Origin of the sequence: Zoogloea sp. LCSB751 (assembly GCF_002028455.1) — a bacterium.
Classification (GTDB): Bacteria; Pseudomonadota; Gammaproteobacteria; order Burkholderiales; family Rhodocyclaceae; genus Zoogloea.
The window spans coordinates 227,741-276,343 of record NZ_MWUM01000005.1 but is presented as its reverse complement, the minus strand read 5'-3'; the positions used below and the strand labels follow the sequence as shown (position 1 = coordinate 276,343).

Here is a 48,603-nt window from a genome sequence, read left to right as displayed (position 1 = left end):
GCCAGCAGAACCGCTCGCTTGTTCAACCGCCGATCGCCCAGCTGTATCGTCCCGAACTCGTCTCTCGCCCAACTCATCAGCCAGCCTCGTCAGTTATTTGGCATGAAGCATACAGACTGGAGAGTTGTGTGTAAGGGGATGGGCTTACGGGGGGCGCCGACGGTGTGCTCCCGGCCCGCTGCATCCTTGGGTTCCTCGATTTTCCGCAGCATTCGGGTGTTTGCTTGTCAAAGTGTTGACGGCCAATGGAACTAATGTATGATTCAAACAAACGTTTTAATTAATTTTCGATTGTTGGGTCGATAGGTGTTCCATGAATGGCAGTCTCGCCAAAGGCAACGGAGATACTCGTAGCCGCATCCTCGACGCGGCAGAAGCCCTGTTCGTGGAGCAAGGGTTCGACGGAACCTCGATGCGCGGTATCACGGGTCGTGCCGGGGCGAACCTGGCGGCCATCAATTACCACTTCGGCTCCAAGGAACAGTTGATTCAGGAAGTCTTCCGGCGCCGTCTCACCGAACTGAACCGCATCCGCCTGGCCCGCCTGCATGAACTCGAGGTCGAGGCAGGGGAGGCGCCGATCAAGCCGAGCCGCATCGTCGATGCCTTTTTTGGTACTGCGCTGCGCATGGCGGCCGACGTCGAAGGTGGTGGCCACACCTTCATGCGGCTGCTCGGCCGGACCTACACGGACCCTCAGGGCTTTGTGCGCAAGTTTCTCGCCGAGGAATACGCTGAATGCGTGGAGCGCTTCCTGGCCGCCCTGTACCGAGCGTTGCCGGACGTGGATCGCAACGAGATCCTGTGGCGCTTCCATTTCATGATGGGTGCGATGTCCTACGCCATCGCCGGTACGGATGCGCTGCAACTGGTAACCGGCAAATTCGACGACGAGGATCCGTCGCGGCTGGTGTCGCGCCTGATGAGCTTCCTGCTTGGCGGGCTGCGTGCGCCGCTGGCGGATTTCGGATCGTCGCCATGAGCCGGATGCACGGCTGTAAAGACGTCAGCATATTATAGATGACAATGGCACTGCCAAGACGGTGCCGAGTAAAAGGAGACTTGTCGATGTCCTACGTTGTCCTGTTTTTCCTGCCTCTCCTGGCGGTCGTGCTCGCTTACGGGCGAGCACCATTTCCGGTGTGGTATGGGCTGGGGTTAGTGTGGCTGGCGGTGTTGGCGGGCCTTGCCGACTGGCCGCCGATGCTGGGCATCGGCGTGATCGGCAGCGTGGCGGTGGTCGGTGCAGCCTTCCTGTTGCCGGGGCTGCGCCGCGGATTCGTCACTGCGACGATTTTCAAGGCCTTCCGCAAAGCGCTGCCGTCCATGTCGCAAACCGAGAAGGACGCGTTGGAGGCCGGTACGGTGTGGTGGGAGGGCGAGCTGTTCGCCGGCCGGCCGGACTGGCAGAAGCTGCTGGCCTACCCGGCGCCGAAGCTCAGCGCCGAGGAGCAGCGCTTTCTCGATGAAGACACCGCCGAGCTGTGCCGCCTGACCCGCGATTGGGAAATGACCCAGCGCCAGGACATGCCGCCCGAAGTCTGGAAGTACATCAAGGAGCGCGGTTTCCTCGGCATGATCATTCCCAGGGAATATGGCGGCAAGGGCTTCTCGGCCTATGCCCATTCCCAGGTCGTGACCAAATTGTCCACCCGTTCGTCGGCGCCGGCGGTGACGGTGATGGTGCCCAATTCCCTCGGACCTGCCGAGCTGCTGCTGCACTACGGTACGCCCGAGCAGAAGCAGCATTACCTGCCGCGCCTGGCCGCTGGCCTGGATATTCCGGCCTTCGCGCTGACCAGCCCGTGGGCGGGCTCCGATGCGGCGTCGATCCCGGATGCGGGCATCGTGTGCCGCGGCCAGTATCAGGGGCGCGAAGTGCTTGGCATGCGGATCAGCTTCGACAAGCGTTACATCACGCTGGCGCCGGTGTGCACGGTGTTCGGCCTGGCCTTCCGCCTCTACGATCCGGATCGCCTGCTCGGCGATGTGGAGGATCTGGGCATCACCTGTGCGCTGGTGCCCCACGATCATCCGGGTGTGGATATCGGCCGCCGCCACTTCCCGCTCAACGCGGTGTGGATGAACGGGCCGATCCGCGGGCACGACGTGTTCATGCCTCTCGACTTCATCATTGGTGGCCCGCAGATGGCGGGGCAGGGCTGGCGGATGTTGATGGAATGCCTGGCGGCGGGGCGTTCGATCTCGCTGCCCGGCTCCAACACCGGCATGCTGAAGATGACAGCCCGCACGGTCGGCGCCTATGCCCGCGTGCGCTACCAGTTCAAGACCGCCATCGGGCGTTTCGAAGGGGTGGAGGAGGCGCTGACGCGCATCGGCGCCAATGCCTACCTGTGCGACGCGGCGCGGGTGATGACCGCCGGCGCAATCGACCTCGGCGAGAAGCCGGCGGTGGTGTCGGCGATCGCCAAGTATCACGTCACCGAACGGGCCCGCCAGGCGGTGAACGACGGCATGGACGTGATCGGTGGCAAGGGCATCTGCCTGGGGCCGCAGAACTTTCTGGGCCGGGCCTACCAGCAGATTCCGGTGGGCATCACCGTCGAGGGCGCCAACATCCTGACCCGCAGCCTGATCCTCTTCGGCCAGGGAGCGATCCGCTGCCACCCCTACGTTCTGAAGGAAATGGATGCGGCCCGGGCCGGCGACCTGACGGCCTTCGACAAGGCCTTCTGGGGCCACATCGGCTACACCATCAGCAATGCCGCGCGATCCTTCGTGATGGGCCTGACCGGCTCGCATTTCGTGGCGGTGCCGGCTGACGTGGCGCCGGAGACCCGCCGCTACTACCAGCAGCTCACCCGCTTCTCGGCGGCTTTTGCGCTGCTCGCCGATGTGTCGATGGGGACCCTCGGCGGGGCGCTGAAGCGCAAGGAGAAACTGTCGGCCCGCCTCGGCGACATCCTCTCGCTGATGTACCTGGCCTCGGCCACCCTCAAGCGCTACGAGGACGAAGGCCGCCAGGCCGCCGATGCGCCGCTGATGCACTGGGCGATCTGGGACTGCATGTTCAAGGCGCAGAACGCCTTCGAGGGCGTCATCGCCAATTTCCCCAACCGGCCGTTCGCGATGCTGCTGCGGCGCCTCGTGGTCTTTCCGCTCGGGCGTCCCTATGTGGTGCCGTCGGACGCCCTCGGCCATCAGGTGGCGGGCCTGCTCATCGAGCCGTCGGCGACCCGCGACCGGCTGACCTCCGATGTGTATCTGCCGAAAGACGTGGAAGAGCCGGTCGGTGCGCTGGAGGCGGCGCTGCATGCCACGATTGCGGCGGAGCCGGTCGAGGCCAAGGTGCGCCGGGCGATCAGGGAAGGCTATTTCACGCCCGGTCTGCTGGTCGGTGGCGGGGTCGATGCGTTGTATGACGCGGCGGTGGCCGGTGGCATCATCTCGGGTGATGAGTACGCGCTGATCAAGCGCCGCGGCGAATTGCGCGACAAGGTGATCCGCGTGGACGATTTTCCCTATGATTTCGGCTTGCGCGACGCGCTGGCGGACATCACCGAACCCCAGCACAAGATTGCCTGAACGGGATCGGGCGCGCCTGAGGAAAGGGACCCGTGCGAACCATGAACGAGCCGATCTACGTCATCGACGGGGCCCGAACCCCCTTTCTGAAGGCCCGCAGTGGCCCGGGGCCATTCGCCGCCGCCGACCTCGCCACCGCGGCCGGCAGTGCGCTGCTGCTGCGTCAGCCTTTTGCACCGGATCAGCTCGACGAGGTGATCCTCGGCTGCGCAAGCCCGTCGCCGGACGAGGTGAATATCGGCCGGGTCGTGGCGCTGCGCATGGGCTGCGGCCTCAAGGTGCCGGGCTGGACGGTGATGCGTAACTGCGCGTCCGGCATGCAGGCCCTCGATTCTGCGATTGCCAACATCCGTAGCGGTCGCTCGCAGCTGGTGCTGGCTGGCGGCGTCGATGCCTTGTCCCGTGCGCCGCTGTTGTTCTCCGATGAGATGGTGCGTGTCTTCGCCGGCTGGATGGCGGCGCGGGGTTGGGGCGCGCGGCTGGCCGCGCTGAAAGGCTTCCGCCTGAAGCACCTGGCGCCGGTGATCGGCATCATGAAGGGCCTTACCGATCCCATCGTCGGCCAGCTGATGGGGCAGACCGCCGAGAACCTGGCCTGGAAGTTCGGCATCACGCGGCAGGACATGGATGCTTACGCCGTCGAGAGCCACCGTCGTGTGGCCGCGGCCCAGGATGGTGGTCATTTTGCCGCCGAGCTGGTGCCATTGATCGGTTCCGACGGAACAGTTTATGGCTCCGACGACGGCCTGCGCCGGGATGCGTCGATGGCTGGCATGGGCAAGCCGAAGCCCTTCTTCGACAAGAAATACGGTCGTGTCACCGCCGCCAACAGCTCCCAGATCACCGACGGCGCCACCTGGCTGGTGCTGGCTTCCGGCCCGGCGGTGGAGCGTTTCGGCCTGCAGCCGATCGGACGCATCGTCGACAGCCAGTGGGCCGGCCTGGAGCCGGGCCAGATGGGGCTCGGCCCCGTTCATGCGGCAACGCCGATCCTGCAGCGCCATGGGCTCGGTCTCGACGACGTGGACCTGTGGGAGATCAACGAAGCCTTCGCGGCGCAGGTGATCGCCTGCCTGCGGGCCTGGCAGGACGACGAATATTGCCGCGAGCGGCTGGGTCTGCCCGGCGCGCTGGGTGCCATCGACCCGGCCCGCCTCAATGTGGATGGCGGCGCGGTGGCCCTCGGCCATCCGGTAGGGGCCAGCGGTGCGCGCATCGTGCTGCATCTGCTGCAGGCCCTGCGTCGCAGCGGCGGCCGGCGCGGCATTGCCAGCATCTGCATCGGCGGCGGCCAGGGCGGCGCGATGCTGGTGGAGGCCTTGTGATGGAACTGCTCAACTGGAAGCTGGAACGGGACGCCGACGGCATCGTCTGGGCGACTCTGGACGTGCCGGGCGCCGCCGCCAACACGCTGGGCAGCCGGGTGATGGCCGAGCTGGAGGCCATCGTCGATCAGCTCACGGTGCGTCCGCCGAGTGGATTGGTGATCCGCTCCGGCAAAGCCGCTGGCTTCATCGTCGGGGCCGATATCGAGGAGTTCACCCGCATCGACACGGCCGATGGTGCGCGCAAGCTGGTGGAGCGGGGCTGGAGCCTTTTCGGGCGGCTGGCCGCGGCGCGCTTCCCGACCCTTGCCCTGGTACGTGGTCACTGCATGGGCGGTGGGCTGGAGCTGGCGCTCGCCTGCCGCTACCGACTGGTGGTGGATGAGCCCGGCACGCGCCTGGCCCTGCCCGAGGTGATGCTGGGCATCATGCCGGCCTGGGGCGGCATGCTGCGCCTGCCGCGGTTGATCGGCCCGGCGGCGGCTCTCGACATGATGCTGACCGGCAAGGGCGTCGATGGGCCGAAGGCGAAGCGCCTGGGCCTCGCCGACGACTGTGTGCCGCTGCGGGTGATGGACGACGCGGCGCGGATCCTGCTGATGTCCGGCCGTCCGCCCCGCAAGCCGTCGGTCGTGCAGGCATTGATGAACGGCCCGCTGCGCGGCATCGTCGCGGCGCAGGCACGCAAGACGGTGGCCGCCAAGGTGCGCCGTGCGCATTACCCGGCGCCCTTCGCGATCATCGACACCTGGGCCCGCCACGGCGGCAACGCGCTGGCGGTGCCGGCTGCCTCGCCGTCGTCGCTGGAGGCGATCTTCCGTTCGTCGACTGCGCGCAACCTGGTTCGCGTGTTCTTCCTGCAGGAGCGTCTGAAGGCTTTCGGCAAGGAGGGCGACTTCCGGCCGCGGCATGTGCATGTGGTCGGTGCCGGCGTGATGGGGGGCGACATCGCCGCCGAATGTGCATTGCGCGGCATGACCGTCACGTTGCAGGACCAGTCGGTCGAGCGCATTGCGCCGGCGGTTGCCCGCGCCGCGCGGCGTTTCGGGCGCAAGTTCCGCAGCAAGCCGCGGGAAGCCCGTTTTGCGCTGGACCGCCTGATTCCCGATCCGGCCGGCCACGGCGTGGCGAAGGCCGACGTGGTCATCGAGGCGATCGTCGAAGACCTGGCGGCCAAGCGCGCGTTGTTCGCCGACATCGAGAGACGGGCCCGCCCGGACGCGCTGCTGGCATCCAACACCTCCAGCCTGCGCATTGCCGATATCGCGACGGCGCTGACGAAACCTGAAAGGTTGGTCGGCATCCATTTCTTCAACCCGGTGGCGGTGCTGCCGCTGGTGGAGGTGGTGCGTACAGTGCGTTCCAGCGACGAGGCCTTCCGGCGCGCGGCGGCTTTTGTGCGTCGGCTCGACAAACTGCCTTTGCCGGTGAAGGACGAGCCGGGCTTCCTCGTCAATGCGCTGCTCGGCCCCTACATGTACAAGGCGCTGCGCTGCGTGGAGGAGGGCATCGCGCCGGAGACGATTGACGCGGCGCTGGTGGCCTTCGGCATGCCGTTGGGGCCGATCGAATTGGTGGACACGGTCGGCCTGGACATCGCCGTGGCGGCCGGCAGGACCCTGGTCAGTGCCGGGGCGACGATGCCGCGGGCGCTGGCCGAGCGGGTAGAGCGTGGCGAACTCGGTAAGAAGAGCGGGCAGGGCTTTTACACGTGGAAGGACGGCAAGGCCCGCAAGGGGGTGCCAGCGGCGATACCGGCCGGCCTGGCGGCGCGGATCATGGCGCCCCTGCTGGCCGCCGCGGAGCTCTGTGTTGCCAAGGGCGTGGTGGAAGATGCCGATCTGGCGGACGCCGGGGTTATATTCGGGGCCGGCTTTCCGCCCTTCACCGGCGGCCCCTTCCACCAATCCCGCGCGGCCGCGTCATCCGGCGGCCGGCGCCGACAGGAGTTTCGATGAGCACCCCTCCCACCCAACTGCCGCCCGGCAAGATCCCCGTGCTGCGGGTCATGCCGATGCCCCGCGACCTGAACCCGTCGGGAGATGTCTTCGGTGGCTGGATCATGTCCCAGGTGGACATCGCCGGCGCGGTGCCGGCCCACAAGCGCTCCCGCGGCCGGGTGGCGACCATCGCCGTCAATTCCTTCCTCTTCAAGCAGCCCATCTCGGTGGGCGACATGGTCAGCTTCTATGCCGAGATCGTGCGTATCGGCAAGAGCTCGATCACCGTCGACGTGGAGGTCTATGCGGAACGCAATCCGGAGAGCCCGGTGGTCGTCAAGGTCACCGAGGCGACGCTGACCTATGTGGCGGTGGATGCCAACGGCGTCAAGCGCGAGGTCCCGCCGGAAATTGTTGCATGAATCCAACAGGGCCTCGATTTGCTGCGTAGCCGCAGTCCATCGGGGCTCTAGAATCGCCGCGGGTTTGCGCGCCCCGTGGCCAGCTCACAACTACAGCGCCCTTGTGAGGAGACAGTGGTATGAAGATGAAGACCATCGCCCGATTGATGCCCTTGCTCGCCTTTGGCGTGGCCAGCGGCCAGGCTGCGGCAGCCGGCTTCCAGCTGCTCGAGCAGAACGCCAGCGGTATCGGTAACGCCTATGCCGGTTCCGCGGCGGTGGCGGAGAATGCCAGCACGATCTTCTTCAACCCGGCCGGCATGACCCAGCTGAAGGATCGCGAGATCTCGGTCGGCCTGGCCGTCGTGCGCCCGACCTTCAAGTTTTCCGACCGGGGCTCCAGCACCGGGGTGCTGGGGGGGGCCGGCAATGGGGGCGATGCGGGGAGCTGGGCCTTCCTGCCCAATGCCTACCTGTCCTGGGCTCTGAGCAAGGATCTGTATGCGGGCGTCGGCCTTGGCGCCCCCTTCGGCCTGATCACCGAGTACGACGATCCGTGGCTGGGCGGCGCCCAGGCGATCAAGTTCGACATCAAGACCTACAACATCAACCCGAGTCTGGCTTATCGCCTGAACGACAGGGTCTCCATCGGCGGTGGGCTGAGCCTGCAGCGCATCGAGGTGGACTACCGCCGTCAGGCGACGGTGACCTCGGCTGCCCTGGCCGCCACCCATGCCACCTTCTCGGCCGACGATGTGTCCCTCGGCTGGAACCTGGGTGCCCTGTTCACGCTGAGCCCGACGACCAAGGTGGGGGTGTCCTATCGTTCTGAAGTCCGTCACAAGCTGGAAGGCGACCTGAAGATCGACGGCCCCGCCGCCGGCGCCACCGCCGGCCTGACGACCGGTGCGGCCAAGGCCAACGTGGACCTGCCGGCGACCTTCATTCTCAGCGTCACGCAGAACCTCAACGAGCGTTGGGAAATGCTGGGCGACCTGTCGTGGACCGGCTGGAGCAGCATTCCCAAGGTGGACATCGTGCGCACTTCAGGGACGCTCAACGGAGCCACCGTGCAGACCCTGGAGACCGAGTTCCGTGACACCTGGCGCTATGCGTTGGGGGCCAATTACCGCTACACCGAGGCCGTGAAGCTCAAGTTCGGTGTGGCCTACGACCAGAGCCCGGTTCGCGATCCGCAGCATCGGCTGGTATCCCTGCCGGACAACAACCGCACCTGGCTTACCACCGGGGCTCAGGTGAAGGTCAACAAGGACTCCGTGCTCGACGTCGGCGTCGCCTATCTGTACGTGCCGGAATCCCATATCGACAACAACCAGACCGCCCTGGGCCGTGGCCGGGTGACCGGCGTCTATGATGCCCGGGTGTGGATCTTCGGCGCCCAGTATTCGATGGCCTTCTGATAGGAGGCTGCTCAGGGGTTCTGTCGTGGGGGCGAATGAATTTGCCCCCACAGTGAAGCTCCTTGCGACTCAAGCTCGCCGAGGTGGCGCTTTGGGCTTCGATGTTCAACATTTCCCCGGCGCGCCGGGGCCTTGCCGCTGATTAGATTTCCCATGGGCCGTTCCGATTCTTCCCTACCTGACGTCAAGACCCGCATCCTCGACGCCGCCGAGCGCCTGTTCATGGAGAACGGCTACGCCGCCACCTCCGTGCGCATGATTACCGGCGCGGCTGGAGCGCCGGTGGCGCTGGTCAATTACCACTTCGGTTCCAAGCAGGGGCTGATGGAGGCGGTGTATGAACGGGCGCTGGGGAGCCGTGGCGGCAGCCGGGTCAGCTATCTCGACAAGCTGGAAGCCGAGGCCGCCGGAGCTCCGATTCCGGTGGATGTGCTGGTGGATGCCTTCCTGTCATCCGCACTGCGCCTGACCCGCAAGGACAGCATTCCCGGCGAGGTCTTCAAGCAGCTCATTGGGCGGGCCTTCTACGAGCCGGGACCGGGGACGGAGGCCTTTTTTCCTGCGGAGTACAAGGAGGCGGTGGACCGCTATCGCCAGGCCTTCATGCGCACCTTGCCGCAGCTGTCCCAGGACGATGTGGTGTGGCGGATGTACTTCTTCGTCGGCATCGTGGCCTATGCGATGGCCGGCAAGGATGTGATGCGGATGACCGAAAGCTATGCACTGGCCGATGCGGGCGATCCGGAAGCCATCATGGCGCGGCTGCGGCCCTTCATTGTCGCCGGTTTCCTGGCGCCCGCCGGCGTGCCGCCAAACGGGCTGGCAAGCGCCTGATTTTTAGACCATGTTGTACCTGAAGGAAGCATTGCGCTAAGATTTGAACGATTGTTCAAATCGAACTGCGGCGCTGTCGTCCGCGGTTCATGACAAAGGTCCGGGTGACGGGCCGAGCCAAAAGGAGACGCATGTGAGCAGACTGATCATTCGCAAGGTGGCCGTGCTGGGCGCCGGCGTGATGGGGGCGCAGATCGCCGCCCATTGCGCCAATGCCGGCGTTCCGGTCGTTCTCTTCGACCTGCCCGCGAAAGAGGGTGATCCCAACGGCATCGCCCGGAAGGCCGTCGACGGGCTGAAGAAACTGGAGCCGGCACCGCTGGCGACCAAGGAGCGCGCCCAGTTCATCGACGTCGCCAATTACGGCAGCGACCTGGACACGCTGCGCGAGTGCGACCTGATCATCGAGGCCATCGCCGAGAAGATGGAGTGGAAGCTCGACCTCTACGCCAAGGTCGCGCCTTACGTCCGTGCCGATGCGATCTTCGCGTCCAACACCTCCGGCCTGTCCATCGAGACCTTGTCCGAAGGCATGCCGGTGGCGCTGCGCAGCCGCTTCTGCGGCATCCATTTCTTCAATCCGCCGCGCTACATGGCACTGGTGGAACTGATCGCCACCGGCACCACCGATCCGGCCACCCTCCACGCCCTGGAAGCCTGGCTGACGACCCGCCTCGGCAAGAGCATCGTGCGCGCCAAGGACACGCCCAACTTCGTCGCCAACCGGGTCGGCGTGTTCTCCATCCTGGCGGTGATGCACCACACCGCGCGGCTGGGCCTCGGTTTCGATGAAGTGGATGCGCTGACCGGCCCGCTGATCGGCCGCCCGAAGAGCGCGACTTACCGCACCGCCGACGTGGTCGGCCTGGATACGCTGGCCCATGTGATTGGCACCATGCAGGCCACGCTGCCGGACGATCCGTGGCACGCCTTCTACAAGAGCCCGGACTGGCTGTCGGCGCTGATCGCCAGAGGCGCCCTCGGCCAGAAGACCAAGGGCGGCATCTTCCGTAAGAACGGCAAAGCCATCGTCGTGCTCGACCTGGCGAAGCAGGATTACCGCCCGAGTGCCGGCGAAGTGGCGCCGGAAGTCGCGGCCATCCTCAAGAACCGCAACCCGGTGGAGAAATTCGTCCAGTTGCGCGCCAGCAGCCATCCGCAGGCGCAGTTCCTGTGGGCGATCTTCCGCGACGTGTTCCATTACTGCGCCTTCCATCTGGCCGACATCGCCGACAACGCCCGCGACGTGGACTTCGCGATGCGCTGGGGCTTCGGCTGGGCGCAGGGGCCCTTCGAAACCTGGCAGGCTGCCGGCTGGCAGGCCGTTGCCGACGCGGTGAAGGCCGATATAGACGCAGGTGCTGCGATGATCGATGCGCCGCTGCCGGCATGGGTCTTCGATGGCCGCCAGGGCGTGCATGAAGCGTCGGGTTCGTGGAGCGCTACGGACGCGGCGCTCAAGCCCCGCTCCATGCTGCCGGTGTATGGCCGCCAGCTCTTTCCGGAGCAGGTGCTGGGTGAAGCCGCACCGGATGCCGGTGAGACCCTGTGGGAGAACGAAGGCGTTCGCTTGTGGAGTCTGCCGGCGAAGGACGCACGGATTGGCATCCTGTCGTTCAAGTCGAAGATGCACAGCATCGGCGACGAGGTGCTGGACGGCGTGCTGGAAGCGGTCGCCCGTGCCGAGCGCGATCTGGACGGGCTGGTGATCTGGCACGAGGCGCCGTTCGCCGTCGGTGCCAACCTGCAGCAGGTGGTGGAAGCCTGCAAGGCTGGCCAGTTCGACATGCTCGAGAAGACCGTCGCCAAGTTCCAGCGCGCCTCCATGGCCCTCAAGCATGCGATGGTGCCGACCGTCGCGGCGGTGCAGGGCATGGCCCTCGGCGGCGGCTGCGAGTTCACGATGCACGCAACCCACCGCGTGCTGGCGCTGGAAAGCTACGTCGGCCTGGTCGAAGCCGGTGTCGGTCTGATCCCGGCCGGTGGCGGTTGCAAGGAGTTCGCGCTGCAGGCGGCAAGCCTGGCCAGCCGGACGGCGGGCGGCGACGTGTTCCCCTTCATCCAGAACATGTTCCAGACCATCGCGATGGCCACCGTGTCGAAGAGCGCGCTGCAGGCCGTCGAACTGGGCTTCGCCAAGGCCTCGGACGACATCGTCTTCAACGCCCGCGAGTTGTTGCACGTGGCCCTGCATAGGGCGCGCGCGCTGGCCGAGTCGGGCTACCAGCCGCCGCTGATCCAGCGGGCGATTCCGGTGGCCGGCCGCAACGGCATCGCCACTTGCGAAATGATGCTGATCAACATGCGCGAAGGCGGCTTCATCTCGGCCTGGGATTACCGCGTCGCCAAAGCGGCGGCCACCGCCCTGTGTGGCGGCGAAGTGGATACCAATGCCAGGGTGTCCGAAGCGTGGATTCTCGACGTGGAGCGGGCCCAGTTCGTGGACCTGCTGAAGACCGAGAAGACCCAGCAGCGCATCGTGCACATGCTGGAAACCGGCAAGCCGCTGCGCAACTAAAAGGACGGAGACGAAACCATGAGCAAACAGATTCAGGACGCCTACATCGTCGCCGCCACCCGCACGCCGGTGGCCAAGCGCAACGGCATGTTCCGCAACGTGCGGCCGGACGACATGCTGGCCCACGTGCTGCGCGCGGTGGTGGACCAGGTGCCGGGGCTGGACGCCAATGAGATCGGGGATGTGATCGTCGGCTGTGCGATGCCGGAAGCGGAGCAGGGCATGAACGTGGCGCGCATCGGCGTGCTGCTGGCCGGTCTGCCCAACACCGTGCCGGGCATCACCATCAACCGTTTCTGCTCGTCCGGCTTGCAGGCGGTGGCGGATGCTGCGGCGCGGATCCGCCTCGGCGAGGCCGACGTGATGATCGCTGCCGGCACCGAGAGCATGACCGTGATGCCGCAGATGATGGGCAACAAGGTGTCCCTCAACCCAGCCATCTTCGCCAAGGACGAGAACCTGGGCATCGCCTTCGGCATGGGCCTCACCGCCGAGAAGGTCGCGCAGCAGTGGCAGATCGGCCGCGACGAGCAGGATGCCTTCGCGGTGCAGTCCAACCAGCGGGCGGCCGCGGCGATTGCCGCTGGCGCGTTCAGGGATGAGATCACGCCCTACACCGTACGTGCCCACGTGCCCGGCGAGGGTGGCGCGGTGCGTGTCGTCGAGCGGATCTGCGACACCGACGAAGGACCACGGGCCGATGCGTCGCTGCAGAGCCTCGGCAAGCTGCGCCCGGTGTTCGCCGTCAGAGGCTCGGTGACCGCCGGCAACAGCTCCCAGATGTCGGATGGCGCCGGCGCCGTGCTGCTGATGTCCGAGGCGGCGGTGAAGCGCTACGGCGTCACGCCGATCGCCCGCTTCTGCAGCTATTCGGTGGCGGGCGTGCCGCCGGAGATCATGGGCATCGGCCCGGTCGAGGCGATTCCGCGTGCCCTCAAGGCGGCGGGTATCGGCAAGGGCGACCTCGACTGGATCGAACTCAACGAAGCCTTCGCGGCCCAGGCGCTGGCAGTGATGAAACAGCTCGACCTCGACCCGGCCAAGGTCAACCCGCAGGGTGGCGCCATTGCCCTCGGCCACCCGCTGGGCGCCACCGGGGCGATCCGTGCGGCGACGCTGATGAGCGCCTTCCGGCGTACCCAGGCCCGCTATGGGATGATCTCCATGTGCATCGGCACCGGCATGGGCGCTGCCGGCGTCTTCGAGAAGCTCTAGGCGAGTCCGGTGGAGACGACGGGAGCGCTTCCCGTCGTCTTTTTTTTGCGGAAAATGGGGTTGCCAAGATTCCATCGAAATGCCATCGCGAGGACGAGATCATGACCGCGCCCATCCTGCTCGACATCGATGCCGGTGTCGCACGCCTGACCCTCAACCGTCCGGCATCCCTCAACGCCCTGTCCTTCGACATGATGGCTGCGCTGTCGGAGACGACTGGTCAGCTGGCCCGCCGCACGGACTTGCGGGTGGTGGTGATCGCCGGTGCCGGCGAGCATTTCATGGCCGGCGGCGACCTGAAGGATTTCGCCAGCCAGCTGCATCTGTCCCCCGAGAGCCGGCTGGCTAGTTTCCGGGCCACCATCGAGCAGCACATCAACCCGTCCATCGAGGCTCTGGCCAACCTGCCCGTGCCGGTGATCGCACGCGTGCAGGGGGCCTGTGCCGGCTTCGGGTTGTCCCTGGCCCTGGCTTGCGACCTGGTGCTGGCGGCCGACAGCGCTTACTTCACCACCGCCTACGCCAGCATCGCGCTGAGCGGCGACGGCGGCGTGTCCTGGTTGCTGCCGCGCATCGCCGGCCGCCACAAGGCCTTTGAGCTGCTGCTGCTTGCCGAGCGTTTCGACGCCGCCGAGGCTCAGCGCCTGGGGGTGGTCAACAAGGTGGTGCCGTTGGGCGGGCTGGACGACGCCGTGGCGGGGCTCGTCCAGCGGATCGTTGCCGGGCCGCGGGAGACCTACGCGGAAATGAAGCGCCTGCTTAACCAGTCGGCCTGCCACTCCCTCGATGCCCAGTTGCAGCTGGAAGCCGAGGCGTTTGCCCGTTGCGCCGCCCGGCCCGATTTCGATGAGGGCATCAACGCCTTCCTCGGCAAACGCAAGCCCCGTTTCAACGGCTGAGTCGATAGGCCAGCAGGCCCAGCCATTCATGCACGGCGTACCAGCCGGCATAGGCCGCGTTCATGCTGGGCATCTCCATCGGGGTATCGTCACCGCCGCCAGGGCCGGCGAGATAGGCGGTCGGCGCCGGCAGGACCTGAAAGCCGGCATGCTCGAAGGCTTCCACCGAGCGCTGCATGTGCGCCGCATGGGTGACCAGCACGATGCGGCGGATGCCGGCGGGGACCAGCGCAGCGGCGCAGAAGTCGGCGTTCTCGCGGGTGTCCCGCGATCGGCTCTCGGTCCACTTCACGGGAGTCCGGAAGTCCTCCTCCAGGGCCGCTTTCATCAGCTCGGCTTCCGCCACTTTTTGTGAGGGTCGGGGCGAGCCGCCGCTGACCATGACCGGCAGGCCCGTGCGCCGGGCCAGCCGGGCGCCGTAACGCAGCCGTTCGAGGGTCAGTCGATTGACCGTCTTGCCGCCGAACTCGGGAGCGTAGCCGCGCATGCCACCTCCGAGAATGACGATCGCGTCGGCCTGGCGCAGTTTCGCTTCGTCGAGTGGAATGAAGTGTCCTTCGAGACTCCGTACCAGCGGTGCAACCGAGAGCGGCGTGACCAGCAACAGGGCGGCGATCAAGCCGCCCCAGGTCAGCGCCTTTCCGGTACGGGGGTGGCGGCGCAGCAGCAAAAGCCCTGCCACGATGAGCAAAAGGGGGCTGAGGGGGGGCAGGATCAAGGTGGAAATGAGCTTTTTAAGGTAGAACATGCGGAAAAGGCGGGCGCCGGGGGGCTCTCGCATTGTCGGTGAAGGGCGGCGCGGCTATTATCGCAGCGTCAATTGCCAGCCGTGCAGGCCGGCCGCCATCAGGGGAACGATCATTATCTGCATCGGGTTTGAATCAGACGGGTACGACAGGGCTGCCAGGGAGCATGCGCGATGATCAATGTCGGTGTGCGCGAGGCGATCCTGGCGCTGGTTGCCGTGTTGAGTCTTTACCTGGTGGTGGTGCTGTTTCGCCTGGCCCGCCATCGGCGTGGCACGCAGCCGCCCGCGGCACCGGAGCCGTCCGAGACCGCCGACGATGCGGTGGGGCGTTCTTCTGCGGTGGCGTCCGAGCCGGGGCCGGAAGAGGCTGCGGTATCTCGCGACCTGCTCAACGAGCTGGAAATCCAGCAACTGCGTCAGGATGTGACGCGCCTGCGCACGGACTGTGATTTTCTGCGCCGCGAGCTGGCGGTGATGCGCCATGACGTGGACCAGCTTGGCGAGCAGGCCCGCAGCGAACAACAGGCCGCCCAGGCGGCGCGGGAGCGGACCCAGTACACCCGCCCGGTTTCGCCGCAGCATTCGGAGGCCATGTTGTTGGCGGGTCGGGGCATGAGCGCGGTTCAGGTTGCCGAACACTGTGGAATTTCGGTCGCCGAGGCCGAACTGGTCTGTGCGCTGGCAAAGGCGGAGAGCGGATCATGACGGAGCGCCGCACCGACGCAGTCGATGATGGGGCGGGCGAAGAGGATCCGCGAAAGCAATTGTGGGTTCGCGCCGGCGTGGCCGGGGGTTTGATCACCGCGCTGCTGGGTGGGCTGGCGGTCTTCGATTACGTGTCCCGTCCGCCGGCTCCGGCGGAGGCGCCGTTGCCGACCCGACCCATTGCGCCCGCCCAAGTGACACCTGAGGTAGGCCGTGATGCACCGCCGGATGTCGTACGCGCCGGGAGCGAGGCGACGGCCCCTGAGGCTGTACCGCCCCAGGAGGAATCGGCACCGCCGATGCTGCCCGGCGGTGGCGTGGCGGCCGACACCGAGGCGCCATCGCGGGCGATGCGTAGCGGACGGATCGGCGAAGGGAGCCGGGGCGCGGCATCACCCGCGGGAGCCGTGACGCAGCACGTACAGACTCCCCGGCAGGCTTCTGCTCCACCGACGCAGAGCGGCGCACCGGCGGCCCCTTTGCCGCCACCTGCGGTGGCGCCTGCAGCGTCGTCGGCGCAGGTCATTCCACGCCCGCCTGTGGTCCAGGAGGCGCCCCACCCGGCGCCGGCCGCAGCGACAGCATCCCAGGCGCCGCGTCCGGCTGTGTCGGCAGCCCCGGTTGCCTCGGGGGCGGTCGCGCCGCGCCAGGTGCTTCCGGCGGCCAGTGCGGTGGCCCCAGCTCCAGTTGCGCAGGTGGCCACCAGCCCTGCGCAGAGCGCAGCGCAGCGGCCCTACGTGCTTGAATTCGGTGTGTTTTCCAGCGTGGCCAGCGCCGAGGCGCTGCGTGCGCGACTCGCCCAGGCCGGCATTCCATCCCAGCTGGAGACCCGGGTGGTGGTCGGTCCGTTCGCCGACCGCAAGGAGGCCCTTGCCGCGCAAGCACGCCTGCGTGAAAAGGGCATTGACCCGGGAACCCTGTTGCCCGTCGGGCGCTGAGCATTCGCGCCGTCGGGCGTATTTCCCTGAGGTCCGCGGCGGTTTCTTATTCCGTTTCGATGGTCAGGGCATGGCCGCTGCGGCAGTGCAGCGCCAGCCCCTGGCGGCCGGCTGTGGCCTCGGCGGTCCACACGGCGGCGGCCTCGCCGAGGCTGCGTGCAATTTCATAGCCGCGCTGCTTCAGCCAGGATGGATCCACATGGCGGGCCATCAGGCGCGGTGCATTGGGTTGGCGGGGCGAGGCGAGGACAAGGCTGTAGATTCCCATGGCAATCTCCCGAGAGTTTTGCGATGGAGCGAATCTAGCCGCGGAGTGTGACGGTTGTTGGTGGTGGTGTCTTGCGGGTGCTTGTCAGCCGAACTGAAGGCTGTCGGCGAAGGACAGGGCTTCGAGGTGGGCACGGTTGATCTGGTCCGCCGACAGGTGGAGTGCTTCCGCCTGGCCCGCCAGATTCTTTGCGTCGAAACCTTCCAGCGCGCAGGCCAGCTTGAGGAAGGGCGCATATACGCCGTCGCCACCGAGTAGTGCGTCGGCGATACCGGCCGGCAGGTGCATCTCGTCGAGGGCCGACTGCAGGCTGGCGCCGAGCAGCAGGTGCAGCATCGAGAAGGCGCCGGTGATGAACAGGTTGTCCAGTTCGCCCTTCTCGAAGAAGGCCGCGCCGATCTTTTCCATGAAGCGTCCGCGCGCGATGGCGGTCTGCATCAGGGCCGGTGCGGACGGGTCGCGACTGGCCGAGACCAGCAGCACCGACAGCCACTTGTTGAGCTTTTCGTAGCCGAGGATGGTCACCGCGTGGCGGAAGGACTGGATCTCGCACATCAGCCCGAAGCCGGCCGAATTGATGTAGCGCAGCAGCTTGTAGGACAGGGCCACGTCCTGCTTGAGGACGGTCTCGATGTCCTTCACTTCGGCATTCTTGCGCACCAGGTTCATCAGCCGGACGATCTGTGCATGGGAGGGTGCCAGCTTGCCGTCGGTCTTGATGCCGCGCAGGAAGAACCAGCCGGACGCGCCATCGTAGCCCTGGATGACGGCTTCCTTGAAGCTGGGCACGTCGGGCAGGCCCCAGGCCAGGGACAGCCCGGGCGGATCGGCGGGCAGGGGCTGACGCTTGGCGTCGATGATCACGAAGCGCCACGGTACATTCGGCGGCAGCACCGTGTCGGGCTGATACCAGGTCAGGTTGAGGCTGACACCGTTGGACTGCAGCTGGGGAATGAGCTGCAGCGTCAGCGGATGGCCGATCGACTGGGTCGGGATTTCGATCATCGCATTGGACGGCGCGATCCACTCCAGCAGGTCAGGAGTCGGAACCAGCTTGTACAGGCTGATGAACACCGGATGGGCTGCCGGCCACACGTCGGCCAGGCCGTCGAGCACCTCCACGGCCTGGGTTACCGATACAGCGTGGACCACCAGCCGGTTGGCGGTGATCTTGTACTGCTTGTTGATGACGGGTTCGCGGGTGATCAGCGCTGCATTGCTCATGGACACGGGGCTCCGGTTGCGGGCTCAGGCCGTCTTGGCGTCGTTCGAGAAACTGAAGGCGTCGGCAAAGAAGGCTTCCGCCGGCAGGCCGCAGCGCTCGGTAAGGTCCTTGCGGGCGGTATCGATCATCGCCGGCGAGCCACAGGCGTACACTTCGTGGCCGGACAGGTCCGGCAGGTCGGCCATCAGCGCGGCATGGGCGAGGCCGGTGCGGCCACTCCAGTTGTCGCTGGCGGGGGCGTCGGAGAGCACCGGCACGAAGCGGAAGCCGGGCAGACGCTCTTCCCAGCCGCGGGCCACGTCGAGCTGGTACAGCCCGGCGAGATCGCGGCTGCCCCAGTAGAGGGTCATCGGGCGGGCGAGGCCGCTGGCGATGGCGTTCTCGACGATGCTCTTGATCGGTGCGAAACCGGTACCGCCGGCGAGCAGCACGACCGGCTTCGGCGAGCCTTCCTGCAGGCGGAAACTGCCCAGCGGGCCTTCGAAGCGCAGGATGTCCTTCTCCTTGAGCTTGTCGAAGACGTGGGTGGTGAACTGGCCACCGGGCACCAGGCGGACGTGCAGCTCGAGGAAATCGGCGCCGGTCGGGGCGTTTGCGATGGAGAAGCTGCGTCGCTTGCCGTCGGCGAGCAGGAAGTCGATGTACTGGCCGGCGACGAACTGGAACTTCTCGCTGGCCGGCAGCTTGATTTCGAGGACGATCACGTCGGCTGCGGCACGGCTGATCTTCTGCACGCGGCACGGCAGCTTCTTGACCGGGATGTCGCCGGCGCGGGTCACCTGGCGCACCTCGACGCTCAGGTCGGAGCGGGGCTGGGCACAGCACAGCAGGGTCAGGCCGCGCTCGCGCTCGTCGGCGGTCAGGGTGGACTCCGAATAACGCCCGAGGTCCACCTCGCCGGACAGGACCTGGCTTTTGCACACGCCACAGGCGCCGTCGCGGCAACTGTAGGGGAGCAGCAGGCCGGCCGCGAGGGCAGCCTCGAGAAGGGTTTCGTCAGCGTTGGCGGAATACTGGAGTCCGCTGGGTTGGAGGGTGACCTGGAACGACATGATGGGTGGCCGTGAGATAATCGATTAATGAAACGTCGAAATATGAAGAAGGTGCTGATTGTCGGCAGCGGAGACGTGGCCCGCCGGATCATTCCGTGGCTGGTCAGGCGTTTTCGCGTGCGTGCCGTGGTCCGTCGGGCGGAGGAGGGCGCCGCGCTGCGGGCCCTGGGCGCGTTGCCGATCGTGGCCGATCTGGATCAGCCGGACAGCCTGACGCGACTCGCCGGTATTGCCGATTACATATTGCATTGCGCCCCGCCGCCCGCCGCGGGGCGGGACGACCCGCGTACCCGACGTTTGCTTGCAGCCCTTGCGCATCGCGGAAGTCTACCACGACGGCTAAGCTATATTAGTACCACCGGTGTATATGGAGACTGTGGCGGCGCCTGGGCCGACGAGACGCGGCCGCTGCGGGCGGCGTCTCCGCGCGGCTTGCGACGCGTCGCGGCGGAAGGGCATTTGCGGGCCTTCGGGCAGCGCACGGGATGCCGTGTGAGTATCCTGCGGGCGCCGGGAATCTACGACGCCGCCGAGCGTCTGCCGGTGGCACGGCTGCAGAAGGGCGACCCGGTACTGGCGCCGGAAGACGATGTGTTCACCAACCACATTCACGCTGACGATCTGGCCCGCCTGCTGGTGCTGGCCCTGTTCCGCGGCGGGCCGAACCGGGTCTACAACGCCTGCGACGACAGCGCGCTGCGCATGGGAGAGTATTTCGATCTCGTCGCCGACACCCTCGGTCTGCCGCGACCGCCACGCCTGCCGCGGGCCGAGCTGACCGGCCGGCTGTCGGAAATGACGCTTTCCTTCATGGCCGAGTCCCGTCGTTTGAAGAACGATCGCCTCAAGCGGGAACTGCGCGCCCGCCTGCGTTATCCGACGGTGGCCGATGCGCTGCAGACGCGCGCTGCGGCCACTTCCTGAACACTTCCACCCTTCGAGTCCATGCCATGCTCTATCTGAGTATCAAAGCCCTGCACATCATCTTCGTCATCAGCTGGTTTGCCGGCCTGTTCTACCTGCCGCGCCTGTTCGTCAATCACGCGATGGTGACCGACAAGGCCACGGTCGAGCGCCTGGCGCTGATGGAGAGCAAGCTCTACCGTTTCATGACGCCGCTGGGCATCCTGGCCGTTGGCCTGGGCATGTGGCTGTGGTTCGGCTTCGGCCTGGCCGGTGGCTGGCTGCATGCCAAGACCGCGTTGGTGACGCTGCTGATCGCCTATCACCTGTATTGCGGCCGTCTGATCCGCGCCTTCGCCGACGGGCGTAATACGCGCAGCCACGTGTGGTACCGCTTCTTCAACGAAGTGCCGGTGCTGGTGCTGTTCGTGGTGGTCTTCCTTGTTGTCCTGAAGCCTTTTTGATTTTCCGAACGGATTGCAATCTTGAATTTCTTTGCCCCTTGTCCTCGCGGCCTTGAGTCGCTCCTCGCCGATGAACTCCGTGCCCTTGGCGCAACCGACGCGAAGGCCATTCCCGGCGGCGTGCAGTTCTCCGGCGACTGGGCCCTGTGCTATCGCGCCAACCTGGAGAGCCGCCTGGCGACCCGTGTGCTGTGGCAGATCAGCATGGGCCGTTATCGCAGCGAGGAGGACGTGTACCGCATCGCTTACGCGCCGACCTGGGCGCGCTGGTTTACGCCCGACCAGACCATCCGCGTGTTCGTCACCGCCCACAAGTCGCCGCTGCGCAGCCTGGAATTCACGACGCTGAAGATCAAGGACGCGGTGTGCGACCATTTCCGCACCGTCGCCGGGCGGCGCCCGGACGTGGACACCCAGACGCCGGACATCCGCATCCATGCCTTCCTGTCGGCGGATACGGTGACGCTGTATCTGGACACTTCCGGCGATCCGCTCTACAAGCGCGGCTTCAAGCAGGCTGCGGTGGAGGCGCCGCTGAAGGAGAACCTGGCCGCCGGCATCCTGCGCCTGACTGGCTGGACGCCGGGCGAGGAGGCCTTGTGCGACCCGATGTGCGGCAGTGGCACCTTCCTCATCGAGGCGGCCCAGATGGCCCTCGACGTGGCGCCGGGCCTCGGTCGGCATTTCGCCTTCGAGCGCTTCAAGCACTATGAGCGCGATACCTGGCTGCCGATCCGCAAGGCTGCCGAGGCGCGCCGTAAGCCACCGCGCAAGCTGAACATCTACGGTTCGGACATCCTCGAGTCCCAGCAGCGCAAGGCCTACGTGAACCTGCGCAGTGCCGGCCTGGAGGGCTGCGTGGACGTGGGGCGCGCCGATCTGCTCCAGCTCAAGGCCCCGGCAGCGTCCGGCGTGCTGGTCGCCAACCCGCCCTACGGTGTGCGGCTATCGGACACCGCTGAACTGGAGGCCTTCTACCCCAAGCTCGGCGACGCGCTGAAGGCCAACTGGACCGGCTGGCGCTGCTACTTCTTCACCGGCGACCCGGCCCTGCCGAAGGGCGTCCGCCTCAAGGCCAGCAAGCGCACCCCGCTGTTCAACGGCGCCATCGAATGCCGCCTGTTCGAATACCTGATGATCGCCGGCTCCGCCCGCAAACCCAAGCCGGCGGAATCAGAAAACTAAACCTCTCGAACTACAAGCAGCCGAACGGGGGCAGAAAGCGTAGCGAGCGCTTCGAGGCTGCGACGAGAAGCACAGCCGTACAAGAGTACGGCGAGCATCGCAGTCGCAGGATCGGAGCGCGCAGTAGCTTTATGCCCCCGTTTAGACGATGTCGAGGTTCTGGATGCCGGAGAGCATATCCCGGTCGCCGCGGCGGCTCTTCAGCTTGATCTGCAGGCGCAGATCGTTCATCGAGTCGGCGTTGCGCAGGGCGTCCTCGTAGCTGATCAGGCCCTTCTCGTAGAGGTCGAAGAGGCTCTGGTCGAAGGTCTGCATGCCCAGTTCGCTGGAGCGCTTCATCACTTCCTTGATGCCCGGGATCTCTCCCTTGAAGATCAGATCGGAGATCAGCGGCGAGTTGAGCATCACCTCAACCGCCGGCACGCGGCCCTTGCGGTCGCACATTGGCAGCAGGCGCTGGGAGATCAGCGCCCGCAGGTTGAGGGACAGGTCCATCAGCAACTGGTGGCGGCGTTCTTCGGGGAAGAAGTTGACGATCCGGTCGATGGCCTGGTTGGCGCTGTTGGCGTGCAGCGTGGCCAGACACAGGTGGCCGGTTTCGGCGAAGGCGATGGCGTAGTCCATCGTCTCCCGGTCGCGGATCTCGCCCATCAGGATCACGTCCGGGGCCTGGCGCAGCGTGTTCTTCAGGGCCGGCTCCCAGGATTCGGTATCGATACCGACCTCCCGCTGGGTGACGATGCAGTTCTTGTGGGCGTGGACGAACTCGATCGGGTCTTCGACGGTGATGATGTGGCCGTAGCTCTTCTCGTTGCGGTAGTCCACCATCGCCGCCAGCGAGGTCGTCTTGCCGGTGCCGGTGCCGCCGACGAAGATCACCAGGCCGCGCTTGGACATGGTGATGTCCTTCAGTACCGGCGGCAGGCCGAGGTCGTCGAAGGTCGGGATCTTCTGCGGGATGGTCCGCAGCACCATGCCCACCTGGCCCTGCTGGATGAAGGCGTTGGCGCGGAAGCGGCCGATGCCTGCCGGGGAAATCGCGAAGTTGCACTCCTTGGTGGCTTCGAATTCCTGGGCCTGGCGGTCGCTCATGATCACCCGCGCCAGTTCCATGGTGTGGGTGTGGGTGAGTTGCTGATTCGACTGCGGAACGATCTTGCCGTCGATCTTGATCGCCGGCGGGAAGCCCGCCGTGATGAAGAGGTCGGAGCCATTCTTCTGCAGCATCAGCCGCAGCAGGTCGTGCATGAACTTGAGTGCCTGATCGCGTTCCATGGTGCGTTCCTGTCACCGGCGCGGCCGGCGGTTGCGGTTGTCGGGGCGGCCCGGGCGTTCAGGCCGGGAAGCTGTCCTTGTTCTGGGCTCGCAGGCGGGCTTCTGAGCCCGATACGATGTTGCGCCGCACCATGTCGGCCAGGCATTGGTCGAGGGTCTGCATCCCGACGTTCTGGCCGGTCTGGATCGCCGAGTACATCTGCGCGACCTTGTTCTCGCGGATCAGGTTACGGATGGCCGGGGTGCCGATCATGATCTCGTGGGCGGCGACCCGGCCGGTGCCGTCCTTGGTTTTCAGCAGGGTTTGCGAAATCACTGCACGCAGGGACTCCGACATCATCGCGCGGACCATCTCCTTCTCGGCGGCCGGGAAGACGTCCACGATACGGTCGATGGTCTTGGCGGCCGACGAGGTGTGCAGCGTGCCGAACACCAGGTGGCCGGTTTCGGCTGCAGTCAGGGCCAGGCGGATGGTTTCCAGGTCGCGCATTTCGCCCACCAGCACGACGTCCGGATCCTCCCGCAGGGCCGAGCGCAGCGCTGCGTTGAAGGAATGGGTATCGCGCATGACTTCCCGCTGGTTGATCAGGCAGCGCTTGGATTCATGTACGAATTCGATCGGATCTTCGATGGTCAGGATGTGGCCGTATTCGTTCTCATTGACGTAATCGACCATTGCCGCCAGCGTCGTGGACTTGCCCGAACCCGTCGGGCCGGTGACCAGCACGATGCCGCGCGGCTGGGTGGAGATGTCCTTGAAGATCTTCGGGCAGTTGAGTTCGTCGAGGGTCAGCACCTTGGACGGAATGACCCGGAACACCGCGGCTGCGCCCCGGTTCTGGTTGAAGGCATTGACCCGGAAGCGCGCCAGGTTGGGGATCTCGAAGGAGAAGTCGGTTTCGAACTGTTCCTCGTATTGCTTGCGCTGGGCGTCGTTCATGATGTCGTACACCATGCCGTGGACGTCCTTGTGCACCAGCGCGGGCAGGTTGATCCGGCGCACGTCGCCATGCACGCGGATCATCGGCGGCAGGCCGGCCGAGAGATGCAGGTCGGATGCCTTGTTCTTGACGGTGAAAGCAAGCAGTTCGGTGATGTCCATCGTGGCGACTCGCAGCGGGCTGCAGGATTACGGGTAATGGGGAATAAGCGTGCAAAACGGGCACCGCCAAGGCCGATGCTATACTCAACGGCCTCTTTAGCCCAGATTCAAGCTTTGGAAGATTATAAGTCAGGCATTTCCGGCCGCCTTCAAAACCTTGCCATGCGCATTGCCGCGGCCGCGCAGGCGGCGGGGCGTCAGCCCGCGGAAGTCCGCCTGTTGGCAGTGAGCAAGACCTGGCCGGCCGACAGCGTACGCGAGGCCGCAGCAGCAGGGCAGCAAGCGTTTGGCGAGAACTACGTGCAGGAAGGCGTGACCAAGGTCGAGGCGCTGGCCGGCCTTGGTCTCGAATGGCATTTCATCGGCCCGCTGCAGAGCAACAAGACGCGGCTGGTAGCCAACCATTTCGCGTGGGTGCATTCCATCGACCGGCTGAAGATCGCCGAACGCCTGTCCGAACAACGCGACGTGCATCTGCCGCCGCTCAACGTGTGCATCCAGGTCAATGTCAGCGGCGAGGACAGCAAGAGCGGCGTGGCGCCGGCCGAGCTGCCGGAACTGGCTGAAGCCGTGGCCGCGCTGCCGCGCCTGTGCCTGCGCGGCCTGATGGCGATCCCCGAACCGACCCCCGACGTAGCCGTGCAGCGGGCACGTTTTGCCAGCCTGCGGGCCCTGCGCGATGAACTCAACGGGGCCGGCTACGGTCTCGATACCTTGTCGATGGGCATGTCCGACGACCTGGAGGCGGCGATCGCCGAAGGTTCGACGATGGTCCGCGTGGGCACAGCGATCTTCGGATCGCGCGCCTGACTCACCCTCTACGAATCCAACTGACGGAAAGAATCCGATGAAAATCACCTTCCTGGGTGGCGGCAACATGGCGGCGGCCCTGATCGGCGGCCTGGTCAAGCAGGGTTTCAAGGCGGCGGACGTGCAGGCCGTCGAACTGTCGGCCGAGGGCCGCGCCAAGCTCGAGACCGTCTTCGGCGTGCGTGCCGTCGAATCCCTCGACGATCAGGCCCTGGCCTGCGACGTGCTGGTGCTGGCAGTCAAGCCGCAGCAGTTGAAGGCCGCGGTGGCACCGATCGCCGGCCGTCTGACCACGCAGGTAGTGGTGAGCATCGCCGCCGGCCTGCGCCTGACCGACATCGGCCGCTGGCTGGGTGATTACCACACGCTGGTGCGGGCGATGCCCAACACGCCGGCCCTGATCGGCGCCGGCATCACCGGCCTGTTTGCCGACCCGTCGGTCAGCGCGGAAGGCCGCGATGCGGCTGCCAAGGTGCTGTCGGCGGTCGGCAGCGTGGTATGGGTGGCCGACGAGGCGCAGATCGACGGCGTCACCGCGGTGTCCGGCAGCGGTCCGGCCTATGTCTTCCACTTCATCGAATGCCTGCAGGCGGCTGGCGAATCCCTCGGTTTCGACGCCGACACCGCCCGTAAGCTGGCCATCGACACCGTGCTCGGCGCCGCCAGGCTGGCGGCCGGCAGCGACGAATCCCCAGCGGTGCTGCGCGAGCGTGTCACCTCCAAGGGCGGCACCACCGCCGCGGCGCTGGCCTCCTTCGCCGCCGACGGCTTTCCGGCCATCGTGACCCGTGCGGTGGCCGCCGCCGAGGCGCGTGGCCGTGAGCTGGGCGAACAGCTCGGCCGCGATTGAGACGGAGCCGGCCATGCTCGGAAACCTGTTCCTGACCATCGTCGAAACCCTCGGCAGTCTGCTTTCCGGCGTGCTGCTGGCGCGCTTCGTGATGCAGTGGCAGCGGATTTCCTTCCGCAACCCTATCGGCAACTTCGTGCTGGCCACCACCGACTGGGTGGTGGTGCCGCTGCGCCGCTTCATTCCGGGCCTGTTCGGGCTGGATATGGCCAGCCTGCTGCCGGCCTGGATCGTGCAGACCCTGGTGGTCTTCGTCACCCTGTGGGTACGTGGCATCCTCGGCCTGGCCGACCCCCTCAGCCTGCTGGTGGTGATGTGGGGTGTCGGCCTGCTCGAGACCCTCAAGGCGGCGTTGTACCTGCTGATGGGCGTGGTGCTGATGTCGGCCATCCTGTCGTGGGTCAATCCGTATGCGCCGATGGCGGGCGTCATCAATGCACTGGCCGAGCCCTTCCTGCGTCCGTTCCGGCGCATCATTCCGGCCATTGGCGGGGTGGACCTGACGCCGATTGCGCTGCTGCTCATCCTCCAGGTGCTGCTCAGCGCGCTGGCGATGGGCAAGTACATGCTGATCGGGCTGGCCTGAGCCATGAACTGGCTGAGCCGGGCTGCCGACGGCAGCGTGATCCTGACGCTGCACATCCAGCCCGGCGCCAAGAAGACCGAATTCGCCGGCCTGTACGGCGAAGCCCTCAAGATCCGCCTCGCCGCACCGCCGGTGGACGGCAAGGCCAACGCGGCCCTGATCGCCTTTCTGGCCAAGACCTGTGGAGTGCCCAAGGCATCCGTAGAACTGGTCAGCGGCGACACCTCGCGCAGCAAGCGGGTCCGCGTCAGCGGCGCCGACCCGGAAAGCTTGGAGCGGTTGTTTGGCGAGGATTGCACTGGTTGACGCCTTGGTTTCGTCGGCTGGCGCTCTCTGGCCCGGAAGAGCCAATCTCATCTAGGATGCGGTCATTGGCCGTGTCAAGTTTCATAAGCAGTCAATAAGTACGTACGTATAATTCGAAGGCTTTTTCGTGCCACTAAACGCAATCCCTTCGGGATGAGGGGGCACCCTCCGGTATCTACACAAATGTCTTCGGATAATTCAATTTCAGCCCCACTGGTCGTCGATCTCGACGGCACCTTGACGCCGACCGATACGCTGGTCGAGTCGGTTATCCAGCTCGTCAAGCGTTCACCCTTGCACATGTTGAGCCTGCCGTTGTGGTTGTTTGCCGGGCGGTCTGCGTTCAAGGATGCTGTCGCTTGCCGAACGAGCCTGGCTCCGGAGCATTTGCCGTACCGGGAAGCGTTGCTGGCTTTCTTACGGGATGAGAAAGCCAAGGGACGAAAGATCATTCTGGCCACCGCTGCCCACCGGGATATCGCGGATGCGGTGGCGCGTCATCTGGGGGTCTTCGACGAGGTTCTGGCCAGCGACCGGACACGCAATCTGAAGGGGCTTGCCAAGCTCGACGCGATCCGTGATGCAGTGGGGGAGCACTTTGTGTACGCGGGAGATAGTAGTGCCGATCTGCCGATATGGGCATCTGCCGACGCTGCAGTCTTGGTCGGGGTGGCTCCTGATGTTGCACGTTCTGTGAAAAGGGATGGTCGGGTCGAGCGGGAGTTTCCGAATCAGGAGCGACGTCTGGCGGATTGGCTGCGCGCCATGAGGGTCCACCAGTGGATCAAGAATCTGCTGTTGTTTGTGCCGCTGCTGACGGCGTTTCCCGTGCCGTCCCCGGAACAGCTCATTGCCATGACTGTGGCCTTCCTAGCCTTATCCCTGACCGCGTCAGCAACGTACATCGGCAACGATCTGCTTGACTTGGAGAACGACAGGGGACACCTACGCAAGTCCAAGCGCCCCTTTGCCAGTGCCAGGTTACCGATCACTCATGGTGTGGGCGTTGCACTGGTGCTGCTGGTAGCCGGCCTGGGGCTCGCGGTGGCTTTGTCTCCGGCCTTTTTGGCGATGCTGCTGCTCTACCTCGTCACGACAAGCATGTATAGCTGGGTTCTTAAGCGTTATGTGTTGCTCGACGTGATTGTGTTATCCCTGCTTTATACCTTGCGCATCTTTGCGGGGGCCATTGCCGTGAAGGTCGCTGTCAGTCCGTGGTTGCTGGCCTTTTCCGTGTTCATCTTCTTGAGCCTGGCACTGGTCAAGCGCTGTTCCGAACTGGTTGTGAGCGGCCAACTGGGGAGAACGGCAGTACAGGGACGTGATTATCGGGTCGCGGATCTAGCCGTGCTGTGGCCTCTTGGCGTTGGCGCTTCGGTGGCAGCCGTTGTAGTGTTTGGCTTGTTCATCAGTGCTGCGGAAACCGTGGCCCGCTATGCCGCGCCGCAGATCTTGTGGTTCGTGGCTGTTGGTCTGATTTACTGGCTAGGCCGCCTGTGGATCAAGACATCGCGTGGCGAGATGCACGATGATCCCGTGGTATATGCAGTTCGGGACAGGGGCAGCTGCCTGACCGTGCTCGGGATGATCGTTACGGTGATGCTCGCCCGCTTCCTGTCCCTGGGGGGCTGCCTGTGAAGATAATGGCGACGGCGTTGTTCAGCATCCTGTTGTCGGTGATTGCCCAGTTTTGCCTCAAGGCGGGCATGTCGAGCACCGAGGTCAGGGACGCGTTAGCCCAATCGATCGGTCCCAAAACCCTGGTAACAGTTTTCTCGAACCTGTCCATTCTTGGCGGTTTTCTTCTGTACGGATTAGGTGCGGTGGTTTGGTTAGCGGTCCTCTCCAGGTGGGAGGTCAGTAAGGCCTATCCGCTGGTGGGGTTCGGTTTTGCCCTTTCTGTTGTAATTGGTGCGGTGCTGGGGGAGGGCGTGTCTCTGCAGCGCGTGGCGGGCGTTGCCTTGATCTGCGCTGGGGTATTCATTGTGGGACGGGCCTGATACCGTCCCGACTATTGCCCCTTTCTGGTCGAGGCTACGTCTTTATGAGCGCTTTGCGTCAGTGCTTTTTCCGCACAGGGTGGATTCTTGGATTGGCGTTGCTCTGCATATTTGCCGTGCAGCAGGGTGAGCTGAAAGGCGATGGCCGGGAATATCTGCTGTATGCCCAGGCACTCTCCGATCATGCGTCGCCCGAGATCCGCGCGCAGGATGTGGCCTATCTCAATGCGCTCAGGGCAAGCAGGGAGGCGGCAGCCGGCGCCGTGGATTTCGGGACCCTGGGGGAAGGCCACCATTTTGCCAGTGGTGCGGAGTTTGATGGTCAGGGCTTTGTCCGGACGCAGGGCGGGCAGGTCTATGCCTGGCATTTCTGGTTGTACTCCCTGTGCGTCCTGCCCTTCCTGTGGCTGGTGCGCAGCCTGGGAGGCGTGCCAGAAACGGCCTTCGTCCTGTGCAACTGGAGCTTCGTCGTTCTGGCCCTCGCTTACCTTTTCCGTTACTGGCGTGGGAGCGGTTTGCAGAAGTGGCTTCTGGCCAGCCTTTTCCTGCTGGGTGGGACAAGTTATTACATCTGGTGGGTACATCCGGAAGTCTTTACTGCGTCTCTGATATTGCTTGGTCTGATGGCCTGCAGTGACCGGCGGTATGGCTTTGGGATGGGGGCGACGGCGCTGGCTGCTACCCAGAACCCTCCCGTTCTCTTTCTGATGGTGTGTATGGCCGGCGGGGCGTTGCTGTTCCCGTCCGAGGCGCGTGAGCGAGGGCGCCTTCATGTCATATCCTTGCGGCAGGTCGTGTGTGCGCTGTATGTCAGCATCCCGGCGTTTGCGTTGGCTTTGGCTCCGGTGATGTTTTACCGGCTGAAACTGGGGGTTGCTAATCCGATTGCCGCAGCGGGCTGGGCCGACTGGTCGCTGATGAGTTTCGATCGGCTCTGGTCGGTGTACTTCGACCTGAACATGGGCATGATCGTCGCGCTGCCCGCCGTGTTACTGGTGGCGGTGTTGTCCATTCTCCTGTTCGTAGGCCTCGCGGTCATGGGTGCGCGGAGCCGGCTGCTGCCGGGCCCGGCGGTCCTCGCCGTCATCGCCGGTATCGTCGCGAGCGTGGTGATGGCCGTGCCGGCCCTGAGCACGACCAACTGGAACCACGGCCAGGCTGCCTTCGGCCGCTATGCGTACTGGCTGGCGGTCCCGATCGTCTTGGGCGTCGTCGTGTTGGCGGGGAGCCTGCCTGGGCTTCTGCAGCGCTGGATGGCGTCCTTCCTGTTGCTCGTGCAGCTTGCTTGCGTCGGCTACTATGGCTTTTGGGGGGACAACTGGCGTTCCTCCTATCTTGCATTCAAGCCATTTGTTACCCGGGTGTTGAGCCACTACCCGGCCTTGTACAACCCGCTGCCGGAGATCTTCGCCGAGCGCCTGCTGCAGCATGAGAACGCACTGCCGCAGATCCCGGGCGGTCGTTTTGCTTATCCGGACGAGAAGCAGCCGACCAAGCTGCTCGTGTCCGTGCAGGAGGCTGAGGCGCTTGGCGGGGCCTTGTCGGCCAGTTGTACGCAGGTCAGCATCGTGCGGCTCGAGCAGGGGTGGGCCTATGTCAACGTACCCATGAGTTGTTACCGGAAGCCGTGACGGATTGTTGATTGCCAAGTGAAACCGTTTCGGTGAGGTGATGTGGGCGGGAGTGTCGGAAGGCGTTACCGGCGACATGCGATCGTTGCTGTCGCCGTGGATGGTTCTGCCGACGCAGACAGGCTCAGGGATACAGCCCGCGCATCTCCCGCGCCTTGAGGATGCGCTCGCAGGCCAGGATGAAGGCCGCGGTGCGCAGGCTCACCTGCCGGCTGCGGGCGGTGTCGCGGATGGGCACGTAGGCTTCTTCCATGATGCGGTCGAGGCGGGCGTTGATCTCCTCTTCCGACCAGAAGAAGCTGGAGAAATCCTGCACCCATTCGAAGTAGCTCACCGTCACGCCGCCGGCGTTGGCGAGCACGTCGGGCACCACCTGGATGCCGCGGGCGGCGAGGATGTCGTCGGCCTCCGGCGTGGTCGGGCCGTTGGCGCCTTCGAGCACGATGCGCGTGCGGATGCGCGGGGCGTTGTGGAGGGTGATCTGTTGCTCCAGCGCCGAGGGCACGAGGAAGTCGCTTTGCACGTCCCAGAAGCTGTCGTCGGGAATACGCTCGCCGTCGCGGAACTCGGCCAGCGGGCGGCCGGCGGCGACCCACGCCAGCAAGGCCGGAACGTTGAGCCCGCCCGGGTGGAACAGGGTGCCGGAGACGTCCTGCACGGCTACCACACGGGCGCCGGCCTCGTGGAAGCAGCGCGCCGCGGTGCCGCCCACGTTGCCGAAGCCCTGGATGGCGACTCGTGCGCCGTCCAGCGCAATGCCCGCATCCTTCGCTGCCGCCGCGCCGACCACGAACACGCCGCGCCCGGTGGCGTCCCGGCGGCCGAGGCTGCCGCCCAGGCTCAGGGGCTTGCCGGTGACGACGCCGGTGGCGGTGCGGCCCTGGTTGATGGAGTAGGTGTCCATCATCCAGGCCATGATCTGCTCGTTGGTGTTCACGTCCGGCGCGGGGATGTCCTTGTCCGGCCCGATCAGCACGTTGAGTTCGCTGGTGTAGCGGCGGGTCAGGCGCTCCAGCTCGCCGTGGCTGAGGGTTCGCGGGTCGACCCGGATGCCGCCCTTGGCGCCGCCGTAGGGCACGCCGACGGCGGCGTTCTTGACGGTCATCCAGCCGGCCAGCGCCATCACCTCGGAGAGGGTCACGTCCTGGTGGAAGCGGATGCCGCCCTTGCCGGGGCCGCGGGAGGTGTTGTGATGGACCCGGTAGCCCTCGAAGTGGGCCACCGTGCCGTCGTCCATCTTCACCGGCACGTCCACGATGAGGACGCGCTTGGGGCGCTTGAGGGTGTCGACCCAGTAGGTCAGCTCGCCCAGGTAGGGCGTCACCCGGTCGATCTGCTGCATGTAGACGCCCCAGGGGCCGGCGTCGTTGCTGGGGCGGAGGTAGGAAGGCAAGGGGTCGAGCATGGTCTCTCCTTGGGGGCGGAGTGGTGTTGGACGCCGGCGGGGGAGGCCGCCAGCGCCCCGGGGGTTTAGAAGTTGTACTTGACGGCGCCCTGGACGCGGCTGGAGGTGCCTTCGGCGCCGCCCTCCACCTTGCGCTGGGACCACACGTATTCCATGCCCACGTCGAGCTGGGAGGCGGCCTTCCAGATCAGGTTGACGTGCACCTGGCGGGTGTCGGTGTTGAGGCCGGTGATGTCGCCGAAGCCGGTCTTGTTGTTGATGTGGGTGGCGTTGAGGGACAGCGTGGAGCGCAGCACGGTGTTCCAGAAGTGCTGCAGCGCCAGGTAGCCGCCGGCCGCCTTCTGGGCCGACAGGGTGCCGGTGCTGGCGTCGTAGGCGGCGGCGCCATAGACGTCCTGGATATAGCGGCCGATGCCCTGGCCGCCGTTGAGCTGGTAGAGCACGGTGTCGTTGGCGCCCAGCTTGAGACTGCCGCCGACGCCCAGCGCCCAGCCGTTGGTGGAGGCGCGGTGATCGCCGTTGCCGTCGTCGGCCTTCAGCGGGCGCACCAGGGCGCGCACGTTGAAGTGGCCGTAGTCGCCGCTGTGCTGCCACTTGGCGGTGAGGTCGGCGCCGCGGTCGATGGCGGTTACGTTGCCGCCGTTGTCGCGGGCGTCGGTCTGGGGGTTTTCCACCGACACCGAGAACTGGCTGGCGCCGCCGACGGCGGTGGTGTAGCGCAGCTGCGGCTGACGGATGAAGACCTGGCCGGTGGGACCGTAGAACTCCAGGGTCTCGGGCATCGCGTCCAGGTCCATGAAGTTGGACCAGGTCTGGCCGGCCAGCCAGTTGCCGACGGTCCCGTAGGCGTGGCGCAGGCGCGGACGGGCGGAGTTGGTGTAGGTCTCGCTGCCTTCGTCGGTGAAGAAGTCGAACTCGATCTTGGTCTTGATCTCGCCCAGCTCGCTCGGCGTGGCGGTCTGCATGTAGAGGCGCGAGCTGCGGGCGCTGAAGGTGGTGGTGCCCTTGCGCTTGGCATCGGTGCTGCCGTTGAGGGGCAGGTCGCCGGAACTCACCGCACGGCCCTGGTTGCCCTTGATGTCGTAGATGGCGTCGAGCTGCACATAGCCGCCGAACTTGATGGAAGTCTCTGTGCCCGGAACCTTGAAGGAGCCTGGCATCGAGCCGCGGACGACCACGTCGGCCGGGTTGAGGGCCGGCGCCGGGGCCGTTGCAGCGGCGGCGACGGGGGCAGCGGCCGGGCGGTTTTCCAGCTGCTCGATGCGCGCCTGCATCTTCAGCAGCATGGCCTTCAGGTCTTCCAGTTCGCCGGCACAGGCGATGCCGGGCACGGAAAGGACGCCGGCGGCGGTGAGGGCGAGGATCAGTTGCGGCTTCTTCATGGTGCGGACTCCCAATTGACGGTGTTGAAAACGGTTTCAGCAGGCAAGGCGCGCCCCTGCGCGGCGGGGCGCATCGAAATTCGGTCCGGGGTGAACCCCGTGTTATCGGGTAGGGGCGCCGCAGCCCCGGGGCGGGGACTGCGGCGGGAGGGCGCTCAGCCCTGGGCGGCGAGGACTGCGCGCAGGCTGGCTTCGAGCACGTCGAAGCCTTCTTCGAGCAGTGCGTCGTCGAGGGTCAGCGGCGTCATCAGGCGGATCACGTTGCCGTAGCTGCCGCAGGACAGCAGCAGGAGCTGGCGCTTGAAGGCTTCGGCGACCAGGGCCTTGGTGATTTCCGGGGCCGGGCGGGTGTGCTCGGCGTCGTGGAAGAACTCGAAGGCCACCATCGCGCCGAGGCCGCGCACGTCGCCGATGCACGGCGCCCAGCTGGCCATGTCGCGCAGGCGGGCCTGCATGCGCGCACCGATCTGAACGGCGCGCTCGCACAGCTTCTCTTCTTCGACGGCGTCGAGCACGGCCAGCGCGGCGGCGCAGGCCAGCGGGCTGCCGGAGTAGGTGCCGCCCAGGCCGCCGGGGGAGACGGCGTCCATCACTTCGGCGCGGCCGATGATGGCGGAGATCGGGAAGCCGCCGCCGAGGCCCTTGGCCATGGTGATGATGTCCGGCTGCACGCCGCTGTGCTCGATGGCGAAGACCTTGCCGGTGCGCGCCATGCCGGTCTGGATCTCGTCGGCGATGATCAGGATGCCGTGCTTGTCGGCCAGCGCGCGCAGGCGCTGCAGGAGCTCGGTGGGCACCGGGTAGTAGCCGCCTTCGCCCTGCACCGGCTCGATGATGAAGGCCGCCACGCGGGCCGGTTCGATGTCGTTCTTGAACAGCAGCTCGATGCCGTGGATGGCTTCGTCGATGCTGGTGCCGTGCAGCTCGCAGGGGAAGGGGGCGTGGTAGATCTCGGCCGGGAAAGGGCCCATGCGCAGCTTGTACGGATCGACCTTGCCGGTCAGCCCGAGGGTCATGCAGGTGCGGCCGTGGAAGGCGCCGTTGAAAGCGATGATGCCGGGCCGGCCGGTGTAGGCGCGGGCCACCTTGACGGCGTTTTCGACGGCTTCGGCGCCGGTGCTCATGAAGAAGCTCTTGGCCGGGCCGGCCACCGGGGCGAGGGCGTTGAGGCGCTCGGCGAGGGTCACGTAGCCGTCATAGGCGACGACCTGGAAGCAGGTGTGGGTGAAGGCTTCCATCTGGGCGGCGGCGGCTTCGACCACCTTCGGGTGGCAGTGGCCGGTGTTGACCACCGCGATGCCGGCCACGAAGTCGATGAAGCGGCGGCCTTCCACGTCCCACAGCTCGGCGCCCTTGGCGCGGCTGGCGAACAGGGAGTGGGCCTGGCCCACGCCACGGGGCAGGGCGGCGGAGCGGCGGGCCATCATGTGGGCGTTTTGTTGTTGAAGCGCTTGGTTCATTGCTGTTCTCCGTATGAAGGTCTGGATGTCTTGATGGAAAAGGGGCTTGAAGGGATCAGCTGTCGAGGCCGCCGAGGGCCACGTACTTGATCTCCAGGTAGTCATCGAGGCCGTGGCTGGAGCCTTCGCGGCCGAGGCCGGAGGACTTGACGCCGCCGAAGGGGGCGACCTCGGTGGAGATGAGGCCGGTATTGACGCCGACCATGCCGTACTCGAGGGCCTCGGAAACCCGCCAGATGCGGCCGATGTCGCGGCTGTACAGATAGGAGGCGAGGCCGAACTCGGTGTCGTTGGCCATGCGGATGGCGTCGGCTTCGGTGGCGAAGCGGAACAGCGGCGCCATTGGGCCGAAGGTCTCCTCGCGGGCCACCGCCATGTCGGCGGTGACGCCGGTCAGCACGGTGGGCTCGAAGAAGCTGCCGCCCAGCGCGTGGCGCTGGCCGCCGGTGAGGACGGTGGCACCCTTGGCCCGCGCGTCGGCGACGTGGCGCTCGACCTTGGCCAAGGCGGCCTCGTTGATCAGCGGGCCCTGGGTGGTGCCGGGCTCCAGGCCGTCGCCGACCTTGAGGGCCTTGACCGCCTCGGCGAGCTTGGCGGCGAAGGCGTCGTACACGCCGTCCTGCACCAGCAGGCGGTTGGCGCACACGCAGGTCTGGCCGGCGTTGCGGTACTTGGAGGAGAGGGCGCCCTGCACGGCGGCGTCCAGGTCGGCGTCGTTGAAGACGATGAAGGGGGCGTTGCCGCCCAGTTCCAGCGACAGCTTCTTGATCGACGGCGCGCACTGGGCCATCAGGCGGGCGCCGACGGCGGTGGAGCCGGTGAAGGACAGCTTGCGCACGATGGGGTTGGCGCACAGCTCGGCACCGATGTCGGCGGAGCTGGCCACGTCGCCGGTGACCACGTTGAAGACGCCCTTGGGGATGCCGGCGCGCTCGGCCAGTACGGCCAGCGCGAGGGCCGAGTAGGGCGTCTGCGGGGCCGGCTTGAGGACCATCGTGCAGCCGGCGGCGAGGGCCGCGCCGGCCTTGCGGGTGATCATCGCGGCGGGGAAGTTCCACGGCGTGACGGCGGCGCACACGCCGACCGGCTCCTTGCTGACGATCAGGCGGCGGTCGGGGAAGGGCGACGGGATGGTCTCGCCGTAGGCCCGCTTGCCTTCCTCGGCGAACCATTCCAGGTAGGAGGCGGCGTAGGCCACTTCGCCACGCGCTTCGGCGAGGGGCTTGCCCTGCTCGCAGGTCATGATGACGGCCAGGTCTTCCTGGTTTTCCAGCAGCAGTTCGTACCAGACGCGCAGCAGCTTGCCGCGCTGGGCGGCGGGCAGGCGGCGCCAGGCCGGCAGGGCGGCGTTGGCGGCATCGATGGCGCGGCGGGTTTCCGCCGTGCCCATCACCGGCACGGGGCCCAGGCTGGCGCCGCTGGCCGGGTTGAGGATCTCGCTGGTGGCGCCGTTGTCGGCCCCGCACCACTCGCCGTTGATGAAGGCGGCATGGCGAAGAAGGGTGGAATCACAGATTTTGGGCATGAGAAGGGCTCTCCCGACACGAGTGGGATTGAAAAAACGGGGGTGGATCAGGGGTTTAGGTTTTTAGCGCAATGCTCAGCGCGATTCTCAGCGCGACTTTCCGGTGCGCAGCTTCTCGGCGCGCTGGCGGAGCCATTCGAGGGTCAGCAGCATGAGGGTGGAAAGCACGATCAGGATCGTCGCCACCGCGGCGATGGCCGGGCTGATGTTCTCGCGGATGCCGGCGAACATCTGGCGCGGCAGCGTGGCCTGGCCGGGGCTGGCGAGGAAGAGCGTGACCACCACTTCGTCGAAGGAGGTGGCGAAGGCGAACAGCCCTCCGGAGACGATGCCTGGCGCGACCAGCGGCAGGGTGACCCGGAAGAAGGTCAGCACCGGGTTGGCGCCCAGGCTGGCGGCGGCGCGCACCAGGTTGTAGTCGAAGCCCTGCAGCGTGGCGGTGACAGTGGTGATGACGAAGGGTACGCCGAGGGCGGCATGGGCGAGGATCAGCCCGGTGTAGCTGCCGGCCAGGCCGAGTGGGGCGAAGAACAGGTACATTGCGACGCCGACGATGACCACCGGCACCACCATCGGCGAGATGAGGATGGCGGTGAGCAGCGCCTTGCCGGGGAAGTCGCTGCGCACCAGGCCGATGGAGGCCAGCGTGCCCAGCACCACCGCCAGCAGCGTGGCGGCCGGAGAGACGATCAGGCTGTTGAGCAGCGCGTTGCGCCACACGTCGGAGCCGATGATCTCCTCGTACCAGCGCAGGGAGGCGCCGGCCATCGGGTACATCAGGAAGGAGTCCGAGTTGAAGGACAGCGGCACGATGACCAGGATCGGCAGGATCAGGAACAGCAGGATCAGGCCGGCGATGACCCGGTGGGCGTAGAACCAGGTCCGTTCGAGGGGCGAGGCGTAGGCTTGCAGCATGGGTTTTTCCTCTCAGCGGGCCTTGGTCGCGTTGCGGCCCTGGCCGGCGTAGCGGGAATAGACGACGTAGAGCAGCAGGGTGGCGCCGAGCAGCACGGTGGAGAGCGCCGCGGCCATGCCCCAGTTGATCGTCTCGTTGGTGTAGAAGGCGATGAAGTAGCTGGCCATCTGCTCCTGCGGGCCGCCGAGCAGGGCGGGGGTGATGTAGTAGCCCATCGACAGGATGAAGACCAGCAGGGAACCGGCGAACACGCCCGGCAGGGTCTGCGGGAAGTACACCTTCCAGAAGCTCTGGAAGGGCGGGCAGCCGAGGGACTGGGCGGCGCGCAGGTAGATCGGCGAGATGCCTTTCATCACCGAGTACAGCGGCAGGATCATGAAGGGCAGCAGGATGTGGGTCATGGCGATGTACACCCCGAGGCGGTTGAACACCAGCTGCAGGGGTTCGTCGATGAGGCCGAGGGCCTGCAGGGCCTGGTTGACCAGGCCGCCGGACTGCAGCAGCACGATCCACGAGGCGACGCGGACCAGGATGGAAGTCCAGAAGGGCAGCAGTACCAGGATCATCAGCAGGTTGCTGCTGCGGGTGGGCAGGCTGGTGAGCAGGTAGGCCAGCGGGAAGCCGAGGACCAGGCAGCACAGGGTGACCACCAAGCTCATCCAGAAGGTGCGGCCGAGGACGTCCAGGTAGATGGCCTGGTCTTCGGTGGCGGCGACGATGGCGCCGTCGGCATCCACCGCGTGGTCGAGGGCGGCCAGCAGGTAGTAGCTGGTGTAGGGCTGGCCGGCACGGGCCATCACCTGCCAGGTGCGGGTTTCGCTCCAGCGCGGGTCGATGGCGGCGAGGCCTTCCTGCAGGTTGCTGCCGTCGGGCAGCGGCAGGCTGCGGGCGGTCTTCATGATCAGGCTGCGGTAGCCGGTCATCTCGGTGTTGAGGCGCTTGGCGGCGGAGGCCAGTTCGGTGCTGCCACGGGCGCCTTCCATTTCCTTCACGAAGATGGCGAGGGCCGAGGCGGGCGGCAGGCCCTGGCCGTTCCAGTGCGCCAGCGCGGCGGCGGTGGCGGGCAGGCCGCCGACCACTTCGGGGTTGTCCACGCTGCGCTTGAGCAGCGCGCCGATCGGCCACAGGAAGGTCAGCAGCAGGAACACGGCGAGGGGGGCGATCAGCGCCAGGTGCAGCAGCTTCTTGCGCCGCTCGGCCCGCTGCAGGCGGGTCTTGAGGGGCAGAGTCCGTTCGGCGGGCGGGGCGGCAGCGGCGGGAGCGGTCAGGGTGGTGGCGGTCATGGGGGCTTCATCCATGGTGGTCGTCGGGGCCGGAGCCCGGTCGGGTGACGCCCGGCCAAGATCCAGGGCAGGGGAGGGGGAGGCGCTGCTCGGGGACATGGCGGGCGTCATTCGGCGGTCTGTTTACTTGGCGGCCCAGCTGTTGAAGCGCTGTTCCAGTTCTTCGCCGTGCTCGACCCAGAACTGGGTGTTGCTGGGCAGGGCGCTGGCGATGTTGGCGGCCGAGGTGGGCAGCTCGGCGGCGATCTGCGCCGGCATGCCCTTGGCGGCCTTCAGGTTGGTCGGGCCGTAGGGGATTTCGCCGGAGAAGACTTGCTGGTTCTCGGCCTTGCTGGAGAACTGCAGGTACTTGTAGGCCAGGTCGCGGTTGGGGGCGCCCTTCGGAATGGCGTAGGACTCCACGTCATAGATGTTGCCGCCCCACACCATCTTGAGGTTCTTGCCTTCCTTCTGGGCGGTGGCGATGCGGCCGTTGTAGGCGGAGCTCATCACCACGTCGCCGGCGGCGAGCATCTGCGGCGGCTGGGCGCCGGCTTCCCACCACTGGATGGAGCCCTTGATCTGGTCGAGCTTCTTGAAGGCGCGGTCGACGCCGTCCTTGGTGGCGAGCAGCTTGTAGACCTGGTCGGGCTTGACGCCGTCGGCGAGCAGGGCGATTTCGAGGGTGAACTTGGCGCCCTTGCGCATGCCGCGCTTGCCGGGGAATTTCTTCAGGTCCCAGAAATCGGCCCAGCTGGTGGGGGCGCCCTTCAGCTTGTCGGCGTTGTAGGCGAGCAGCGTGGACCACACGAAGAAGCCGATGCCACAGTCGGTGACGGCCTTGCCGATGAACTCGTCCTTGCCGCCGATCTTGCTGTAGTCGAGCTTCTCGTACAGGCCTTCCTCGCAGCCGCGGGCCAGCTCGGGGGATTCGACCTCCACCACGTCCCAGGTGACCTTGCGGGCTTCGACCATGGCCTTCACGCGGGCCTGCTCGCCGTTGTATTCGCCGGGCAGGATCTTGTTGCCGCTGGTCTTCATGAAGGGCTGGTAGAAGGCCTTGTCCTGGGCCTTCTGGTTGGTGCCGCCGAAGGAGATCAGGGTCAGTTCGCTGGCCATGGCGCTGCTACAGGACAGGATGCCGCAGACAGCGAGGGCGATGGTTTTGAGGGCGTGCATGGTGGTGGTTCTCCGGGATAGGGATGGCGTGGCTGGGAGGGGCGACGGGTGCTGCGGGATTCGTCAGGCGCTCGGTGTGGGGGCCAGGGCGCGCAGGTGGGCGGCCGGGATGCCGACCTCGATGGGTTGTTCGGGGCGCAGCTCGTGGCTCAGCTGGGAGATCGGCGCCTTGACCATCAGGCTGGACTGGTTGCCGAGGTCGAGCTGCACGCGGACGTGGTCGCCTTGGTAGATGAGTTCCTTCACCTTGGCGCTGAAGCGGTTCTCGCAGCCGGCGGAGGCGCCGTTGAGGACGATGCGCTCGGGGCGCACCGAGACCACCGCGCTGCTGCCCACGGCGCCCACGTCGGCGGCCCGGGCCTGGACCACTGCGCCGCTCGGCAGGCGGATCGCACAGGCGTCGCCGTTACGTTCGAGCAGGGTGCCCTGTAAGGTGTTGCTCTCGCCGATGAAGCCGGCGACGAAGGCGTTGGCCGGTTCTTCGTAGAGGCATTCGGCGCTGTCGATCTGCTGGATCTCGCCGCGGTCGAAGACGGCGATGCGGTCGGACATGGTCAGCGCTTCGCCCTGGTCGTGGGTGACGAAGACGAAGGTGATGCCGAGGCTGTCGTGGAGGTGCTTGATCTCGATCTGCATGTGTTCGCGCAGTTGCTTGTCGAGGGCGCCGAGGGGCTCGTCCATCAGCACCAGTTCGGGTTCGAAGACCAGTGCGCGGGCCAGCGCGATGCGCTGCTGCTGGCCGCCGGAGAGCTGCTGCGGGTAGCGGTTGCCGAAGGCTTCGAGGCGCACCATGACGAGGGCGCGCTTGACCTTGGCGTCGATGTCGGCGGCCGGCAGCTTGCGCACGCTGAGGGGGAAGCGCAGGTTCTCGGCCACGGTCATGTGCGGGAACAGTGCGTAGTTCTGGAACACCATGCCGATGTTGCGGCGGTGCGGCGGCACCTTGTTGATCACCGTGCCGCCGACGCGGATCTCACCGGAGGTGGGCGTCTCGAAGCCGGCCAGCATCATCAGGCAGGTGGTCTTGCCGGAGCCGGAGGGGCCGAGCAGGGTGAGGAATTCGCCGCGGCGGATCTCCAGGTTGAGATCGCGGACGATGAGGGTTTCACCGTCGTAGGTCTTCTGGACGCGGGTGAAGGTGACGTGGGCTTCCTGCCCGGTACTGCCGGATTGTGCGGCCATTGGGTATTCCTCCAGGGTGCGGTTCACAGCGGGGCCGGATCGGTTGGCGCCGTTTGTTGCGAGTTCGTTAAGGCCATAGTAGGGTGCGGAAGCGGTTCTGTAGAGAGCCACTTTTTACGTATTGGAAGGAACCACTTTGCGGGAACCTTTCCGTTCGGGGCAGCTAGGCCCGTTTGCCGGCCGGCGCGTATTGCGCCGCAGAACGGCGCGGCCGCTGCTCCGAAACCCCTGACTGACGCAAGATTGACGCCACTTTTGCCCTGCCATGGATAACCGCCTGATCGTCGAATTGCTGCAGCAGCACCTGACCCGCCAGCCGGAAGGCCTGATGCTGCGTATCCGCACTTTTCTGGCCTTGCGCCAGGCCATCCTCGATGGGCAATTGCCCCCCGGTACCCGCTTGCCGGGCACCCGCTCCCTGTCCCGGGATTTGGGCATGGGCCGCAATACGGTGCTCAGGGCCTACGAGCAGCTGTTCGCCGAGGGCTATATCGAGGGCCTGATCGGCGACGGTTCCTACGTGTCGGAGGCGTTGCAGCGGGTCGGGCGCCATCCGACCCCCAAACGGCTGGTCGGGACGCGGCGGGAGGGCTTGTCGCGGCGCGGTGGAGAGATTGCGGCGGCGAGCAGCAGCAGCCGGATCCAGCGCGGGGCCTTCATGCCGGGGGTGCCGGATACCGAGAGTTTTCCGTTCGCGATCTGGCGGCGCCTGCTCAGCAAGTACTTCCAGCCGGCCCAGTCACACCTGCTGCAGTACGCCCACGGCGGCTACGGCCCGCTCAAGGTGGCCCTCGCCGAGTACCTGCACGTGACGCGGATGATGAAGTGCTCGCCGCGCCAGATCCTGATCCTCAACGGTTCCCACCAGGCGGTGGACCTGTGCGCGCGGATGCTCACCGACCACGGCGACCGGGCCTGGATCGAGGAGCCGGGCTACTGGGGCTCGCGCAACGTGCTGCGCGCGGCGGGGCTCGACGTGCGGGCGATTCCTCTCGACGCAGGCGGTATTGCGCCGACCCCCGAGGATTGGGAGGCGCCGCCGCGCATCATGTGCCTGTCGCCGTCCAGCCAGTATCCGACCGGCGTGGTGCTGTCGCTGGAACGGCGCCTAGAGGTGCTGGAGCAGGCCGAACGCTGCGGGGCGTGGATCATCGAGGACGACTACGACAACGAACTGCGCTACCACAACCAGCCGCTGGCCTCCCTGTTCGGCCTGTCGCGGACCCAGCGGGTGATCTACGTGGGCACGCTGAGCAAGGTGATGTTTCCCGGCCTGCGCCTGTCCTACATGGTGGTGCCGGAAGATCTGGTCGATGCGTTCTCGATCGGCAACGCGGAGCTGTTCCGCGAGGGGCGGATGGTCGATCAGGCGGCGCTGGCGGAGTTCATCGATTCAGGCCATTTCACCGCCCACATCAAGCGCATGCGCGGCATCTACCGCACGCGCCGGGACATCCTGCTCGACGAGTTGGGGACGCGGCTGGGCAATAGTGTTCGGGTCTCCGGCGGTCATGCCGGGCTGCAGCTGGTGTATCTGTTCGATGCGCCGGTGGACGATGCGGCACTGGCCGCCGACGCGCTCGCCGACGGGGTGGTGGTGCGGCCGCTGTCCCTCTACTACATGGACCGCAGCCGCAGCGAGCCGGGGCTCAACCTGGGTTTTGCTGCCGTGCCGGACGATCTGATCCGCCCGGCCGCAGTCAAACTGGCGCGGGTGGTGGAGACCCATCTGGAAAAAGCCGCCCGGCGCGGCTGACTGGCCTGATTGACGGCGGAGTGCCCTCAGTCAGGCCAGGACGATCAGGCGGCGCGCTTGGACCGGCGATTCAGTGCGAGGGCGGCCAGGCCGGTGCCGGCGAGGGCCATGCTGATCGGTTCGGGAACGGTGCTGTGCGGGTTGGTGGCGCTGGTGACGCCGTCGACCCAGACGCTCCAGTTGGTACCCATGTTGCAATGGCTGAACGGCTGACACCACTGACTCAGGGGGATAGGGGTCTCAGCGGCATACGCGAAGCCGGGGTCGGTGTAATAGTTGGCGTTACTGGGGACAAAGTTTGCGTACGGGGTCACGGTGAACAAGTAGTCACCGGCCGCCAGCGTGGCCAGCAGGAAACCGGAGTCGTAGGACGTCTGCCCCGCGGCGATGTTCGGGTTGTCGTCATTCTGGGCGATCAGCGCACCGGTCGTCGCATTCCAAAGGGCGGTGATCGGGTCGAAGTTGGTGCCGCTCAGATAGGAGTCCGTCCACACGCGCACGTTGGTCGCATTCTGGCCTACCGTGAAGGCGGTCGTGATGACATCGTTGTGGCTGGCGAGGTTGCCGGTGAAGTGGAAGGTGGCGGCGTTGGCTCCGGTGGACAGGGCGGCAACCAGGGCGGTAGCCAGTGCTTTCTTGATGGTCATGACGTTTCCTTGCGTTTATAGGGTTGTGGAATAAGTAATCGCATAAAAGCAAAAGAAAGGCCAGAAATTGTTTTTTATTATTAATCAGTGAGTTTTGGCGGGGACTTCTCTTGTTTTTGCATGTTTTGTAAAATTTATCGACAATGGGTCTGTGTTGTGCAGGGCTGGTTCGTTGTCGAGGATGAATGGGGGTATCAGTTGGTGGCCGAGATGTTGGCAAGATGGCGCACCATAAAAAAATCCGGCGCCTACAGGCGCCGGATTCGTGTGCAGCAAACCGGAGTCTGCGCAGGCGTTTATTCCATCGCCTCGTACAGCGGCAGGGTCAGGAATTCCGGGTACTCCGGGGTCAGCGACATCTTGTCGAAGATCACGGCGGCCTGGTCGTAGGTGGCAGTGTCCTCGCCCTGGGCGGTGACGGTGGCCTTCACCTTGGCCAGTTCCTCGGCGATCATCGGGCGCACCAGCTCTTCGGTGACCTTGCGGCCGTCGTCGAGGATGCCCTTCGGGCTGACCACCCACTGCCACACCTGGGAGCGGGAGATTTCGGCGGTGGCGGCGTCTTCCATCAGGTTGTGGATGGGCACGCAGCCGTTGCCGGCCAGCCAGGAGCCGAGGTAGTGGATGCCGACGTTGATGTTGTTGCGCAGGCCGGCTTCGGTGATCGGGGTGGTGGGACGGAAGTCCAGCCACTGGGCCGGGCCGAAGGAGCCTTCGACCTGCTTCTCGAACTGGTTCGGCTTGTCGCCCAGCACCTTGACGAACTCTTCCATGGCGATGGAGACGAGGCCCGGGTGAGCCACCCAGCCGCCGTCGAAGCCGTCGTTGGCGTCGCGGGTCTTGTCGTGACGGATGCCGGCGAGGGCCTTTTCGTTGGCTTCCGGGTCGCCCTTGATCGGGATCAGGGCCGACATGCCGCCCATGGCCGGCGCGCCGCGCTTGTGGCAGGCCTGCACCAGAGCCAGCGCGTAGGAGCGCATGAAGGGCACTTCCATCGTGATGGCGCCGCGCTGGGCCAGGCAGAAGTCCTTGTTCTTCTTGAACTTCTTGATGCAGGAGAAGATGTAGTCCCAGCGCCCGGCGTTGAGGCCGGCGGAGTGGTTGCGCAGTTCGTACAGGATTTCTTCCATCTCGAAGGTGGCGAGGATGGTTTCGACCAGCACGGTGGCCTTGATGGTGCCTTGCGGCAGGCCGATGTGGTCCTGGGCCATCACGAAGATGTCGTTCCACAGGCGGGCTTCCAGGTGGCTTTCCATCTTCGGCAGGTAGAAGAAGGGGCCGGCGCCGCGGGCGATCTGTTCCTTGGCGTTGTGGAAGAAGACCAGGGCGAAGTCGAAGATGCCGCCGCCGACGCGCTGACCATCAACGGTGACGTGCTTCTCGTCCAGGTGCCAGCCGCGCGGACGGATCTGAAGGGTGGCGATCTTGTCGTTGAGCTTGTATTCCTTGCCGGCTTCGTTCTTGAAGGACAGTTCGCGGCGGATGGCCTTGTAGAGGTTCACCTGGCCCTGGAGCTGGTTGTCCCAGTTCGGGGAGTTGGAGTCCTCGAAGTCGGTCATGTAGGAGTCAGCGCCGGAGTTGAAGGCGTTGATGATCATCTTGGCCTCGACCGGGCCGGTGATCTCGACGCGACGGCACTGCAGCGCGGCGGGCACCGGAGCGACCTTCCAGTCGCCTTCGCGGATGTGCTTGGTTTCCGGCAGGAAGTCGGGCATCTCGCCGGCGTCGATGCGGGCCTGGCGCTCGACACGGGCCTTCAGCAGTTCCTGGCGGCGGCCTTCGAAAGCGCGGTGCAGCTTGGCGACCAGCTCGAGGGCTTCCGGGGTGAGGATGGTTTCGTAGCCCGGACGAATCGGGGCATTGATCTGCATGCCGGCGGGGAGGGTGAGGCTCATGATGACTCCTGATTGAGAAGTTGAAAGGGTTGAAGCTGTTCAGGCGCGGTGGCGCGCCACGTAATCGACGACATCGGTCAGCAGGCGTCCCTGGGCGGTGGGGCTGACATCCAGTTGCTCAAGGGGCGAGCCGCTGCGGTTGATCCAGAAGGTGGTATAGCCGAACCAGGTGGCGCCGGCGGCATCCCAGCCGTTGGACGACACGAACAGGATGCGTTCGGCCGGGCAACCGAAGGCCTGCGGGGCCAGCGCGTAGGCGTCGGCGGCGGTCTTGTACTTGCGCACCGCATCCACCGACAGAACATGATCGAAGAGGCCGTGCATGCCGGCGCTCTTGACGGCGACCTGCAGCATCTCGGGCGTGCCGTTGGACAGGATGGCGGTGGGCACGCCGGCTTCCTTGAGGGTGCGCAGTGCGCCCAGGTTCTCGGGGAAGGGCGACAGGCAGGCGTACTGGTTCATCAGTTGGGTGCGGCGCTGGGCGTCGAGCTCCAGCCCCAGCCTGGCGGCGGCGTACTGCAGGCCGTCCTGGGTGATGTCCCAGAAGGGCTTGTAGCGGCCGGACAGGGTGCGGATGAAGCTGTACTCGATCTGCTTGATGCGCCACAGGTCGGCGAGGGCGGCGCCCTTGCCCGGGTAGAGCTGTTCGGCCAGCAGGCCCACCGAGTAAACGTCGAAGAGCGTGCCGAAGGCATCGAATGCAACAGCCTGGATTCGGGGCGCGTGCGCCATGCTCTTGATGTCCTTGTCGATGAAGCGGTTTGTTGTGGGTGGCGCTGCGGGGCGCTTCTACCGGGTTTCGGCCCGGCGGCACCGCTCAATCAGCGTTCTCCTCCACCACGTTGGAGCGAAGTTTATTTAATGACTAAACAAAAAAGAAGCCATAATAAAATCAAATGATTTTTTACTTTTAGTATCAAATGAGCAGCTTCAAGGAAATCGAGACCTTCGTCAGCGTGGCGACCCGCGGCAGCCTGTCGGCGGCGGCCCGCGCCGAGGGCGTAACGCCGGCGATGATGGGGCGGCGCATCGATGCGCTGGAGGAGCGGTTGGGCGTGAAGCTGCTGGTGCGCACCACCCGCAAGCTGAGCCTCACCTTCGAGGGCAGTGCCTTCCTGGAGGATTGCCAGCGCATCCTCAACGACCTCGCCAATGCGGAGGCGTCGGTGAGCCTGGGCGGGGTAAAGGCCAGTGGACACATCAAGGTGTCGGCGCCGGCGGGCTTTGGACGGCGCCATGTGGCGCCGCTGGTGCGGGACTTCCTGTCCGCCAATCCGGAGGTGACCTGCAGCCTGGATCTCAGCGACCGCCTGGTGGACCTGGTGAATGAGGGCGTCGATTGCGCGATTCGCATCGGCGAGCTGAGCGATTCCAGCCTGGTGTCAGTGCGTCTGGCGGACAACCGTCGCGTTGTGGTGGCGAGCCCGTCCTATCTGGCCCGCAACGGCATTCCGCAGTGCCCGGACGATCTGGCCCGCCATGACTGCCTGTCCCTCGACCTGCAACGGGGCTGGGTCTTCGCCGATCTCGACGCGCTGGGGCGCACGCGTACCGTCAAGGTGTCCGGGCGCTTCGAGTGCAACGATGGCACGGTGCTGCACGAATGGGCGCTCGGCGGCATCGGCCTGGCCTGGCGTTCCATGTGGGAGGTGGAGCGCGATCTGGTGAGCGGTGCGCTGGTGTCGGTGCTCGACGAATGGGCGGCGCCGGCGACCGGGATCTACGCCGTTTTTCCGCAGAATCGCCGTCTGCCGCTGCGGGTGCGGCTGCTGATCGACCATCTGCGCGGGGTGTTCGGGCGGCTGGACTATTGGCGGGGTTGAGCAGGCTCGTCGCTCGCCGCGATTCCGACATCGAATGCGAGCCGAAGCCGGCTGGGGGTTGGCTGACCCAGAATCTCACCCGGCTGAAAATGCCACTGGCGAACGATTTGCGTATAGATCTCGGCTGCCGGGCAGCGGGGCTCATCGCAATGGGGCACCACCAGATCCACCGTGCCGTCCGTGCCGATGGCGAGTTCCAGTTCAAAGCTGCCGGGCGCGACGCCAGGCAGCTTTGGCCAATTGCGTTCATCAACCGGGGTGAGCAGTTCTGGCTCCCGCGTCAGTTCCGACAGCCGCCGGTAGCCGGTCGGGACCTCGGCTGGCCACGCCAGAGGAGGTGGTGCGGACGGGGGGGCAAGAGCGGCAGGCGGTGATGCCTCGGAATAAAGGGGAGGGGCGGAGGGTATATCCGTTTCCGCATCCTGGAGCGGGGCATCCAGCACGACGTCCGGCCCGCTTTCCCCGATTGAATAGTTTTCGATAGCCGCCGTCAGCCGGACTGTAAGAGCAGGGCGCAGCTGTGACGAATTTTCCGCCGTGCTTCCGCCCGGCTGCAATCCCGTAGAGGCGCCTGGCACGCTCATCATCAGGGCCAGGTGGGCCGCAATGGAGGTCAGTGTGGCGAAGCCGAGACGTTGGGCTGGCGAGGTCGATCGAAAGTGGGGTAGGAACATCGGCACGGTACCGCGACGGCAGTGACAGGTACACGATAGCCCTTCGGATCTTGCACCCGTTACCGTTTGTCGGGATGGGGACGCCGCCAGTCGTATGAGGCTCGCATTCGTGCGCGTGCGGCCTCAGAGTACGTTCGAAGGAGAAAAAAATGAGACAGCGTGGTGTAACGCTCATCGAGCTGATGATCGTGGTCGCGATCGTGGGAATCCTTGCTTCTGTTGCGGTGCCGGCGTACACGGCGCATATCGTGAGGGGCAAGATTGCGCTGGGAACCGAGGCCTTGTCCGAGGCCAAGGCACGCATGGAGCAGAACTTCAACTCAATGCGATCCTATTATGCGAATGTGGCGACCACGACCTGTCCCGATTTGTCGGCGGTGTTTTCGGATGCGCCTTTCTCTGTCGCCGTCACGTGTGACAACACGACGTTTACTATCACTGCAACAGGCCTGGCAGCGAAAGGCATGAGCGGTTATGTGTACGCGATCGACCAGTCGGGGAGCAAGACGTCCAGCACCCCGGCAGCCACGACAACCCAGTCCTGCTGGTTGATGACCAAGGATGCGACCTCATGCTGATCGTGCGTGATCGGAGCGAACGAGGCTCGACCTTGCTCGAGATGATCGTGACCGTCGCTATCCTCGGCATCCTGGCGGCCATTGCGATGCCCCAAATGGGCGATTGGATTCGGCGCAACTCCATCAGTTCGGCGGCGGAGGTTCTCCAGAACGGATTGCGTCAGGCAGAAGTGGAGGCCATTCGCCGCAATGCGCGTGTGGAGTTTTTGCTCACAAATGCTACGCCGTCAAAAGCCGGCATTGTGACGCTTGTTGCTGCGGATAACGGAACGAATTGGGCGGTTCGGGCGCTCGACGAGAGTTATGCCCCGCTCGCCAATACGGACCTGGCTTACGTCAATAGCTACACGATGAAGGAAATCTCGCCCGACATCGCGGTGGGAGGTCCGGCCAGCCTGGTATTCAACGGAAGCGGCAGGATTACCAGCATTGCTGGCGCGGCGATCACCGAATACCAGGTTTTCCGAGTGTCACGCCCTTTGGCCGACCGTGCAATCTGTGTATTCGTGACCCCCGGGGGGGGTATCAAGGCTTGTGATCCTTCGCTTGCGTCCGGCAAGCCGTTCGCGTGCCTGCCTCTGGTGACGACTCAGATGTGTCCGACTGCTTGAACGGGAGAGGTTATGGAAAGGAAAAGTAATGCGTCAGGCTACGTGTTGCTCGAGGCGCTGGTTGCATTGTTGATTTTCTCCCTTGGCCTGCTTGGCTTGATCGGTTTTCAGGCGGCGTCCATGAAGATCGCAACGGACAGCCAGTTTCGCACCGAGGCCGC

The 48,603-nt window shown here is 65.7% G+C and carries 46 protein-coding genes (1 of these 46 running past the window's edge); 27 read left to right on the top strand and 19 right to left on the bottom strand.

All coding sequences use genetic code 11. The features are described from left to right. Positions 1-77: transposase DNA-binding-containing protein (locus B4920_RS30915; protein ID WP_139379456.1), on the bottom strand; the 77-nt coding region annotated here is incomplete at its 3' end. Positions 78-313: 236 nt separating this feature from the next. Here B4920_RS30915 and B4920_RS08430 point away from each other — a divergent pair. From B4920_RS08430 to B4920_RS08385, 10 genes are all read left to right on the top strand, one after another. After that, positions 314-982, top strand: a complete 669-nt coding sequence (locus tag B4920_RS08430) for a TetR/AcrR family transcriptional regulator (protein ID WP_079434171.1) — start codon at positions 314-316, stop codon at positions 980-982. 86 nt (positions 983-1,068) lie between these two features. Continuing rightward, positions 1,069-3,546, top strand: a complete 2,478-nt coding sequence (locus B4920_RS08425) for an acyl-CoA dehydrogenase (RefSeq protein ID WP_079434170.1) — start codon at positions 1,069-1,071, stop codon at positions 3,544-3,546. Positions 3,547-3,587: 41 nt separating this feature from the next. Further along, positions 3,588-4,871, top strand: coding sequence for an acetyl-CoA C-acetyltransferase (locus B4920_RS08420; RefSeq protein WP_079434169.1), 1,284 nt, complete (start codon positions 3,588-3,590; stop codon positions 4,869-4,871). Beyond that, the gene (locus B4920_RS08415) at positions 4,871-6,829 is read left to right on the top strand and encodes a 3-hydroxyacyl-CoA dehydrogenase NAD-binding domain-containing protein (protein ID WP_079434168.1); all 1,959 of its coding nucleotides are present in this window, start codon (positions 4,871-4,873) and stop codon (positions 6,827-6,829) included. Before B4920_RS08420 ends, B4920_RS08415 begins: the two co-directional genes overlap by 1 nt. Then, positions 6,826-7,233 (top strand): acyl-CoA thioesterase, encoded by a 408-nt coding sequence (locus B4920_RS08410; RefSeq protein WP_079434167.1) that lies wholly within the window; start codon positions 6,826-6,828, stop codon positions 7,231-7,233. The genes B4920_RS08415 and B4920_RS08410 overlap by 4 nt, the downstream gene beginning before the upstream one ends. A 119-nt stretch (positions 7,234-7,352) precedes the next feature. Continuing rightward, positions 7,353-8,633, top strand: coding sequence for an OmpP1/FadL family transporter (locus B4920_RS08405; RefSeq protein ID WP_079434166.1), 1,281 nt, complete (start codon positions 7,353-7,355; stop codon positions 8,631-8,633). 153 nt (positions 8,634-8,786) lie between these two features. After that, on the top strand, positions 8,787-9,467 hold the full coding sequence (locus B4920_RS08400; protein ID WP_079434165.1) for a TetR/AcrR family transcriptional regulator: 681 nt from the start codon (positions 8,787-8,789) through the stop codon (positions 9,465-9,467). A 133-nt stretch (positions 9,468-9,600) separates the two neighbouring features. Continuing rightward, entirely contained in the window at positions 9,601-11,985 is a 2,385-nt protein-coding gene (locus B4920_RS08395) for a 3-hydroxyacyl-CoA dehydrogenase/enoyl-CoA hydratase family protein (RefSeq protein ID WP_079434164.1), read from the top strand. A gap of 18 nt (positions 11,986-12,003) precedes the next feature. Beyond that, positions 12,004-13,200, top strand: a complete 1,197-nt coding sequence (locus tag B4920_RS08390) for an acetyl-CoA C-acyltransferase (RefSeq protein WP_079434163.1) — start codon at positions 12,004-12,006, stop codon at positions 13,198-13,200. A 101-nt stretch (positions 13,201-13,301) separates the two neighbouring features. Then, complete coding sequence (locus B4920_RS08385) at positions 13,302-14,099, top strand: enoyl-CoA hydratase (protein ID WP_079434162.1); 798 nt, start codon at positions 13,302-13,304, stop codon at positions 14,097-14,099. On the opposite strand, the gene B4920_RS08380 is transcribed toward B4920_RS08385, so the two are convergent. After that, on the bottom strand, positions 14,089-14,847 hold the full coding sequence (locus tag B4920_RS08380) for a YdcF family protein (protein WP_088179416.1): 759 nt from the start codon (positions 14,845-14,847) through the stop codon (positions 14,089-14,091). The genes B4920_RS08385 and B4920_RS08380 overlap by 11 nt on opposite strands. A gap of 171 nt (positions 14,848-15,018) precedes the next feature. Between B4920_RS08380 and B4920_RS28725 the strand changes: the two genes are divergently transcribed. Further along, positions 15,019-15,552, top strand: a complete 534-nt coding sequence (locus tag B4920_RS28725) for a DUF2802 domain-containing protein (RefSeq protein ID WP_139379455.1) — start codon at positions 15,019-15,021, stop codon at positions 15,550-15,552. Then, positions 15,549-16,490: an SPOR domain-containing protein gene (locus B4920_RS28400; protein WP_088179415.1), complete on the top strand. Its 942-nt coding sequence runs from the start codon at positions 15,549-15,551 to the stop codon at positions 16,488-16,490. The genes B4920_RS28725 and B4920_RS28400 overlap by 4 nt, the downstream gene beginning before the upstream one ends. Positions 16,491-16,536: 46 nt before the next feature. Here B4920_RS28400 and B4920_RS08365 read toward each other — a convergent pair whose 3' ends face one another. The 3 genes from B4920_RS08365 to B4920_RS08355 form a co-directional block, all read right to left on the bottom strand. Beyond that, the gene (locus B4920_RS08365) at positions 16,537-16,758 is read right to left on the bottom strand and encodes a hypothetical protein (protein ID WP_079434159.1); all 222 of its coding nucleotides are present in this window, start codon (positions 16,756-16,758) and stop codon (positions 16,537-16,539) included. Between the two features lie 84 nt (positions 16,759-16,842). Continuing rightward, positions 16,843-17,982, bottom strand: a complete 1,140-nt coding sequence (locus B4920_RS08360) for an EAL and HDOD domain-containing protein (protein ID WP_079434158.1) — start codon at positions 17,980-17,982, stop codon at positions 16,843-16,845. A gap of 24 nt (positions 17,983-18,006) precedes the next feature. Next, a complete protein-coding gene (locus B4920_RS08355; protein ID WP_079434157.1) occupies positions 18,007-19,035 on the bottom strand; it encodes a CDP-6-deoxy-delta-3,4-glucoseen reductase in 1,029 nt (342 codons plus the stop codon). A gap of 42 nt (positions 19,036-19,077) precedes the next feature. Here B4920_RS08355 and B4920_RS08350 point away from each other — a divergent pair, with 42 nt between their 5' ends. The 3 genes from B4920_RS08350 to B4920_RS08340 are packed head-to-tail and all read left to right on the top strand — an operon-like array spanning position 19,078 to position 21,587. Further along, a complete protein-coding gene (locus tag B4920_RS08350; RefSeq protein WP_079434156.1) occupies positions 19,078-19,959 on the top strand; it encodes an NAD(P)H-binding protein in 882 nt (293 codons plus the stop codon). A 26-nt stretch (positions 19,960-19,985) separates the two neighbouring features. Continuing rightward, positions 19,986-20,402 (top strand): CopD family protein, encoded by a 417-nt coding sequence (locus B4920_RS08345; protein WP_079434155.1) that lies wholly within the window; start codon positions 19,986-19,988, stop codon positions 20,400-20,402. A 21-nt stretch (positions 20,403-20,423) separates the two neighbouring features. Further along, a complete protein-coding gene (locus tag B4920_RS08340) occupies positions 20,424-21,587 on the top strand; it encodes a class I SAM-dependent RNA methyltransferase (protein WP_254050879.1) in 1,164 nt (387 codons plus the stop codon). A 141-nt stretch (positions 21,588-21,728) separates the two neighbouring features. Here the strand turns inward: B4920_RS08340 and B4920_RS08335 are convergent, their stop codons facing one another. Then, positions 21,729-22,862 carry a PilT/PilU family type 4a pilus ATPase gene (locus B4920_RS08335; protein WP_079434153.1) on the bottom strand — a complete coding sequence of 378 codons (1,134 nt, stop codon included), beginning with the start codon at positions 22,860-22,862 and terminating at the stop codon, positions 21,729-21,731. A gap of 58 nt (positions 22,863-22,920) precedes the next feature. Then, positions 22,921-23,964 carry a type IV pilus twitching motility protein PilT gene (locus B4920_RS08330; protein WP_079434152.1) on the bottom strand — a complete coding sequence of 348 codons (1,044 nt, stop codon included), beginning with the start codon at positions 23,962-23,964 and terminating at the stop codon, positions 22,921-22,923. A 162-nt stretch (positions 23,965-24,126) separates the two neighbouring features. Between B4920_RS08330 and B4920_RS08325 the strand changes: the two genes are divergently transcribed. The 7 genes from B4920_RS08325 to B4920_RS08295 all read left to right on the top strand — a co-directional run bounded on the left by B4920_RS08325 (position 24,127) and on the right by B4920_RS08295 (position 30,147). Continuing rightward, on the top strand, positions 24,127-24,774 hold the full coding sequence (locus B4920_RS08325; protein WP_254050878.1) for a YggS family pyridoxal phosphate-dependent enzyme: 648 nt from the start codon (positions 24,127-24,129) through the stop codon (positions 24,772-24,774). 37 nt (positions 24,775-24,811) lie between these two features. Then, positions 24,812-25,624, top strand: coding sequence for a pyrroline-5-carboxylate reductase (gene proC, locus B4920_RS08320; protein WP_079434150.1), 813 nt, complete (start codon positions 24,812-24,814; stop codon positions 25,622-25,624). A gap of 13 nt (positions 25,625-25,637) precedes the next feature. After that, entirely contained in the window at positions 25,638-26,210 is a 573-nt protein-coding gene (locus tag B4920_RS08315) for a YggT family protein (protein ID WP_079434149.1), read from the top strand. A 3-nt stretch (positions 26,211-26,213) separates the two neighbouring features. Then, positions 26,214-26,516: a DUF167 family protein gene (locus B4920_RS08310; protein WP_079434148.1), complete on the top strand. Its 303-nt coding sequence runs from the start codon at positions 26,214-26,216 to the stop codon at positions 26,514-26,516. A 183-nt stretch (positions 26,517-26,699) separates the two neighbouring features. After that, a complete protein-coding gene (locus tag B4920_RS08305; protein WP_079434147.1) occupies positions 26,700-28,154 on the top strand; it encodes a UbiA family prenyltransferase in 1,455 nt (484 codons plus the stop codon). Positions 28,155-28,171: 17 nt separating this feature from the next. Next, positions 28,172-28,516: a hypothetical protein gene (locus B4920_RS08300; RefSeq protein ID WP_254050877.1), complete on the top strand. Its 345-nt coding sequence runs from the start codon at positions 28,172-28,174 to the stop codon at positions 28,514-28,516. A gap of 44 nt (positions 28,517-28,560) precedes the next feature. Beyond that, a complete protein-coding gene (locus B4920_RS08295; RefSeq protein WP_079434145.1) occupies positions 28,561-30,147 on the top strand; it encodes a hypothetical protein in 1,587 nt (528 codons plus the stop codon). Between the two features lie 124 nt (positions 30,148-30,271). On the opposite strand, the gene B4920_RS08290 is transcribed toward B4920_RS08295, so the two are convergent. From B4920_RS08290 to B4920_RS08255, 8 genes are all read right to left on the bottom strand, one after another. Next, positions 30,272-31,552, bottom strand: coding sequence for a Glu/Leu/Phe/Val dehydrogenase (locus B4920_RS08290; protein ID WP_079434144.1), 1,281 nt, complete (start codon positions 31,550-31,552; stop codon positions 30,272-30,274). 65 nt (positions 31,553-31,617) lie between these two features. Continuing rightward, positions 31,618-32,934 (bottom strand): DcaP family trimeric outer membrane transporter, encoded by a 1,317-nt coding sequence (locus B4920_RS08285; RefSeq protein ID WP_079434143.1) that lies wholly within the window; start codon positions 32,932-32,934, stop codon positions 31,618-31,620. Positions 32,935-33,089: 155 nt separating this feature from the next. Continuing rightward, entirely contained in the window at positions 33,090-34,394 is a 1,305-nt protein-coding gene (gene gabT / locus B4920_RS08280; RefSeq protein WP_079434142.1) for a 4-aminobutyrate--2-oxoglutarate transaminase, read from the bottom strand. Positions 34,395-34,449: 55 nt separating this feature from the next. Then, positions 34,450-35,919, bottom strand: coding sequence for an NAD-dependent succinate-semialdehyde dehydrogenase (locus B4920_RS08275; RefSeq protein WP_079434141.1), 1,470 nt, complete (start codon positions 35,917-35,919; stop codon positions 34,450-34,452). Positions 35,920-36,006: 87 nt separating this feature from the next. Continuing rightward, positions 36,007-36,834 (bottom strand): ABC transporter permease, encoded by an 828-nt coding sequence (locus B4920_RS08270; RefSeq protein ID WP_079434140.1) that lies wholly within the window; start codon positions 36,832-36,834, stop codon positions 36,007-36,009. 12 nt (positions 36,835-36,846) lie between these two features. Next, the gene (locus B4920_RS08265) at positions 36,847-38,133 is read right to left on the bottom strand and encodes an ABC transporter permease (RefSeq protein WP_254050876.1); all 1,287 of its coding nucleotides are present in this window, start codon (positions 38,131-38,133) and stop codon (positions 36,847-36,849) included. Positions 38,134-38,241: 108 nt separating this feature from the next. Next, on the bottom strand, positions 38,242-39,276 hold the full coding sequence (locus tag B4920_RS08260; protein ID WP_079434138.1) for an ABC transporter substrate-binding protein: 1,035 nt from the start codon (positions 39,274-39,276) through the stop codon (positions 38,242-38,244). Between the two features lie 63 nt (positions 39,277-39,339). Beyond that, on the bottom strand, positions 39,340-40,458 hold the full coding sequence (locus tag B4920_RS08255) for an ABC transporter ATP-binding protein (protein ID WP_079434137.1): 1,119 nt from the start codon (positions 40,456-40,458) through the stop codon (positions 39,340-39,342). 265 nt (positions 40,459-40,723) lie between these two features. Here B4920_RS08255 and B4920_RS08250 point away from each other — a divergent pair, with 265 nt between their 5' ends. Next, positions 40,724-42,214 (top strand): PLP-dependent aminotransferase family protein, encoded by a 1,491-nt coding sequence (locus B4920_RS08250; protein ID WP_079434136.1) that lies wholly within the window; start codon positions 40,724-40,726, stop codon positions 42,212-42,214. A gap of 44 nt (positions 42,215-42,258) precedes the next feature. On the opposite strand, the gene B4920_RS08245 is transcribed toward B4920_RS08250, so the two are convergent. From B4920_RS08245 to B4920_RS08235, 3 genes are all read right to left on the bottom strand, one after another. Beyond that, on the bottom strand, positions 42,259-42,861 hold the full coding sequence (locus tag B4920_RS08245) for a DVUA0089 family protein (RefSeq protein ID WP_079434135.1): 603 nt from the start codon (positions 42,859-42,861) through the stop codon (positions 42,259-42,261). Positions 42,862-43,157: 296 nt separating this feature from the next. Further along, the gene (gene aceB / locus B4920_RS08240; RefSeq protein WP_079434134.1) at positions 43,158-44,756 is read right to left on the bottom strand and encodes a malate synthase A; all 1,599 of its coding nucleotides are present in this window, start codon (positions 44,754-44,756) and stop codon (positions 43,158-43,160) included. Between the two features lie 39 nt (positions 44,757-44,795). Further along, positions 44,796-45,488 (bottom strand): haloacid dehalogenase type II, encoded by a 693-nt coding sequence (locus tag B4920_RS08235; RefSeq protein WP_079434133.1) that lies wholly within the window; start codon positions 45,486-45,488, stop codon positions 44,796-44,798. A gap of 188 nt (positions 45,489-45,676) precedes the next feature. Here B4920_RS08235 and B4920_RS08230 point away from each other — a divergent pair, with 188 nt between their 5' ends. Further along, the gene (locus B4920_RS08230) at positions 45,677-46,579 is read left to right on the top strand and encodes a LysR family transcriptional regulator (RefSeq protein WP_079434132.1); all 903 of its coding nucleotides are present in this window, start codon (positions 45,677-45,679) and stop codon (positions 46,577-46,579) included. On the opposite strand, the gene B4920_RS28720 is transcribed toward B4920_RS08230, so the two are convergent. Further along, the gene (locus B4920_RS28720; RefSeq protein WP_139379454.1) at positions 46,564-47,253 is read right to left on the bottom strand and encodes a hypothetical protein; all 690 of its coding nucleotides are present in this window, start codon (positions 47,251-47,253) and stop codon (positions 46,564-46,566) included. The genes B4920_RS08230 and B4920_RS28720 overlap by 16 nt on opposite strands. A 149-nt stretch (positions 47,254-47,402) precedes the next feature. On the opposite strand from B4920_RS28720, the gene B4920_RS30395 reads away from it, so the two are divergent. The 3 genes in view from B4920_RS30395 to B4920_RS08210 are tightly spaced (at most 12 nt apart) and all read left to right on the top strand, a layout consistent with a single transcriptional unit that may run on beyond the window. Beyond that, a complete protein-coding gene (locus B4920_RS30395; protein ID WP_079434130.1) occupies positions 47,403-47,831 on the top strand; it encodes a type IV pilin protein in 429 nt (142 codons plus the stop codon). Next, positions 47,825-48,442 (top strand): GspH/FimT family pseudopilin, encoded by a 618-nt coding sequence (locus tag B4920_RS08215; protein ID WP_079434129.1) that lies wholly within the window; start codon positions 47,825-47,827, stop codon positions 48,440-48,442. The genes B4920_RS30395 and B4920_RS08215 overlap by 7 nt, the downstream gene beginning before the upstream one ends. A gap of 12 nt (positions 48,443-48,454) precedes the next feature. Further along, positions 48,455-48,603 carry the 5' portion of a hypothetical protein gene (locus tag B4920_RS08210; RefSeq protein WP_079434128.1) on the top strand. 295 nt of this gene lie beyond the right edge of the window, so the window shows 149 of its 444 coding nt (coding positions 1-149); it begins with the start codon at positions 48,455-48,457; its stop codon lies off the right edge, out of view.

Excerpts from the sequence above, each read along its gene's own strand:
- B4920_RS08430 (WP_079434171.1), top strand. The coding sequence starts at position 314 with ATGAATGGCAGTCTCGCCAAAGGCAACGGAGATACTCGTAGCCGCATC.
- B4920_RS08425 (WP_079434170.1), top strand. The coding sequence starts at position 1,069 with ATGTCCTACGTTGTCCTGTTTTTCCTGCCTCTCCTGGCGGTCGTGCTC.
- B4920_RS08420 (WP_079434169.1), top strand. The coding sequence starts at position 3,588 with ATGAACGAGCCGATCTACGTCATCGACGGGGCCCGAACCCCCTTTCTG.
- B4920_RS08415 (WP_079434168.1), top strand. The coding sequence starts at position 4,871 with ATGGAACTGCTCAACTGGAAGCTGGAACGGGACGCCGACGGCATCGTC.
- B4920_RS08410 (WP_079434167.1), top strand. The coding sequence starts at position 6,826 with ATGAGCACCCCTCCCACCCAACTGCCGCCCGGCAAGATCCCCGTGCTG.
- B4920_RS08405 (WP_079434166.1), top strand. The coding sequence starts at position 7,353 with ATGAAGATGAAGACCATCGCCCGATTGATGCCCTTGCTCGCCTTTGGC.
- B4920_RS08400 (WP_079434165.1), top strand. The coding sequence starts at position 8,787 with ATGGGCCGTTCCGATTCTTCCCTACCTGACGTCAAGACCCGCATCCTC.
- B4920_RS08390 (WP_079434163.1), top strand. The coding sequence starts at position 12,004 with ATGAGCAAACAGATTCAGGACGCCTACATCGTCGCCGCCACCCGCACG.
- B4920_RS08385 (WP_079434162.1), top strand. The coding sequence starts at position 13,302 with ATGACCGCGCCCATCCTGCTCGACATCGATGCCGGTGTCGCACGCCTG.
- B4920_RS08380 (WP_088179416.1), bottom strand. The coding sequence starts at position 14,847 with ATGTTCTACCTTAAAAAGCTCATTTCCACCTTGATCCTGCCCCCCCTC.
- B4920_RS28725 (WP_139379455.1), top strand. The coding sequence starts at position 15,019 with ATGATCAATGTCGGTGTGCGCGAGGCGATCCTGGCGCTGGTTGCCGTG.
- B4920_RS28400 (WP_088179415.1), top strand. The coding sequence starts at position 15,549 with ATGACGGAGCGCCGCACCGACGCAGTCGATGATGGGGCGGGCGAAGAG.
- B4920_RS08365 (WP_079434159.1), bottom strand. The coding sequence starts at position 16,758 with ATGGGAATCTACAGCCTTGTCCTCGCCTCGCCCCGCCAACCCAATGCA.
- B4920_RS08360 (WP_079434158.1), bottom strand. The coding sequence starts at position 17,982 with ATGAGCAATGCAGCGCTGATCACCCGCGAACCCGTCATCAACAAGCAG.
- B4920_RS08355 (WP_079434157.1), bottom strand. The coding sequence starts at position 19,035 with ATGTCGTTCCAGGTCACCCTCCAACCCAGCGGACTCCAGTATTCCGCC.
- B4920_RS08350 (WP_079434156.1), top strand. The coding sequence starts at position 19,078 with ATGAAGAAGGTGCTGATTGTCGGCAGCGGAGACGTGGCCCGCCGGATC.
- B4920_RS08345 (WP_079434155.1), top strand. The coding sequence starts at position 19,986 with ATGCTCTATCTGAGTATCAAAGCCCTGCACATCATCTTCGTCATCAGC.
- B4920_RS08335 (WP_079434153.1), bottom strand. The coding sequence starts at position 22,862 with ATGGAACGCGATCAGGCACTCAAGTTCATGCACGACCTGCTGCGGCTG.
- B4920_RS08330 (WP_079434152.1), bottom strand. The coding sequence starts at position 23,964 with ATGGACATCACCGAACTGCTTGCTTTCACCGTCAAGAACAAGGCATCC.
- B4920_RS08325 (WP_254050878.1), top strand. The coding sequence starts at position 24,127 with ATGCGCATTGCCGCGGCCGCGCAGGCGGCGGGGCGTCAGCCCGCGGAA.
- proC (WP_079434150.1), top strand. The coding sequence starts at position 24,812 with ATGAAAATCACCTTCCTGGGTGGCGGCAACATGGCGGCGGCCCTGATC.
- B4920_RS08315 (WP_079434149.1), top strand. The coding sequence starts at position 25,638 with ATGCTCGGAAACCTGTTCCTGACCATCGTCGAAACCCTCGGCAGTCTG.
- B4920_RS08310 (WP_079434148.1), top strand. The coding sequence starts at position 26,214 with ATGAACTGGCTGAGCCGGGCTGCCGACGGCAGCGTGATCCTGACGCTG.
- B4920_RS08305 (WP_079434147.1), top strand. The coding sequence starts at position 26,700 with ATGTCTTCGGATAATTCAATTTCAGCCCCACTGGTCGTCGATCTCGAC.
- B4920_RS08295 (WP_079434145.1), top strand. The coding sequence starts at position 28,561 with ATGAGCGCTTTGCGTCAGTGCTTTTTCCGCACAGGGTGGATTCTTGGA.
- B4920_RS08290 (WP_079434144.1), bottom strand. The coding sequence starts at position 31,552 with ATGCTCGACCCCTTGCCTTCCTACCTCCGCCCCAGCAACGACGCCGGC.
- B4920_RS08285 (WP_079434143.1), bottom strand. The coding sequence starts at position 32,934 with ATGAAGAAGCCGCAACTGATCCTCGCCCTCACCGCCGCCGGCGTCCTT.
- gabT (WP_079434142.1), bottom strand. The coding sequence starts at position 34,394 with ATGAACCAAGCGCTTCAACAACAAAACGCCCACATGATGGCCCGCCGC.
- B4920_RS08275 (WP_079434141.1), bottom strand. The coding sequence starts at position 35,919 with ATGCCCAAAATCTGTGATTCCACCCTTCTTCGCCATGCCGCCTTCATC.
- B4920_RS08270 (WP_079434140.1), bottom strand. The coding sequence starts at position 36,834 with ATGCTGCAAGCCTACGCCTCGCCCCTCGAACGGACCTGGTTCTACGCC.
- B4920_RS08265 (WP_254050876.1), bottom strand. The coding sequence starts at position 38,133 with ATGGATGAAGCCCCCATGACCGCCACCACCCTGACCGCTCCCGCCGCT.
- B4920_RS08260 (WP_079434138.1), bottom strand. The coding sequence starts at position 39,276 with ATGCACGCCCTCAAAACCATCGCCCTCGCTGTCTGCGGCATCCTGTCC.
- B4920_RS08255 (WP_079434137.1), bottom strand. The coding sequence starts at position 40,458 with ATGGCCGCACAATCCGGCAGTACCGGGCAGGAAGCCCACGTCACCTTC.
- B4920_RS08250 (WP_079434136.1), top strand. The coding sequence starts at position 40,724 with ATGGATAACCGCCTGATCGTCGAATTGCTGCAGCAGCACCTGACCCGC.
- B4920_RS08245 (WP_079434135.1), bottom strand. The coding sequence starts at position 42,861 with ATGACCATCAAGAAAGCACTGGCTACCGCCCTGGTTGCCGCCCTGTCC.
- aceB (WP_079434134.1), bottom strand. The coding sequence starts at position 44,756 with ATGAGCCTCACCCTCCCCGCCGGCATGCAGATCAATGCCCCGATTCGT.
- B4920_RS08235 (WP_079434133.1), bottom strand. The coding sequence starts at position 45,488 with ATGGCGCACGCGCCCCGAATCCAGGCTGTTGCATTCGATGCCTTCGGC.
- B4920_RS08230 (WP_079434132.1), top strand. The coding sequence starts at position 45,677 with ATGAGCAGCTTCAAGGAAATCGAGACCTTCGTCAGCGTGGCGACCCGC.
- B4920_RS28720 (WP_139379454.1), bottom strand. The coding sequence starts at position 47,253 with ATGTTCCTACCCCACTTTCGATCGACCTCGCCAGCCCAACGTCTCGGC.
- B4920_RS30395 (WP_079434130.1), top strand. The coding sequence starts at position 47,403 with ATGAGACAGCGTGGTGTAACGCTCATCGAGCTGATGATCGTGGTCGCG.
- B4920_RS08215 (WP_079434129.1), top strand. The coding sequence starts at position 47,825 with ATGCTGATCGTGCGTGATCGGAGCGAACGAGGCTCGACCTTGCTCGAG.